This window comes from Streptomyces eurythermus (assembly GCF_014649115.1).
Lineage (GTDB): Bacteria > Actinomycetota > Actinomycetes > Streptomycetales > Streptomycetaceae > Streptomyces > Streptomyces eurythermus.
The window spans coordinates 280,578-326,478 of the sequence record NZ_BMSK01000012.1; the positions used below are offsets into that span (position 1 = coordinate 280,578).

39 protein-coding genes and 1 pseudogene (1 of these 40 running past the window's edge) are annotated in these 45,901 nt (G+C 72.9%); 12 read left to right on the forward strand and 28 right to left on the reverse strand.

The genetic code is table 11. The features are described 5' to 3' along the window. The 5 genes in view from IE251_RS24010 to IE251_RS24030 are tightly spaced (at most 34 nt apart) and all read right to left on the reverse strand, a layout consistent with a single transcriptional unit that may run on beyond the window. Positions 1-507 carry the 5' end (the start) of an NtaA/DmoA family FMN-dependent monooxygenase gene (locus IE251_RS24010; RefSeq protein ID WP_189755064.1) on the reverse strand. 795 nt of this gene lie to the left of the window's left edge, so 507 of the gene's 1,302 nt are visible here — the first part of the coding sequence; the start codon lies at positions 505-507; the stop codon falls past the left edge of the window. After that, positions 504-1,586: an LLM class flavin-dependent oxidoreductase gene (locus IE251_RS24015; RefSeq protein ID WP_189755065.1), complete on the reverse strand. Its 1,083-nt coding sequence runs from the start codon at positions 1,584-1,586 to the stop codon at positions 504-506. The genes IE251_RS24010 and IE251_RS24015 overlap by 4 nt, the downstream gene beginning before the upstream one ends. 34 nt (positions 1,587-1,620) lie before the next feature. Next, on the reverse strand, positions 1,621-2,382 hold the full coding sequence (locus IE251_RS24020) for an amino acid ABC transporter ATP-binding protein (RefSeq protein WP_307784876.1): 762 nt from the start codon (positions 2,380-2,382) through the stop codon (positions 1,621-1,623). Then, on the reverse strand, positions 2,379-4,160 hold the full coding sequence (locus IE251_RS24025) for an FAD/NAD(P)-binding protein (protein ID WP_189755066.1): 1,782 nt from the start codon (positions 4,158-4,160) through the stop codon (positions 2,379-2,381). Before IE251_RS24025 ends, IE251_RS24020 begins: the two co-directional genes overlap by 4 nt. Then, positions 4,157-5,014: an amino acid ABC transporter permease gene (locus tag IE251_RS24030; RefSeq protein WP_189755067.1), complete on the reverse strand. Its 858-nt coding sequence runs from the start codon at positions 5,012-5,014 to the stop codon at positions 4,157-4,159. The genes IE251_RS24025 and IE251_RS24030 overlap by 4 nt, the downstream gene beginning before the upstream one ends. Before the next feature lie 437 nt (positions 5,015-5,451). On the opposite strand from IE251_RS24030, the gene IE251_RS24035 reads away from it, so the two are divergent. Together IE251_RS24035 and IE251_RS24040 are read left to right on the forward strand one after the other, a co-directional pair. Then, positions 5,452-6,372 (forward strand): ABC transporter substrate-binding protein, encoded by a 921-nt coding sequence (locus IE251_RS24035; RefSeq protein WP_189755068.1) that lies wholly within the window; start codon positions 5,452-5,454, stop codon positions 6,370-6,372. A gap of 311 nt (positions 6,373-6,683) precedes the next feature. Continuing rightward, entirely contained in the window at positions 6,684-7,121 is a 438-nt protein-coding gene (locus IE251_RS24040; protein WP_030790534.1) for a cell division protein SepF, read from the forward strand. 37 nt (positions 7,122-7,158) lie between these two features. On the opposite strand, the gene IE251_RS24045 is transcribed toward IE251_RS24040, so the two are convergent. Both IE251_RS24045 and IE251_RS24050 read right to left on the reverse strand, forming a co-directional pair. Further along, positions 7,159-8,349 (reverse strand): acyl-CoA dehydrogenase family protein, encoded by a 1,191-nt coding sequence (locus tag IE251_RS24045; protein WP_189755069.1) that lies wholly within the window; start codon positions 8,347-8,349, stop codon positions 7,159-7,161. A 765-nt stretch (positions 8,350-9,114) separates the two neighbouring features. Further along, positions 9,115-10,740: an MFS transporter gene (locus IE251_RS24050; protein WP_189755070.1), complete on the reverse strand. Its 1,626-nt coding sequence runs from the start codon at positions 10,738-10,740 to the stop codon at positions 9,115-9,117. 259 nt (positions 10,741-10,999) lie between these two features. Between IE251_RS24050 and IE251_RS24055 the strand changes: the two genes are divergently transcribed. Further along, a complete protein-coding gene (locus IE251_RS24055) occupies positions 11,000-12,262 on the forward strand; it encodes a glycosyltransferase family 39 protein (RefSeq protein ID WP_189755071.1) in 1,263 nt (420 codons plus the stop codon). Between the two features lie 238 nt (positions 12,263-12,500). After that, positions 12,501-13,520, forward strand: coding sequence for a phosphatase PAP2 family protein (locus IE251_RS24060; RefSeq protein WP_189755072.1), 1,020 nt, complete (start codon positions 12,501-12,503; stop codon positions 13,518-13,520). 105 nt (positions 13,521-13,625) lie between these two features. Here IE251_RS24060 and IE251_RS24065 read toward each other — a convergent pair whose 3' ends face one another. Then, positions 13,626-13,841 carry an I78 family peptidase inhibitor gene (locus tag IE251_RS24065; protein WP_189755073.1) on the reverse strand — a complete coding sequence of 72 codons (216 nt, stop codon included), beginning with the start codon at positions 13,839-13,841 and terminating at the stop codon, positions 13,626-13,628. Between the two features lie 419 nt (positions 13,842-14,260). Between IE251_RS24065 and ctaD the strand changes: the two genes are divergently transcribed. Beyond that, complete coding sequence (gene ctaD / locus IE251_RS24070; RefSeq protein ID WP_189755074.1) at positions 14,261-15,946, forward strand: aa3-type cytochrome oxidase subunit I; 1,686 nt, start codon at positions 14,261-14,263, stop codon at positions 15,944-15,946. A 73-nt stretch (positions 15,947-16,019) separates the two neighbouring features. On the opposite strand, the gene IE251_RS24075 is transcribed toward ctaD, so the two are convergent. Continuing rightward, the gene (locus IE251_RS24075) at positions 16,020-16,715 is read right to left on the reverse strand and encodes a transglycosylase family protein (protein WP_189755075.1); all 696 of its coding nucleotides are present in this window, start codon (positions 16,713-16,715) and stop codon (positions 16,020-16,022) included. A gap of 545 nt (positions 16,716-17,260) precedes the next feature. Here IE251_RS24075 and IE251_RS24080 point away from each other — a divergent pair. Continuing rightward, positions 17,261-18,052 carry a DUF8842 C-terminal domain-containing protein gene (locus IE251_RS24080; protein WP_189755076.1) on the forward strand — a complete coding sequence of 264 codons (792 nt, stop codon included), beginning with the start codon at positions 17,261-17,263 and terminating at the stop codon, positions 18,050-18,052. Between the two features lie 80 nt (positions 18,053-18,132). Further along, a complete protein-coding gene (locus IE251_RS24085) occupies positions 18,133-18,528 on the forward strand; it encodes a hypothetical protein (protein ID WP_189755077.1) in 396 nt (131 codons plus the stop codon). A gap of 64 nt (positions 18,529-18,592) precedes the next feature. Here IE251_RS24085 and der read toward each other — a convergent pair whose 3' ends face one another. From der to aroH, 5 genes are all read right to left on the reverse strand, one after another. Continuing rightward, entirely contained in the window at positions 18,593-20,074 is a 1,482-nt protein-coding gene (gene der, locus IE251_RS24090) for a ribosome biogenesis GTPase Der (RefSeq protein ID WP_030790563.1), read from the reverse strand. Positions 20,075-20,151: 77 nt separating this feature from the next. Next, the gene (locus IE251_RS24095; protein ID WP_234471144.1) at positions 20,152-20,739 is read right to left on the reverse strand and encodes a lysophospholipid acyltransferase family protein; all 588 of its coding nucleotides are present in this window, start codon (positions 20,737-20,739) and stop codon (positions 20,152-20,154) included. A 62-nt stretch (positions 20,740-20,801) separates the two neighbouring features. Further along, positions 20,802-21,497 (reverse strand): (d)CMP kinase, encoded by a 696-nt coding sequence (cmk, locus tag IE251_RS24100; protein ID WP_189755079.1) that lies wholly within the window; start codon positions 21,495-21,497, stop codon positions 20,802-20,804. A gap of 175 nt (positions 21,498-21,672) precedes the next feature. Continuing rightward, complete coding sequence (locus tag IE251_RS24105) at positions 21,673-22,758, reverse strand: prephenate dehydrogenase (protein WP_189755080.1); 1,086 nt, start codon at positions 22,756-22,758, stop codon at positions 21,673-21,675. Further along, positions 22,755-23,117: a chorismate mutase gene (aroH, locus tag IE251_RS24110; protein WP_189755081.1), complete on the reverse strand. Its 363-nt coding sequence runs from the start codon at positions 23,115-23,117 to the stop codon at positions 22,755-22,757. The genes IE251_RS24105 and aroH overlap by 4 nt, the downstream gene beginning before the upstream one ends. 146 nt (positions 23,118-23,263) lie before the next feature. On the opposite strand from aroH, the gene IE251_RS24115 reads away from it, so the two are divergent. Both IE251_RS24115 and IE251_RS24120 read left to right on the forward strand, forming a co-directional pair. Beyond that, positions 23,264-23,749, forward strand: a complete 486-nt coding sequence (locus tag IE251_RS24115; RefSeq protein WP_189755082.1) for a Rieske (2Fe-2S) protein — start codon at positions 23,264-23,266, stop codon at positions 23,747-23,749. Between the two features lie 22 nt (positions 23,750-23,771). Continuing rightward, positions 23,772-24,515, forward strand: a complete 744-nt coding sequence (locus IE251_RS24120) for a nucleotidyltransferase domain-containing protein (protein ID WP_189755083.1) — start codon at positions 23,772-23,774, stop codon at positions 24,513-24,515. Here the strand turns inward: IE251_RS24120 and IE251_RS24125 are convergent. The 11 genes from IE251_RS24125 to pyrG form a co-directional block, all read right to left on the reverse strand. Next, positions 24,441-25,190, reverse strand: coding sequence for a nucleotidyltransferase domain-containing protein (locus IE251_RS24125; RefSeq protein ID WP_189755084.1), 750 nt, complete (start codon positions 25,188-25,190; stop codon positions 24,441-24,443). The two genes, IE251_RS24120 and IE251_RS24125, sit on opposite strands and share 75 nt — an antisense overlap. A gap of 4 nt (positions 25,191-25,194) precedes the next feature. Then, positions 25,195-26,202, reverse strand: a complete 1,008-nt coding sequence (locus IE251_RS24130) for an ADP-ribosylglycohydrolase family protein (protein ID WP_189755085.1) — start codon at positions 26,200-26,202, stop codon at positions 25,195-25,197. A gap of 65 nt (positions 26,203-26,267) precedes the next feature. Continuing rightward, the gene (locus IE251_RS24135) at positions 26,268-27,329 is read right to left on the reverse strand and encodes a pseudouridine synthase (protein WP_189755086.1); all 1,062 of its coding nucleotides are present in this window, start codon (positions 27,327-27,329) and stop codon (positions 26,268-26,270) included. A gap of 13 nt (positions 27,330-27,342) precedes the next feature. Continuing rightward, entirely contained in the window at positions 27,343-27,960 is a 618-nt protein-coding gene (gene scpB, locus IE251_RS24140; protein ID WP_030790591.1) for an SMC-Scp complex subunit ScpB, read from the reverse strand. Continuing rightward, positions 27,957-29,006, reverse strand: a complete 1,050-nt coding sequence (locus IE251_RS24145) for a segregation and condensation protein A (RefSeq protein WP_189755087.1) — start codon at positions 29,004-29,006, stop codon at positions 27,957-27,959. Before IE251_RS24145 ends, scpB begins: the two co-directional genes overlap by 4 nt. Positions 29,007-29,024: 18 nt before the next feature. After that, positions 29,025-29,573 carry a hypothetical protein gene (locus IE251_RS24150; RefSeq protein ID WP_189755088.1) on the reverse strand — a complete coding sequence of 183 codons (549 nt, stop codon included), beginning with the start codon at positions 29,571-29,573 and terminating at the stop codon, positions 29,025-29,027. Continuing rightward, complete coding sequence (locus IE251_RS24155) at positions 29,558-30,691, reverse strand: ParA family protein (RefSeq protein ID WP_078637734.1); 1,134 nt, start codon at positions 30,689-30,691, stop codon at positions 29,558-29,560. Before IE251_RS24155 ends, IE251_RS24150 begins: the two co-directional genes overlap by 16 nt. Positions 30,692-31,116: 425 nt before the next feature. Further along, a complete protein-coding gene (gene ald / locus IE251_RS24160; RefSeq protein ID WP_189755089.1) occupies positions 31,117-32,241 on the reverse strand; it encodes an alanine dehydrogenase in 1,125 nt (374 codons plus the stop codon). A gap of 137 nt (positions 32,242-32,378) precedes the next feature. After that, a complete protein-coding gene (locus IE251_RS24165) occupies positions 32,379-34,454 on the reverse strand; it encodes a tetratricopeptide repeat protein (protein WP_189755090.1) in 2,076 nt (691 codons plus the stop codon). 164 nt (positions 34,455-34,618) lie between these two features. Beyond that, a complete protein-coding gene (locus tag IE251_RS24170) occupies positions 34,619-35,245 on the reverse strand; it encodes an NUDIX domain-containing protein (RefSeq protein WP_189755091.1) in 627 nt (208 codons plus the stop codon). Between the two features lie 86 nt (positions 35,246-35,331). Then, positions 35,332-36,981: a CTP synthase gene (pyrG, locus tag IE251_RS24175; RefSeq protein ID WP_189755092.1), complete on the reverse strand. Its 1,650-nt coding sequence runs from the start codon at positions 36,979-36,981 to the stop codon at positions 35,332-35,334. A 542-nt stretch (positions 36,982-37,523) separates the two neighbouring features. Here pyrG and IE251_RS24180 point away from each other — a divergent pair. Together IE251_RS24180 and IE251_RS24185 are read left to right on the forward strand one after the other, a co-directional pair. Then, positions 37,524-39,326, forward strand: a complete 1,803-nt coding sequence (locus tag IE251_RS24180) for a glycoside hydrolase family 15 protein (protein ID WP_189755105.1) — start codon at positions 37,524-37,526, stop codon at positions 39,324-39,326. 86 nt (positions 39,327-39,412) lie between these two features. Then, positions 39,413-40,765 (forward strand): FAD-binding oxidoreductase, encoded by a 1,353-nt coding sequence (locus IE251_RS24185; protein WP_189755093.1) that lies wholly within the window; start codon positions 39,413-39,415, stop codon positions 40,763-40,765. A 9-nt stretch (positions 40,766-40,774) separates the two neighbouring features. Here the strand turns inward: IE251_RS24185 and IE251_RS24190 are convergent, their stop codons facing one another. Together IE251_RS24190 and IE251_RS24195 are read right to left on the reverse strand one after the other, a co-directional pair. Continuing rightward, positions 40,775-42,388, reverse strand: coding sequence for a flavin monoamine oxidase family protein (locus IE251_RS24190; protein ID WP_229896905.1), 1,614 nt, complete (start codon positions 42,386-42,388; stop codon positions 40,775-40,777). 9 nt (positions 42,389-42,397) lie between these two features. Then, the gene (locus tag IE251_RS24195) at positions 42,398-43,906 is read right to left on the reverse strand and encodes an APC family permease (RefSeq protein ID WP_189755094.1); all 1,509 of its coding nucleotides are present in this window, start codon (positions 43,904-43,906) and stop codon (positions 42,398-42,400) included. Between the two features lie 223 nt (positions 43,907-44,129). On the opposite strand from IE251_RS24195, the gene IE251_RS24200 reads away from it, so the two are divergent. Further along, positions 44,130-45,776, forward strand: a complete 1,647-nt coding sequence (locus tag IE251_RS24200) for a PucR family transcriptional regulator (RefSeq protein ID WP_189755095.1) — start codon at positions 44,130-44,132, stop codon at positions 45,774-45,776. 21 nt (positions 45,777-45,797) lie between these two features. Here IE251_RS24200 and IE251_RS24205 read toward each other — a convergent pair. Further along, positions 45,798-45,901: pseudogene (locus IE251_RS24205) on the reverse strand (IS481 family transposase); the annotation flags it as partial.

Here is a 45,901-nt window from a genome sequence, read left to right on the forward strand (position 1 = left end):
TGCGGCCAGGACGAGTTCGGCGGCCCGGCCGTACGGGTCCGGGTGGCCGGCGAAGCGGTGGTCGGCGCCGGTGCGGGGATCCGCCGAGGCCGCCACCCGCCAGCCCGCCCGGCCCGCGCTCAAGTGGTCCAGGGTGGCCAGCCCGCGGGCGAGTTCGTAGGGCTGGGCGCAGGCGGCGTTCACGGTGGCGGCGAGGCCGAGCCGGGTGGTGACCCCGGCGAGCGCGTTCAGTACGGCGACCGGCTCCGGTCCGCCGGCCGGGGCCGGCTCGTGCGGCCGCCCCCGGTGCTCGGGCAGCGGCGGCTCCTCGTCCAGCAGCAGGAAGTCGAACAGGCCGCGCTCGGCGGTGCCGGCGAGCCGTTCGTAGGCGGCGAACGCGATCCGGGATCCGGCGCGCGTACCGGCCCACACCGCGTCGGGCCCCAGGCCGGCCGGGTCGTCGGCGCCCGCGTCGGGCCGGCCCGCGCCCGGCGGCGTGGCCGCCAGGTGCAGCTGCCGTACGGTCATGACGCTCTCCGGGACACCGCCGGCGCCCCGGACACGGCGTACCGGTTGGCGGGCCGTGCCAGGCCCAGGTGCTCGCGCAGGGTGCTGCCCGGGTAGAAGGTGCGGAACAGGCCGCGGTGCTGGAGCAGCGCCACCGTGCCGTTGACCAGCCGCTCCAGATCCCGGCGCGGTTCGACGGGGACGAAGTGGAAGCCGTCGGTGACGCCCTCGGCGTGCCAGGAGGCCACCAGCTCCGCGAGGTCGACGGGGCCGCCCCGGTACAGCGGCCCGTGCACGGTGGGGCGCGGCCCGCCACCCCCATGACCCGGTTCGGCGGCATGCTCGCCGTCGCCGAGGTCCACCAGCAGGCTCACCAGCACCCGCAGTGTGTCCGGGTTCCGTCCGAAGGCCCGCGCCTGCTCCCGCAGCCGGTCCCGTACGCCCGCGGCCTGGGCGGGTGAGGCCGCCCGGACCAAGGCGACGTCGGCGTGGCGGGCGGCGACCGCGCAGGCGTGGGCGTCGGTGGCGTCGACCACGCGGACCGGGTGGCCCTGCGGCGGCCGGGGCACGGTCGAGGGCCCCCGGACCGAGAAGCCGGTGCCGGTGAAGTCGACGCGGTGCACCCGGTCCCCGTCGAGGAAGCGGCCGTCGGCCACGTCCCGGATCTCGGCGCCGTCCTCCCAGCTGTCCCACAGCCGCGCGGCCACGTCGGCGACCTCGTCCGCCTCCCGCCACAGGGCGTCGGCGGGTGCCGTGGGCCGGCGGCCGAACAGCCGGGCCTCGTCCTCGGTGACGGACACGTCGATCCGCCAGCCGGCCCGGCCCCGGCCGACCCAGTCCAGGGTGGCCACGGCGGCCTGCACCCGGAAGGGCTCGGTGTGGGTGGTGGTGACCGTCGGCACCAGTCCGATCCGCCGGGTCGCGGGCGCCACCCGGCACAGCACACCGAGCGCGTCGGGGCCGGGCCGGGCGAAGGAGTCGTCCAGCGTCACGAAGTCCAGCCCGCCGCGCTCGGCGAGCCGCGCCAGAGCGGTGAACGCCCCGGCGTCGAACACCCCCGGCAGGTCGAGCGCGGCCGCGAGATGCACCAGCCCCCTCATGCCGGCCCCCTCCCCGTCACGTGCCGTTCCACCCTCACAGCACCTTCGCCAGGAACGTCCGGGTCCGCTCCTCGCGCGGCGCGCCCAGCACCTGCTCCGGGGTTCCCTGTTCCACGATCCGGCCGTCGGCCATGAACACCACCGTGTCGGCGACCTCGCGGGCGAAGGCGATCTCGTGGGTGACGACGATCATCGTGGTGCCCTGTGCCGCCAGGTCCCGGATGACGTCCAGCACCTCCCCCACCAGCTCGGGGTCGAGCGCGGACGTCGGCTCGTCGAACAGCAGCAGTCTCGGCTCCAGCGCGAGCGCCCGCGCGATGGCCACCCGCTGCTGCTGCCCGCCGGACAGCTGGCGTGGATAGGCGCCGGCCTTGTCCGCGAGCCCGACCCGCTCCAGCAGCCGGTGCGCGGTCTCCTCCGCCGCCTTCCGGGGCCGCTTCAGCGCGGACACCGGCGCCTCGGTGACGTTCTCCAGGACGGTGAGGTGGGGGAAGAGGTTGAAGTTCTGGAAGACGAACCCGATCCGGGTGCGCTGCCGCAGCACCTCGCGCTCGGGCAGTTCGTGCAGCTTGTTCCCGGAGCGCCGGTAGCCCATCAGCGCGCCGTCCACGCTGATCTCACCCCGGTCCACCTTCTCCAGGTGGTTGATGGTGCGCAGCAGGGTGGACTTGCCCGAGCCGGAGGGGCCGAGCACGACGGTGACCTCACCGGTGCGCACCTTCAGGTCGATGCCCTTGAGCACGTCGAGCGAGCCGAAGCTCTTGTACACCGACCGGATGTCGACCATGACGCTCATCGCGCGAGTTCCTTTGCTTGTGGGGCCGCTTCGGGGGCCGCCGGTGAATTGAGGAAGAACAGCACCGCCCGGGCGGTCGCGTCGTTCTGCCGGAACGCGGGGCCGCCGGTGCGCGGCCGGGTGAACGCGCCGGGGGCGCGGACGTCGGTGTACGGGCCGAGCGCGAACCGCCGGGGGTGCGGGCGCCCGGCGGTGTCCAGGATCCGGCCGTCGCCGGGGTCGACCCGGAGCAGTCCTTCGGGGGTCTCGGCGGCGCCGTCGGCGCGCAGCGCGCGCAGCAGGCCGTCACGGGTCCGGCCGACGGCGGGCTCGGGCAGCCGGGCCTCCACCAGGGCCCGGGCGGTGACGGCGAAGCCCGGCACGGTGGGGCTGGCGGCCCGGAACACCCCGTCCTCGGCGGTGACGGTCATGCCGGCCCCGACGAACCGGAGCAGCCCGGCCCGGGACAGCGCGAGCATCTGCCGCAGCCGGGGTCCGGGCGGCCCGGACGCCAGGTAGCTGAAGAACCCGTGCCACCAGGGCCCGATGTCGCCGAGCCGCACCAGTTGCCCGTAGACGGAGAGCAGCCCGAGGAAGACGGCCAGGTCGGGGCTGTGGGCGGGGTCGTGACGGCGGCGCAGGTCCGCCTCGATGTAGTCCCGCAGCCCGTTCTGGAAGGCGTCGTGCGAGGCGTACCGCACGCCGTCCAACGGGTGGTCGAGCGCGGCCAGGTCGAGCCGATCGGCGGGGTCGGGCACGGCGGCGGCGACCAGTGCCCGCAGCCCGTCGGGGCCGTCGGCCGCCGCGTACTTCTCCTCGAAGTCCCGCCAGGCCATGGCCGTACGCCCGGGGTGGGCGGTGAACAGCCGGTGGTAGTGGGCGAAGCCCAGCTCCTTCTCGACCAGCGGCCACACATCGCGCCGGAAGTCCGGGCCGCCGGGGCGGGCCAGCAGGGCGTCCACCTCGGCGGGGCCGAGGAAGCGGGGCAGCGGCGGCCGGTCGCCGGCGAGGTCGTAGCCGATCTTGGAGTGGTACGGCACTCCGCGCCGGGAGCCGACGTAGAGCACCGGCTCCCGCCCCGAGGGCAGATACGTCTCCCCCTCGTACCGTCCGCCGCGGCCCTCGGTGAGCAGCACCATCAGGTCGACGAAGGCCAGTCCGAAGCCGCGGACGAGGACGGGTTCGCCGGGCCGCAGCGCGGACAGGTCGCTGTCGGCGGTGAAGTCGGGCGGCAGGTGCACCAGGCCGTGCTCGCGGGCGTAGGCGGCCAGCGCGGCCTGCTCGTCGTCGAGTTCGGCGTCCAGGTGGCCGAGGGCGAGGATCACCAGGTCGGCCGGGAGCGGTTCCGGGCGGCCGTCGAGCCACACCTGCTGGCGGCCGTCGCGGGGCCCGCTGATCCTGAGGGCGCGCCGGGGGTGGTGGTGGACGGTGACGTTCGGCGGCAGGGCGGCCCTGGCCCGGTCGTAGACCCAGCGCAGATAGCGGCCCTGGACCCGCCGGTCGGGGAAGACGCGGCCGTCGAGCCCGGCCCACTCGTGCAGGGTGGGGCCGGGGCGTACCGGGCCGTCCATGGCCACCGTGTCGTCGGTGAACATGGTGACGTCCTCGGCGTGCGAGTTCATCCACAGCAGCGGGGACTGTTCCTGGCGCCATATGCGTCCGCCGCCCGGCGGGTGGGGGTCGACCAGGTGGATGTCCAGGCCCTCGCCCGCGTACAGGGCGGGCGCGTTGGCGGCGAGGCGTTCGAGGACGCCGGTCCCCCGCGGCCCGGCCCCGACGATCACCAGCTGCTGCCTCATCGGGTCCGCTCCGTGCCGCGCGCGTAGCGTTTCTCGACGTAGTACTGGCCGATGCCGAGCAGCGAGGTGACCACGGCGTACCAGAGGGTGGCGACCATCAGCAGCGGGATCACCTGGTAGGTGCGGTGGTAGACCAACTGGGCGGAGAACAGCAGGTCGTTGACGGCGATGATGCTGACGATCGAGGTGCCCTTGAGGGTGCCGATCAGCATGTTGGCGGCGGGCGGCACGATGGAGCGCATCGCCTGCGGCAGCACGATCCGCCACCAGCGCCGGCCGGGGCTCAGGCCGAGCGCCTGGGCGGCCTCGATCTGTCCGCGGTCGACGGAGAGGATGCCGCCGCGCACGACCTCGGCGGCGTAGGCGGCCTCGTGCAGGGTGAGGCCGACGATCGCGACGGCGACCGGGCTGAGCAGGTTGACGGTCTTCACGCCGAAGACCTGCGGGTACAGCGCCCCGATGTTGAACCACAGCAGCAGCTGCACCAGGATCGGGATGGACCGGAACAGCCATACGTAGCCCCAGGCGACCGCCCGCAGCACGGGGTTGGCGGACAGCCGGAACGCGGCGAGCAGGGTGCCGAGGGCGAAGCCGAGGGTCATCACCACGGCGGTCAGCCACAGGGTGAGCCACAGTCCGCGCAGGATGGCGTCGGAGGTGAAGTACTCGGCGACGACGTCCCATTGGAACGCCTTGTTGCTCAGGACGGAGTTGACGGCGAACCCGAGCAGCACGAGGACGGCGACGGCCGCCGCCCACTGGCCGAAGCGGCGGCGCGGGACGATCCGCGGGGCGTCGGCGGGTTCGGGTGTCTTGGCCGTGGCGGGGGTCTGGGCGAGGGTGTCGGATGACATGCGAAGGCTCCGTGACGCGTGAATCGTCGGAACGAAGGTGATGCCTTCACACGGGCGCGCCGCGCGGCGCGATCACGGCCGAGCCCCTCAGCAGGGCCGTATGCCGAGAGTACGGGGCCGTTTCGGTCCGCTGTCAAGGTTGTCCATACTGTGAGCCGTACATCTCAAGTCAGTTGACGCGGAACCGGATGCCTGTTCCACTTGGCCCATGCATCCACAGCAGTGGCTGGTCACCCGCTCCCACATCGACTTCGGTCGCGTGTGGTCCTGTTCCTGTTGAGCTGACCCCCTGCGCGCGCCCGCCGGTCCGGCGGGCCTCCTCGCGTTCTCTTGCTTCCCCCGCCTTCACACGCGCCCCCCTCCCCTCGCGTTTTTCGCATACCCGTCTGCTCCCAGGAGACCGCTGACCGATGCGTACGCCCATTTTTCGGTATGTCATGCCCTTTACCGCCATCACATCGGCCGCCCTGCTGCTCACCGCCTGCGGTTCGGGCTCCGGCGGCGCGGACGGCACGGACGCCTCGGGAGTGGCGGCCAAGAACGCCGGGATACCCACCACCGACGTCGTCTCCGCCATCCGGAAGGACCCGGCCGCGGCGAGGCTGCTGCCCGCCGGCACCACGAACCTGACCGTCGCGGTCAGCGTCGGCGGCACCCCGCCCGGCACCGCCTACCTGGGCGACGGAAAGACCCTGACCGGCCAGGACGTCGACTTCACCCAGGCGGTGGCCCGGGTGCTCGGCATCAAGCTGAAGGTGGAGCAGGCGAGCTTCGACGCGATCCTGCCCGCCCTGGACAGCGGCAAGTACGACTTCGGCGCCAGCAACTTCGGCGTCACCGACGAGCGCCGCAAGAGCGTGGACTTCGTCACCTACGTCAACGACGGGCAGGGCTTCGCCGCCCGCAAGGACAGCGAGCTGACGAAGATCACCGACCTGAAGCAGCTGTGCGGCCTGAACGTGGCGACGGGCGCCGGCACCACCTTCGAGGCCACGCTGGAGCGGAGCAAGCACGTGTGCTCCGACGCGGGCAAGAAGGAGTACCGGGTGCAGACGTACGGCGAGCCGAGCGCGGTGTGGTCCTCGCTCCAGCAGGGCCGCAGCGATGTGGTGATGTCCACGATCAACGGCCTGCGCTACGCCGTCGCCCATCAGGGGGGCCTGAAGTTCCTCAACGAGTACCACCGCCTGGACGTCGGCTTCGCCTTCAAGAAGGGCTCGAAGCTGGCGCCGGCCTTCCAGGCGGCCGTCAACAAGCTGCTCTCCGACGGCTCCTACGAGCGGATTCTCAAGAAGTGGGGGACGACCGGCTCGGCGATCAAGGAGTCCCGTATCAGCCCGCCGGAACAGAGCAACTGAACAGCGCGATCCCACAGAGGAACTGACGGCCAGACGGGCCCCGGCGACCGCCGGGGCCCGTCTGAGCGCCTGTCAGGATCACCCGGACGCACCTCTTCTCACCCGTCCGCCGAGAACAATCATATTTCACTCTCAGTCAGCAGCGGTATGACTCAGGACCCTTGGGGCACAAGGACTCTCGACGGATCGGCTGTGCACCAGTACCGTCACAAACCCCCCGCGCGGCGTCTATCCACTTGGCGCGCCGTCCGCATCATGGATGACCATAGGGATGCGGAAAGCAAGAAAGACCGCTGTGAGAGGAGGCGTCCATGGGATCGGTACGCAAGGCGAGTGCATGGCTCGGCCTCGTCGACGACAACGATGACGAGCGCTACTACGACGACGACTACTCCGAGGGCACCGAGTCCGGGGACGCCTGGGTCACCGACCCGCGCGTGCGGGTGGCCACGGACACCGCCGAGGAGAAGGGCCGCCGGATCGGCACGGTGACCCCGGACAGCTTCCGGGACGCCCGCGCCATCGGCGAGCTGTTCCGGGACGGAGTCCCGGTCATCATGAACCTCACCAACATGGAGCCCGGCGACGCCAAGCGGGTCGTGGACTTCGCGGCCGGGCTCATCTTCGGGCTGCGGGGCTCGATCGACCGCGTGTCCAACCGCGTGTTCCTGCTCACCCCGGCCGACACGGAGATCATCAGCGGCGAGGCGTCCGCGCACCGCTCCGACGGCTTCTTCAACCAGAGCTGAGGCAGGGCCGCTCACCGGCCCCGCCCTGCCAGGGGGCTCACCGGAAGGCGTCCAGCCCGGTGAGCGCCTTGCCCAGCACCAGCTGGTGCATCTCGACGGTGCCCTCGTAGGTGAGCACCGACTCCAGATTGGTCGCGTGCCGCATCACCGGGTACTCCAGGGAGATCCCGTTGGCACCGAGGATCGTCCGCGCCGTACGGCAGATCTCGATGGCCTCGCGGACGTTGTTGAGTTTCCCGAAGCTGACCTGTTCCGGACGCAGCCGCCCGGCGTCCATCCGCCGCCCCAGATGGTGGGCGAGCAGAATCCCCTTGTGCAGCTCCACGGCCATGTCGGCGAGCTTGGCCTGGGTGAGCTGGAAGCCGCCGATGGGCCGCCCGAACTGCTCCCGTGACCTCGCGTAGTCCAGGGCCGCCTCGAAACTGCTGCGCGCGGCGCCCATCGCGCCCCACACGATGCCGTAGCGGGCGTGCGAGAGACAGCTGAGCGGTCCGCGCAGCCCGGTCACCTCCGGCAGCACGGCGCTGCCGGGCAGCCGTACGCCGTCCAGGACCAGTTCGCTGGTGACGGAGGCGCGCAGGGACCACTTGTGCTTGATCTCCGGCGCCGAGAAGCCGGGGCTGTCGGTGGGCACGACGAAGCCGCGGATGCCCTCCTCGGTCTGCGCCCAGACCACGGCCACCCCGGCGACCGAGCCGTTGGTGATCCACATCTTGCGGCCGCTGAGGACCCAGTCGTCGCCGTCGCGCTTGGCGTGGGTGCGCATCGAGGCGGGGTCGGAGCCGTGGTCGGGCTCGGTCAGCCCGAAGCAGCCGATCACCTCGCCGGCCGCCATGCGCGGCAGCCACTGCCGCTTCTGCTCCTCGCTGCCGAACCGGTGGATGGCGTACATCGCCAGGGAGCCCTGCACGGAGACCAGCGACCGGATGCCCGAGTCGGCCGCCTCCAGCTCCAGGCAGGCCAGGCCGTACTGCACGGCGCTGGCCCCCGCGCAGCCGTACCCGGTGAGCGACATGCCGAGGGCGCCGAGCGCGCCCAGTTCGCGGGCGAGGTCCCGGATGCCGGGCAGCTCGCCCTTCTCGTACCAGTCGGCGACGTACGGCAGGACGCGGTCGGCCGCCCAGTCGCGGACCGTGTCCCGGATCGCCAGGTCCTCCGGTTCCAGCAGATCGTCGATGCCGAGCGGGTCGGCGGCATCGAACGGGGGCAGCTTCGCGGACGCGGACATGGGGCACCCTCCGGGACGGAAACGCGACAAAACTAGCAGCGCTAGTTACAGCTCTCCGGCCGACGTTACGGCGGAGCGTCCCCTACGTCCAGAGCGGACCGGCACGGTGTCGCGCGCGCTTGCCGAGCGGACCGGCACGGTGTCGCGCGCGCTTGCCGAGCGGGCCGGCACGGTGGCCCGTGCCTCAGCCGGATCGGTGCGGTTTCCGGTGCGCCCGCGCCCCAGGCGGATCGGCGCGGTGGCCGCGCGTCCGAACGGATCGGTACGGTCTCCCGCGCGGACGGGCGGACGGGCGGGCGGAGGGGCGGACGGACGGGCACAGGCTCCCGCACGTCCAGGCGGATCGACGCGATCTCCCCACGCGCCCGAGAGGATCAGTGCGGTTTCCGGCGCCTCCGGGCGGATCGGCGCGAGTCCGGCGCGCCCGGGGGGCGGCACCGTCTCCCGCATGACCGAGCGCACCGCCACCATCGCCCACCCCTCCAGGCGGATCCGCGCGAGTCCGGCGCGCCCGAGAGGATCGGCACCATCCCCCGCATGACCGAGCGGACCGGCACCGTCTCCCACCCCTCCAGGCGGATCCGCACGAGTCCGGCGCCCCCGAGAGGATCGGCACCATCCCCCGCATGACCGAGCGGACCGGCACCGTCTCCCACCCCTCCAGGCGGATCCGCACGAGTCCGGCGCCCCCCGGGGAGGCGACACCGTCTCCCGCATGACCGAGCGGACCGGCACCGTCTCCCGCGTCTCCCCGCGGAGCCGGGGTCAGGCGGTGACGCGGGGTTTGCCGGGGGTCGGTTCCGCCTCCCGGGGTGCCGGGAGGTCCACCTCCGCGCCGTCCGGTTCCTCGCCGCACTGCATGACCCACGGCAGCCGCAGCGCCAGCACCGCGCCCAGCAGCAACAGCCCCGCGCTCACCAGCAGCGTCACATGCAGCCCGTGCACGAAGGAGTCGCGCGCCGCCCGGCGCAGCGCCGCCCCGGTGCCCCCGCCGAGCCGCCCGGCCACCTCGTAGGCCTCGCCGAGCGAGTGGCCCGCCGCGTCCGCCGCGGGCCGGGGCACGCCGGGCACCGAGCGGAGCCCCGGGGCGTAGGCCGCGTTCATGACGCTGCCCAGCAGCGCGATGCCGATCCCCGCGCCGAGCTGGTACGAGGTCTCGCCGATCGCCGCCGCGCCGCCGGCCTGGCCGGCCGGGGCCTCGCTGAGCATCGACTCGTAGGCGCCGAAGAGGGTGGTCTCCAGGCCGAAGCCCAGCAGCACGAACCCGGCCAGCAGCAGCGGCGGGTCGTCGGCGCCGCCCATCGCGGTCAGGGTCAGCACCGCGGCGGCCGTCAGGCAGAACCCGGCGCACACCATCCGGCGCGGCCCGAAGCGGCGCAGCACGCGGGCGCCCGCCAGGCCCGCCGCCATCGCCGCGACGGTCAGCGGCAGCAGCCGCAGGCCGGTCTGCAGCGGGGACAGTCCGAGCACCAGTTGCAGGTACTGCGCGGCGACCAGCTCCAGGCCGACCAGCGCGAGCATGGCCAGCACGATGCAGCCCACCGAGGTGCCGAACGCGGGCCTGGCGAACATCCGCAGCTCGACCAGCGGATGCGGGTGCCGCCGCTGGCGCCGTACGAAGAGGAAGAGGAGGGCCGCGCCGGCCAGCAGGGGCAGCACGGTGACCGGGCTCGCCACCGCCTCCCCGCCGCCGAGCCGCTTCACCCCGAGGACGGCGCCGAAGAGCCCGCCCGCCGCGAGCAGCGCGCCGGTCACGTCCCAGGGGCCGCCGTCCGTGCCCCGCGACTCCGGCAGCAGCATCCGGCCCACCGGAAGACTGACCAGCATCAACGGGATGTTGACGAGGAAGACCGAACCCCACCAGAAGTGCTCCAGCAGGAACCCGCCGAGCAGCGGTCCGACCGCCGCGCCGACCGCCGCCACCGCGCTCCAGACGCCGATGGCGAGGGCCCGCTCGCGCCGGTCGGGGAAGACCTGCCGGAGGATCGACAGGGTCGCCGGCATGATCATCGCGCCGCCGGCGCCGAGCAGCGCACGGGCGAGGACGAGCATCGGCGCGCTCCAGGCGAACGCGGCCAGAGCGGAGGCGACGCCGAAGAGGCCGTAGCCGAGCAGCAGCACCCGTCTGCGGCCGACCCGGTCCCCCAGAGTGCCGAAGAGGATCAGCAGCGAGGCGCAGACCAGCGGATAGACGTCGACGATCCACAGCAGTTCCACGGCGCCGGGCCGGAGGTCCTCGGTGACGGCGGGGACCGCGACGTGCAGCACGGTGGCGTCGAGGGCGACGAGCAGCAGGCTCACGCACAGGACGACGAGGACGACCCACCGGTCGGCACCGGCCCCGGCCGCCCGACGATGCCGCCCTACGGCAGCCGTGGTCGTCCCGGACATGTACGTACCTCCCAGATGATCCCTCGCGCGGGGCGGACCGACGGGGTGGGGACTGACCGTCGTACGGCCGGAGCGAGCGGTTTCTCCGGCCCGCGCGAACCCACGCGAGTGACTCGTCAGCGTACGCGAGCCGGCCCCGCCGTCACGTGGCGGACCTCTCACACGCGTGAGGCAACCCGTGTGGCGTACCGCACGTCACCGCCCCTTGACCGTGACCCGGCGACCGGTCCGGTGCGCGGCGCGGTCGATAATCGAGCCCGTGAGCGATCTTGAAACGCGCGTGGTCCCGGCCCGCGCCCCTCTCCTGCGCCGGGCGGTCCCGGCCCTGCTGGGCTACGCGGCGGTCCGCGCCCTGGGGCTGGCGGTGCTGGCGGCGTGGAGCGCGGCGCGCGGCAAGAGCGCCTACACGCTGCTGACCGCGCGCTGGGACTCGCTGTGGTACACGCGGGTCGCCGACCTGGGCTACGGCTACGAGGTGCGGCTGCCGAACGGGGACGTCCACTCCAACCTGGCGTTCTTCCCGCTGCTGCCCTGGCTGGAGCGGCTGCTGCACGCCGTCGCCCCGCTGTCGTACGCGGACGCCGGGTTCGTGGTGAGCCTGCTGGCCTCGCTCGTCGCCGCGGCCGGGATCTTCGCCGTGGCGGACCGGCTGTACGGCCCCCGGACCGGCTTGTGCGCGGTGCTGCTGTGGGCGGTGCTGCCGGTCGGGATCGTGCAGTCGATGGCGTACAGCGAGTCGCTGTTCACGGCGCTGGCGGCCTGGTCCCTCTACGCGGTGCTGACCGGGCGGTGGGTGGGCGCGGGTGTGCTCGCGGCCCTGGCGGGGCTGACCCGGCCGGTGGGGATGGCGGTGGTCGCCGCGGTGTGGACGGCGGGCGTGATCTCGTTCGTGCGAGAGCGCGGCACGCGGCACGCGCCGGGCGCGCACCCCCGCACACGCGCCCCCGGCGCACACGGCCCCGACGGCCACCACCCCGACGCGCCGGCCGACACGCAGGTCGGCTCGTCCGCGCCCGGCGCCCCCGCCCGGCGTCGCGCGCTCGGCATGCTGCTCGCCCCGCTCGGGGCCGCCGGGTACGTCCTGTGGGTCGGCCGGCGCACCGGCGCGGGCCCGCTCGGCTATCTGGACGTCCAGGCCGGATGGCGCAACGGCTTCGACGGCGGCTACGCCTTCGCCCGCTTCGTGGCCGCCCGGTTCACGTCCTTTCCGTCCGCCCTCGCCGGCCTCGGCCTGATCGCCGGCGTGGCCCTGCTGATCTGGCTGTACGTCACCTGTGTGCGCCGGCGCCAGCCGGCCGCGCTGCTGGTCTACACGGGCGTCGTCCTCGCCCTCGCCCTGTGCGCGTCGAGCTACTTCGGTTCCAAGCCACGGCTGCTGATGCCCGCCTTCCCCCTGCTGCTGCCGCTCGCCCGCGCCCTGGCCCGGCGGCGCACCCCGGTCGCGGCCCTGGTCACGGCCGGTCTGGCGGGCGTCGCGGCGGTCTACGGGGCGTTCTGGCTGAACGGCTCCGGGCCGCCGTGATCCACTCCGACGGCCCGATGACGTCCGGGAGAATTCCACACCAGGACCGGGTTAACGCATTCATAAGCGCCATATAAACAACACCCGGCGTGATCAAAGGAATTGGCCCGATCGGACTCCCCGGATTGCGGAATCGCGGGAATTCTGGCCGCCCTTGAGAGGTTTCCCACATCACATCGTCATCACAAAGCCGCAGTTTCGACCGGGAACACCGCTCACTCGCTGTAACGTCGATTGGGTGCGTACCGAACGAAACCTCACCCGGCGTCTGGACCGGGTGTTCGCCAGACTGGACCGGGAGCCGGAACGACCGGCCCACATCGATATGCCGCGGATGAGCCGGCACCGGGTCGTGCTGTTCTCCGCGACCCTGGCCTTCTACCTGGCGATCGTGTGGGCCGTCGTGACCACCTCCTGGCTCGTCCGGCTGGACTGGCAGGTCATGTTCTTCCGGCCGTACCAGCAGTGGCCGGAGATCCACGCGTTCCTCGACTACTACGTGGTGCTGGGCCAGCGCGGCCCCACCGCCGTGATGGTCGCGGCCTGGCTCGGCTGGCGCTCCTGGCGGCAGCACACCCTGCGCCCGCTGCTCACCCTCGCCACCTCGCTGCTGCTGCTGAACGCCACCGTCGGCGCCGCCAAGATCGGCATGGGACGGCTCGGCCCGCACTACGCCACCACGATCGGCTCGAACGAGATGGGCCTGGGCGGCGATATATTTCCCAGCGGCCACACCGCCAACGCGGTCGTCACCTGGGGCATCCTGGCCTATCTGGCCTCCACCCCGAGAGCGCGCCGCTGGCTGTCGGCCCTCTCCGCGGTCACCTCGCTCGGCGTCGGCCTCACCACCGTCTACCTCGGTACGCACTGGCTGAGCGACGTGCTGCTGGGCTGGGCCGCCGGCCTGCTGATCCTGCTCGCCCTGCCCTGGTTCGAGCCGCTGATCGCCAGGGCCGAACTGTGGCTGTTCGACCTGCGCGACCGCTGGCGCGCCCGCCGCGGCCGGCCCGAGCCGGCCGTCCCGGTCACGCCGCTCGCGCTCCGGCCGCTCGGCACCCCGGCGGAGCAGCCGGCCCCGGCCCGCGAACCGGTCTCCCCGACCCGCGCCTCCCGGGGCCTCGCGCACCTGGCACCGGGGCCGCACACCACCCGGTCGGAGCGTACCCCGGTCACCCCGGCGGGCAGCCGGCGCCCGCCGGGCGCCGACCGCCTGCCGCGCGGCGCGAGCCAGCCTGCCCGCCCCCTGACGGGCGGCTGACGGAGAGTCGGGCGACGGGGTCCGGTACGCACCACCTCCCCCGCGCCCACGGCGAAGGCCCCGCTCCCGCGACGGGAGCGGGGCCTTCGCCGTACCGGCGCCGGGTCACCCCCTCCAGGCCCGGCTCACCCGGCCGTCCCGTACCTCGAAATTCAGCCGTCCGGTCCGGTACTCCATGGTGATGATCGCACCCGGCGGCAGCGACCGTACCGTGGTCCAGCCGCGCCGCCGGGCGAGCCGTTCGGCGTGGGCGGCGTCCAGGCCGACGTACCCGTCCGGATTGTCCTGGGGCTCCGCTGGCGGAGTGGGAATCGGTGCCATACGGCCACGCTAGCCGGGTCCGGCCGGGCAGGAGAAGCGGCCGCCCCCGGTCACATCTCCGTCACGGCTTCCGGGCCCGGGTTTTGTCCGAAGTCCGTCACACGTGTGGGGGGTTTCCGTTCGGCTTACCGGGGTAATCGAACAGAATTCACGCGTGTCGGACGGTGCCTTCGAATTCCCCGGCGGAAAGTGCCGCAGTGGGGATCGGGGCGGACCCGGGCGCGATTCCCCGCGCAATCCGGTGCGGTACCACGGCATCTGACGCCATATGGGAAATTCACGGATCCGGCGCGACCGCCGGCCGCGCCCCGCCCCGGCGCACGGCCCGGCGGGCCTCGGCGTCCGCTCGCGGGTACCCGCCCGTGGGCCGGGGACGACCGGCGGGCGGGCCGGGGCGCGACGATGCGAAGGGGCGAGCGATGGGGACCGAGACCGCAGGGGTGACGGCACGTGCGGCGGGACGCCACCGGGCCGGCCGGGTGGTGGTGGACTGGCTCTCCACCACCGACCACAAGAAGATCGGTCATCTGTATCTGATCACGGCGTTCGGCTTCTTCCTGGCCGGCGGGGTGATGGCCCTGCTGATGCGCGCCGAACTCGCCCGGCCGGGGCTTCAGCTGATGGACAACAACCAGTTCAACCAGCTGTTCACGCTGCACGGCACGATCATGCTGCTGCTGTTCGCCACCCCGAGCTTCGCGGGCTTCGCCAACGAGCTGATGCCGTTGCAGATCGGCGCCCCGGACGTGGCCTTCCCCCGGCTGAACATGCTGTCGTACTGGCTGTTCGCGTTCGGCGGGCTGATCGTGCTGGGCTCGCTGGTGGTGCCGGACGGGCCGGCCGCCTTCGGCTGGTTCGCCTACGCCCCGCTCAACGACGCCCACCACTCCCCCGGCGTCGGCCCGGACCTGTGGATCATGGGCCTGGCGCTGTCCGGTTTCGGGACGATCCTGGGCGCGGTCAACTTCACCGCCACGATCATCGGGATGCGGGCGCCGGGCATGACGATGTTCCGGATGCCGATCTTCACGTGGAACACGCTGTTCACGTCGATCCTGATCCTGATGGCGTTCCCGGTGCTGGCGGCGGCGCTGCTGGTGCTGGAGTCGGACCGGCGGTTCGGCTCGCAGGTGTTCCAGGCGGCGAACGGCGGGGCGCTGCTGTGGCAGCACCTGTTCTGGTTCTTCGGGCACCCCGAGGTCTACATCATCGCGCTGCCGTTCTTCGGGATCATCACGGAGATCATCCCGGTGTTCAGCCGCAAGCCGGTCTTCGGCTATCTGACGCTGGTCGGCGCCACGATGGCGATCACCGGGCTGTCGATGGTGGTGTGGGCGCACCACATGTTCGCCACCGGCGCGGTGCTGCTGCCGTACTTCTCGCTGATGTCGTTCCTGATCGCGGTGCCGACGGGCGTGAAGTTCTTCAACTGGACCGGCACGATGATCAAGGGCTCGCTGTCCTTCGAGACGCCGATGCTGTGGGCGACGGGCTTTCTGGTGACGTTCCTGCTCGGCGGTCTGACGGGGGTGATCCTGGCCTCGCCGCCGCTGGACTTCCACGTCACGGACTCGTACTTCGTCGTCGCCCACTTCCACTACGTCGTCTTCGGCACGGTCGTCTTCGCGGTCTTCGGCGGCTTCTTCTTCTGGTGGCCGAAGTTCACCGGCAGGATGCTGGACGAGCGGCTCGGGAAGATCCAGTTCTGGACGCTCTTCACCGGCTTCCACACCACCTTCCTGGTGCAGCACTGGCTGGGCGCCGAGGGCATGCCCCGCCGGTACGCCGACTATCTGGCGTCCGACGGCTTCACCGCGCTGAACACGGTCTCATCGATCGGCTCCTTCCTGCTCGGCCTGTCCACGCTGCCGTTCCTGTACAACGTCTGGAAGACCGCCACGCGCGGCGAGAAGGTCGACACCGACGACCCCTGGGGCTACGGCCGCTCGCTGGAGTGGGCGACCTCCTGCCCGCCGCCCCGGCACAACTTCGTCACCCTGCCCCGCGTCCGCAGCGAGTCCCCCGCCTTCGACCTGCACCACCCGGAGTACGCGGGCCAGGCCCCGCAGCCGGAGCCGAAGGGGCATCAGGCACGGTCCTCGTGAGGCCGGGCGCCGGACGCGGACGGCCGCCTGCCCCGGCTGGGGCGGCGGCCGTACGTCTCACCGTGTCCGGCGCTCAGAGCGAGAGGCGCTGACCGGGCACGATCACGTCGGGGTCGTCGCCGATGACGGCCCGGTTGGCGGCGTAGACCCGCTGCCAGGTGGTTCCGTGCCGGGCGGCGATGGTGCTCAGGGTGTCGCCCTCGCGGACCGTGTAGTCACCGCGGGAGGCGCTGCGGCCGGTGCCGGCCGCCGGGCGCTCCGGCGCCTTCGCCGGGGCGGACCGGGTGGGGGCGGGCCTGGCGGGGGCGGACTTCGTCGTCGCGCCGCCGCTGTGCGCCGCCGTGCCCGCGGAGCCGGTGCGGGCGGTGGCGGGGGCCGTGCCGGAGGCTCCGGCCCGGGCGGAGCAGACCGGCCAGGCGCCCCAGCCCTGGGCCTGCTGGACCCGGGTGGCGACGGCGATCTGCGCGCTTCTGGAGGCCTGGTCGGCCGTCGGGGCGTAGGCGGTGCCGCCGTACGCGCGCCAGGTGCCGGCGGAGAACTGGAGCCCGCCGTAGTAGCCGTTGCCGGTGTTGATGTGCCAGTTGCCGCCGCTCTCGCACCGGGCGATGCGGTCCCACACACCGTTGTCCGCCGCGTCGGCGTTGCCGGTCGCGGCCAGCAGGCCCAGGGGGGCCAGCAGGGCGGCTCCCGCGAGAGTGGCCGCGGTGCGGCCCTTGCGGGTGCCCTCGGAACGGGCGGGGTGGCGGGTGGTATCGGCACACTCGGACATATGGTTCCCTCTCCACGGACCCGGGCTCCCCCGGGCGGAACGCGCCGGCACCCCGCACGACCGGGGTCCCTCGCGCCCGCCCCGTCCGCCGTGGCCGGTGTCGGCGATCGTGCTCTGCCTGACGCCGGCCGGCGGACGTACCCGAGCGGTGCTCGTTGCACACGGCGGAGGAATCTAGGGAGGACCGGCGGCCGGAATCAACCAACTCACCGTCGTGCCAGGCCAGTTGCCGGTTACCGGAGGTAGCGGCGATTTCCGGCCACCCACTACATGCGGCGATTTGCCGATATTCCCACCACCCTCCCCCGGCGGCCTGTGAGCCACCTCACCTCTTCAAGTGCCTTCGTCATACATGAACTTGACGGAGTGTGTCGCCTTCCGCACCCAAGGTGACCCCGTGCGGGGCAAGGCGCGAACCAGTCCTCCCCGGGGCGTGACTCCCACCACAGGACGCCCGTTGTCTTCTTCATGAGCCCGCAACCCCGGGGCTCATCGGCCGGGAGCCAACCGGCCGACACCAGCACCGCATCCCGAGGGAGCCACCCGTGCCGCGCATGCTCGACGTCAGTGACGCCGTACGCGCCGAGATCGGCGACGAAGAAGCCGAACGGCTGCTCGCCGGAGAGAACGCCCCGGGCAGTTACGACTGCACGTCCTGTCGCACCCCGGGCGACTCCGAGCAGGAGCGCACCAGCACCGTACTGTTCGTCGGCGACGAGACCGCCGTCCTCGCCTTCGCCCACGCCGGCTGCCTGCCCTCGCAGGTCGTACAGGTCACGGAGGAGCAGTTGCGGGGCGCCGTCCGGTCCATCGGCGTCGTCGACGACGCGCCGGCCGACGGCGAGCCGCAGCGGTCCGTGCCCGAGCAGGCGGTGCTCGGCGTGACCAGCGGACTGATCCTGGTCGACGGCGAGTTGCACCCCGCGCTCGTGGTCGAGCCCACCTCCGCGATCGTCCGGCCGGGCACGGACGGGCCCGACGACGAATTCCTCCAGCTGCTCGTCGAGCAGGGCTTCGCGCCGGTGCCCGAGCTGACCGCCGTCCCCGAGGTGCTGCACGGCTGGTCCGTGCTGCTGGCCGTGGGCCGGCTGCACGCGGTGCTCCAGCCGGGCGGCGACGGCGGCCGGCCGGTGGCCTGGTGGCAGGCGCACCAGCCGCTCCAGGTGACCGACGGCTGGCGGGCCGCCGCCAACAAGCACCAGCAGGTGCTGATGTTCGCGGCTCCGGTGGGGTCCATCGGCCGGCAGCCGCGGGAGGACCTGCTGCGGGAGGCCCTCGACAGGGCCGCCGCGCAGGGGAAGCTGGTCGCCGCGGCACTGCCTCTCGCCGGTACCTGAGGTCCGCCCGCCGGACGGGCCCCGCTCCCTGGGGAGTTGTACGACCGCATCCCTTCGGGGCTCCGGTCGTTTGGACATACGTGCACGCATACGACACACCGCCCCGTCGGTCCTTCTCCTCCGTGCCGCCCGCCCGGGCGGCGCAGGAGCCTTCCGGTGGACCGTCGGCCACGCCGATCTACGACACGCTCTACGCGGAGTGGGTCAAGACCTTCCGCACGCTGCCCGGGGACCGCAGCGGTGAGGAGGAGCTGAGGTTCAGCGCCTTCGGGGACTTCCCGGACGGCAGCAGCAGATACGGCGGCCACCGGGCGGGGACGTTCAGCAGCTCCTACAGCGCCTACAGCGCGGGGGCCTACAGCGCCCGGCAGCAGTCGCAGTGGCAGCGGGTCGGCACGCTCGGCCGGCAGCAGGACTCCGGGGCGCCGTACGTCCCGGCCGCCGCCCTGCCACCGGGGCAGCGCCGCGGCGCGTGACCTCCCCCGCACACGACGGGCGGCCCCTGGAGAACCAGGGGCCGCCCGTCGTGTCGTACCGCTGTTACTTCTTCTTCGCGCCGCGCTTCTCGCGCACCCGCACCGAGATGTGGATCGGGGTGCCCTCGAAGCCGAACTCCTCGCGCAGCCGGCGCTCGATGAAGCGCCGGTAGCCCGCCTCGATGAAGCCGGAGGCGAACAGCACGAACCGCGGCGGCTTGGTGCCGGCCTGGGTGCCGAACAGGATGCGCGGCTGCTTGCCGCCCCGGATCGGGTGCGGGTGGGCCGAGACCAGCTCGCCGAGGAAGGCGTTCAGACGGCCGGTGGGAACCCGGGTCTCCCAGCCCGCGAGGGCGGTCTCGATCGCCGGGACCAGCTTCTCCATGTGCCGGCCGGTGCGCGCCGAGACGTTCACCCGGGGCGCCCAGGCGACCTGGCCCAGCTCGGTCTCGATCTCCCGCTCCAGGTAGTAGCGGCGCTCCTCGTCGAGGGTGTCCCACTTGTTGAAGGCCAGGACGATCGCGCGGCCCGCCTCGACGGCCATGGTGACGATCCGCTGGTCCTGGACGGAGATGTTCTCGGAGGCGTCGAGCAGGATGACCGCGACCTCCGCCTTCTCCACCGCGGCCGCCGTGCGCAGGGAGGCGTAGTAGTCGGCGCCCTGCTGGAGGTGGACCCGCTTGCGGATACCGGCGGTGTCCACGAACTTCCAGGTCTTGCCGCCGAGTTCGATGATCTCGTCCACCGGGTCGCGGGTGGTGCCCGCCAGCTCGTTGACGACGACGCGCTCCTCGCCGGCGACCTTGTTCAGCAGCGAGGACTTGCCGACGTTCGGGCGGCCGATCAGGGCGATCCGGCGGGGGCCGCCGATCGCGGTGCCGAAGGACTGCTCGGGCGCGTCCGGCAGCACCTCCAGGACGGCGTCGAGCATGTCGCCGGTGCCGCGGCCGTGCAGCGCCGAGACCGGGTGCGGCTCGCCGAGGCCGAGGTTCCACAGATAGGCGGCGTCGGCCTCGCCGCTCGGGCCGTCGACCTTGTTGGCGCACAGCACGACCGGCTTGCCGGCCTTGCGCAGCAGCCGGACGACCGCCTCGTCGGTGTCGGTCGCGCCGACCTTGGCGTCCACGACGAAGACGACCGCGTCGGCCGCCTCGATCGCGTACTCGGCCTGGGCCGCCACGGAGGCGTCGATGCCGAGGACGTCCTGCTCCCAGCCGCCGGTGTCGACGACCTTGAAGCGGCGCCCGGCCCACTCGGCCTCGTAGGTGACGCGGTCGCGGGTGACGCCCGGCCGGTCCTCCACGACCGCCTCGCGGCGGCCGATCATCCGGTTCACCAGAGTCGACTTGCCGACATTGGGGCGGCCGACGACGGCGAGCACGGGCAGCGGACCGTGGCCCGCCGCCTCGATGGCGCCCTCGACGTCCTCGATGTCGAAGCCCTCTTCCGCGGCGAGCTCCATGAACTCCGCGTACTCGGCGTCGCCGAGAGCCCCGTGCTCGTACTCGTGCTCGGCCGAGCCGTCGGGCTGGATGTCGTCGTTCATGAAGTCCGTACCTCGTCGTTCATTGGTGGTGATCGGTGGACCGGCCCTCGGGGGCTGATCCACTACTCAAGTGTCGCCTAGCGCCCGGTCAGGCGCCTGGCGTTTTCCAGGTGGCTGGTGAGCTGTTTCCGGATCCGCTCGGTCGCCGCGTCCAGCGCCGCGCGCGTCCGCCGGCCGCTGCCGTCACCCGCGTCGAAGGGGTCTCCGAAGACCACGTCGACGCGGGAGCGCAGCGGGGGCAGTGCCTTTATCAACCGGCCGGGACGCTCGGCGCTTCCCAGGACGGCCACGGGGACGATCGGCGCCCCGCTGCGGACCGCGAAGTAGGCGAGCCCGGCGCGCAGCGCGGCGAAGTCGCCCTCGCCCCGGGTGCCCTCCGGGAAGATGCCCAGCACTCCCCCGTCCGCCAGCACGCCGAGGGCCTGGGAGATCGCGCCCCGGTCGGCCGTGGCGCGGTCCACCTTCAGCTGGCCGATGCCGGTCAGGAAGGGGTCCAGCGGGCCGACGAAGGCCTCCTTCTTGATCAGGAAGTGCGTGGGGCGGGGTGCCACGCCCATCACCATCGGTCCGTCGATGTTGTGGGAGTGGTTCACGGCGAAAATGACCGGGCCGCCGGCCGGCACCTTCCAGGCGCCGAGCACCCGCGGCCGCCACAGGCCGTACATCAGCCCGACGCCGATGCGGCGGCCGACCTCCGCGCCCCGCTCCGAGGGCACCGGCGCGAGCGTCACTTCCCGGCCCGCTTCTCCTCGACCAGGGTGACGACGCACTCGATGACCTGGGCGAGGGACAGCTCGGTGGTGTCCACCTCGACGGCGTCGTCGGCCTTGGCGAGCGGCGAGGTCTTGCGGCTGGAGTCGGCCGCGTCCCGCTTGATCAGGGCCTCGCGGGTGGCGTGGACGTCGGCGCCCTTCAGCTCGCCGCTGCGGCGCGCCGCGCGGGCCTCCGGGGAGGCGGTGAGGAAGATCTTGAGGTCGGCGTCCGGCAGGACGGTCGTCCCGATGTCCCGGCCCTCCACGACGATGCCGTGCTCCGCGGCGGCGGCCAGCGAGCGCTGGAGCTCGGTGATCCGGGTGCGCACCTCGGGCACCGCGCTGACCGCGCTGACCTTGGAGGTGACCTCCTGGGTGCGGATCGGGCCGGACACGTCGACGCCGTCGACCGTGATGGTCGGGGCGGCCGGGTCGGTGCCGGAGACGATCTCCGGCTTGCCGGCGACGGCGGCGATGGCGGTCGGGTCCTCCAGGTCGATGCCGTTGGTCACCATCCACCAGGTGATCGCCCGGTACTGGGCGCCGGTGTCCAGGTAGCTGAGACCGAGCTGCGCGGCGACGGCCTTCGACGTGCTCGACTTGCCCGTGCCGGAGGGACCGTCGATCGCGACGATCACGGGCCTGGCGGTCGGGGCGGCGCCGTTTTCCACGGGGGGACACCTTCCTGGTGCGGTGCGGGCGGGGTGCGGGGAGCGAGAGCGCCCCGCACAAGGTTACTGGGTGCGGGTCACTCGTCCGGACGTACGCGGGCGGCGGGGCCCGGCGGCGCACGGACGTCCGGACCGCGCGACCCCCGTGCGGCGGGCGGGCCGCGCCGCGCGGGCGCTACTGGCGCAGCGCCCAGCCCCGCTCCCGCAGTGCCTCCCTCAGCGCCGCCTGGGCCTGCGGCTCGACCATGAGCTGTACCAGACCGGCCTGCTGTCCGGTGGCGTGCTCGATGCGCACGTCCTCGATGTTGACCCCGGCCCGGCCGGCGTCCGCGAAGATCCGGGCGAGCTGGCCGGGCTGGTCGTCGATGAGGACGACCACGGTCTCGTAGGCCCGCGGCGCGGACCCGTGCTTGCCGGGTACCCGCACCTGGCCGGCGTTCCCGCGGCGCAGCAGCTTCTCGATGCCCGCGCTGCCCTCGCCGCGCCGGGTCTCGTCGGCGGACTCCAGATCGCGCAGCGCCCGGACCGTCTCCGTCAGGTCGGCGGCGACCTCGGAGAGCAGGTCGGCGACCGGGCCCGGGTTGGCGGACAGGATGTCGATCCACATGCGCGGGTCGGAGGCGGCGATCCGGGTCACGTCCCGGATGCCCTGCCCGCACAGCCGTACGGCGGACTCCTCGGCGTGCTCCAGGCGCGCGGCGACCATGCTGGAGACCAGGTGGGGCATGTGGGAGACGAGGGCCACGGCGCGGTCGTGGGCGTCGGCGTCCATGACGACCGGGACGGCCCGGCAGTGCGAGACCAGTTCCAGGGCGAGGTTCAGCACCTCGGTGTCGGTGTCCCGGGTGGGGGTGAGCACCCAGGGGCGGCCCTCGAAGAGGTCGGCGGTGGCGGCCAGCGGGCCGGACTTCTCCCGGCCGGACATCGGGTGGGTGCCGAGGTAGGAGGTGAGGTCCAGGCCGAGCGCCTCGAGTTCGCGGCGCGGTCCGCCCTTGACGCTGGCGACGTCCAGGTAGCCGCGGGCCAGGCCGCGGCGCATGGCGTCGGCGAGCACCTTGGCGACATGGGCGGGCGGGGCGGCGACGATCGCCAGGTCGACCGGGCCGTCGGGCGCCTCGTCGGTGCCGGCGCCGAGCGCGGCGGCCGTGCGGGCCTGTCCGGGGTCGTGGTCGGCGAGGTGGACGGCGACGCCGCGCCGGGCCAGGGCCAGGGCGGCGGAGGTGCCGATCAGGCCGGTTCCGATGACGAGAGCGGTTCTCACTGGGCGATGTCCTTGCGCAGGGCCGCGGCGGCGCCGAGGTAGACGTGGGTGATGTCGGCGCGGGGCCGGTCCGACTCGATGTGCGCGAGGATCCGTACGACCCGGGGCATGGCGCCCTCGATGTCGAGTTCCTGGGCGCAGATCAGGGGGACGTCGACGAGGCCGAGCCGGCGGGCGGCGACGGCGGGGAAGTCGCTGTGCAGGTCGGGGGTGGCCGTGAACCAGATGCTGATCAGGTCGTCGGCGGTCAGCCCGTTGCGTTCGAGGACGGCGGTGAGCAGCGCGCCGACCTGCTCCGCCATGTGACCGGCGTCGTCCCGTTCCAGTTGGACGGCTCCCCGGACCGCTCGTACCGCCACGGCGCTGCTCCTCGCTGACGTGCGTGTTTCGTTCTTGGTCCGTCCAGCGTAGTCAGCCGCGCGGTACGGGCGTGCGCCGACCGCGCACTGAGACGATGCGGAACGTCCGTTATCCATGGATTTGCACGTCTGTACGGAGGTCTGACATGCCCCAGCCAGCGACACGGCGCACGGTTCTCGCCACGGGCGCCGGCGCGCTCGCCCTGGGCTGCGTGGGGTGCGGCGCGGACAGCGGCGCCGCCACGGCACCGCAACCGCCCACGGCTCCGGCGTCCCCGCCCTCCCCCGCCGCCGAGGGCGGCGCCGGGGAGACGTCCCCCGCCGCGCGCGAGGCCTCCCCGGCCGGGCGTCCGCTGGCCCGCACCGAGGACATCCCCGAGGGCGGCGGCAAGGTCTTCGAGGACCGGAAGATCGTGGTCACCCAGCCGGAGAAGGGCCGCTTCAAGGCGTTCTCGGCGGTCTGCACCCACCAGGGCTGCACGGTGAGCCAGGTCACGGACGGCACCATCGTGTGCCCGTGTCACAGCAGCCGGTTCCGCATCACCGACGGCTCGGTGGCGGCCGGCCCGGCGAGCAGGCCGCTGGCCGAGGAGCCGGTGACGGTGCGCGGAAATTCGGTCTACCTGACCTGAGCCGCCCGCGTACGCTCCGGGCATGCAGCCGCAGGACCTGGTACGCGACCACACCGTCTACGCCTGTGTCATGGGCTCCCGCGCCTTCGGCCTGGCGACGGACGCCAGCGACACCGACCGGCGCGGGGTGTTCCTCGCCCCGACCCCGCTGTTCTGGCGGTTCGACAAGCCGCCGACGCATGTGGAGGGGCCGGGCGAGGAGCGCTTCTCCTGGGAGCTGGAGCGGTTCTGCGAGCTGGCACTGCGCGGCAACCCGAACATCCTGGAGTGCCTGCACTCCCCGCTGGTGGAGCACGTGGACGACACCGGCCGCGAGCTGCTGTCCCTGCGCGGCGCCTTCCTGTCCCGGCAGGTCCACGACACCTTCACCCGGTACGCCCTCGGCCAGCGCAAGCGGCTGGACGCCGACGTGCGCGCCACGGGCGCCCCGCGCTGGAAGCACGCGATGCACCTGCTGCGCCTGCTGACGGCCGCCCGGGACCTGCTGCGCACCGGCGAGCTGCGGATCGACGTGGGCGAGCTGCGCGAGCCCCTGCTGGCGGTCAGGCGCGGGGAGGTGCCGTGGGCGCGGGCGGAGGCGTGGCTGGCCCGGCTGGCGGGCGAGGCGGAGGAGGCCCTGCGGGGCAGTCCGCTGCCGGCCGAGCCGGACCGGGCGAGCGTGGCCGCCTTCCTGTACCGGGTGCGCCGGGCCTCAGCCCTCCAGGCGGAGCCGGACCACGAGGTCGTGCAGGGCGTCGTGGGCGGTGGCGGTGTCGGGCAGCGCTGAGCCGGCCTGCGCCTCGTCCAGCGCGGTGTGCAGCCGTTCGACGTCCGTCGCCACGCGGTCCCGGTCGACGTCGGCGCGGGCGTTCTCCCGCTCCCGCTTGGCGGCGATCAGCTCGGGGAGATAGCCGGGCCCGCCCGCCAGTTCCAGGAGCGTGGGCAGGTGTGCCTGGACCTCGCCGCTGCGCATGAGGTGGATGCCGGTGAGCAGCACCCGGAAGGTGTAGAGCAGCGGCTTGAGTTCGCCGGTCTTCTCGAACAGCCGCCACTGGGTCGCGGCGAACCCGCGGTAGTGGTGGGCGTGGTGGCTGGTGAGGACGCCGGGGACGAGCGCGGTCAGCTCCCGGTGGGCCTCGCCGGTGTGCGCGACCAGCGGGGAGAGCAGCTGCTCCAGCACATAGCCGTTGCGGCGGAGCATCAGGCGGGCGAACTTGCGCAGGTCGTGGGTGACGAGGTCCAGCTCGACGCCGTAGCGGACCCAGGTGCGCGAGCGGGTCTCCTCCGGTTCGCCGAGGCCGACGAGGTCGGCGGCGGGGAGCAGGTGGACGCCTCTGAGGTCCACGTCGGAGTCCTGCGAGGGGAAGCCGTACAGGTGGGCTCCGGAGACGGTGGCGAACAGCAGGGGGTCGGGCTGTTCCGCGATCACCGGAGCCAGGTCCATGTCGAGATCGTCGAGCATGGGCCTAAGCGTCCCAGAGCGTGCCCAGGGCCGACAGGTCGCCTCGGTACTCGATCCGTTCCGTCCAGTCGGCGGGCCAGGCTCCGACGCCCAGCCAGGCGCCCGCGAAGGCGCCGGTGAGGCAGGCGACGGAGTCGGAGTCGCCGGCGGTGCAGGCGGCCCGGCGCAGGGCGGTGACGGGCTCGTCGGGGAAGAGCAGGAAGCACAGCAGCCCGGTGGCGAGGGCCTCCTCGGCGATCCAGCCCTCGCCGGTGGCCAGGCAGGGGTCGGTCTCCGGGGAGACGGTCCGCACGGCCCGCTGGAGCCGGTCGAGGACGTCCAGGCACTCGTCCCAGCCGCGCGCGATGAAGTGCTCGGGGCCGGGGTCCTGGGCGCGGGTCCACAGGTCGCCGAGCCAGATGTGGTCGTAGAACGTGCGGCGTTCCAGGGCGTACGAGCGCAGTCGCCCGACGAGTCCGGCGGGGTCGGTGCCCTCGGCGAGCAGGTGGACGGCGTGGGCGGTGAGGTCGGAGGCGGCCAGCGCGGTGGGGTGGCCGTGGGTGAGCGCGGCCTGCAACTGGGCGGCGCCGGCGCGCTGTTCACCGCTCAGGGCGGGGGCGAGGCCGATCGGGGCGACCCGCATGTTGGCGCCGCAGCCCTTGGAGCCGGTCTGACTGGCGTCCTGCCAGGCCCGCTCCCGGCCGGTGAGCAGTTCGCAGGCCCGCAGGCAGGTGGCGCCGGGGGCGCGGTTGTTCTCCGGCGACCGGTACCAGTCGACGAACTCCTCGCGCAGGGGCTCCTCGAGCCCCTTCGGCGTCAGGTCGCCGACATCCAGGGCGGTCCGCAGGGCGCGGCCGACGGCGAGGGTCATCTGCGTGTCGTCGGAGACGAGCGCGCGCCGCGGCAGCTCCAGCCCGCGCCAGGGCCCGAAGGCCGACTCGATCATCGGCACGGTCTTGAACTCGGTCGGGTAGCCGAGGGCGTCCCCGAGGGCGAGTCCGAGCAGTGCTCCGGTCGCCGGCTGCTTCGGCATGCGATCATCCCCCTTTATCGTCACCGTGACAATAAAGGGGGATGGTGATCAAGCGCAAGGCGCCTCTAGAGATCGACTTCCTTCATCAGCATGCCGACCTCGGTGTTCGACAGGCGGCGCAGCCAGCCCGACTTCTGGTCGCCGAGGGTGATCGGGCCGAAGGCGGTGCGCACCAGCCGCTCCACCGGGAAGCCGGCCTCCGCCAGCATGCGGCGCACGATGTGCTTGCGGCCCTCGTGCAGGGTGACCTCGACCAGGTAGTTCTTGCCGGTCTGCTCGACCACGCGGAAGTGGTCGGCGCGGGCGTAGCCGTCCTCCAGCTGGATGCCGTCCTTCAGCCGCTTGCCCAGGTCGCGCGGGATCGGGCCGACGATGGCCGCGAGGTAGGTCTTCTTCACGCCGTACCGCGGGTGGGTGAGGCGGTGCGCCAGCTCGCCGTGGTTGGTGAGCAGGATGACGCCCTCGGTCTCGGTGTCCAGCCGGCCGACGTGGAAGAGCCGGGTCTCGCGGTTGGTGACGTAGTCACCGAGGCACTGCCGGCCCTCGGGGTCCTCCATGGTGGAGACCACGCCCGCGGGCTTGTTCAGCGAGAAGAACTGGTACGACTGGGTCGCCACGGTCAGGCCGTCGACCTTGACCTCGTCCTTCTCCGGGTCGACCCGCTTGCCCTGCTCGGTGACGATCTCGCCGTTCACCTCGACCCTGGCCTGGTCGATCAGCTCCTCGCAGGCCCGCCGGGAGCCGTAGCCGGCGCGCGCGAGGACCTTCTGCAGCCGCTCGCCCTCCTGCTCGGCGCCCGGGAAGGTCTTGGGCAGCTTGATGTCCTTCTTGCCCGCGTACCGCTCCCGGTTGCGCTCCTCCACCCGCGTCTCGTACTCGCGCGAGCGTGCCGGGGCCGTACGGCCGCCCGGCTGGGGCCGCTTCGGGCCGCCCTTGGCGCCGCCGCGCGCGGCACCGCCACGACCCGCCTTGGGGCCGTCCTTGGTGGCCCCGGGGCCCACGTCGTAGCGGCGCTCCTCGGGGCGGGGCTTGCGGGGCCGGCCCTGCCCCTGCTTCTGGTCCCTGTCGTTGCCGGCACCGCGGTAGTTACCGCGCCCGCCGCTCTTGCCGCTGCCGCTGCTTCGCATCAAGGTTTCCGTCTTAGTCGTCTGCGTCCTGACCGCCGGGCGCGTCGGGCGCGTCCGGGTCGAACGACGGGACCCCCTCCTGGGTCTCGGCCTCGATCGCCTCCGCCTCGGGGAGGAAGGGCGCGAGCTCCGGAAGCTCGTCCAGGCCGCGCAGGCCCATCCGCTCCAGGAAGTAGTTCGTCGTCCTGTACAGGATCGCACCTGTTTCGGGTTCCGTGCCCGCCTCCTCGACCAGACCGCGCTGGAGCAGGGTGCGCATCACGCCGTCGCAGTTCACCCCGCGCACGGCGGAGACCCGGCTGCGGCTGACCGGCTGGCGGTAGGCGACCACCGCCAGGGTCTCCAGCGCCGCCTGGGTGAGGCGGGCGGTCTGGCCGTCCAGGACCAGCCGCTCGACGGCGGGCGCGTAGGCGGCGCGGGTGTAGAAGCGCCAGCCGCCCGCGACGAACCGCAGCTCGAAGCCGCGGCCCTGCGCGGTGTACTCGTCGGCCAGCTCGCGCAGGGCGTCCGCGACCTGCCGCCGGGGCCGCTCCAGCAGCCGCGCCAGGTGCTCCTCGGTCGCGGGCTCGTCCACGACCATCAGCATCGCCTCCAGGGCGGGCTTCAGATCGAGACCGGCGGGCTCGCTCATGCCTTCCTCTCCTCCTCGGGCCGCTTCGGCGGGCGGTCGAACTCGTCGGTGACCAGCGGCGCCGGATCCGTCTCCCCGCCGGTCCAGCGCACGGTCAGCTCCCCCAGCGCGGTCTCCTGCTCCAGCGCGACGGCCTTCTCCCGGTACAGCTCCAGCAGCGCCAGGAACCGGGCCACGACGGTGAGGGTGTCCCCGGCGTCCTCGGTGAGCTCCCGGAAGCCGACCTCGCCCAGCTCGCGCAGCCGCGCCACCACGATCCGGGCCTGCTCCCGCACGCTGACCAGCGGGGCGTGGATGTGGTCGACGTAGACCCGCGGCCTGGGCCGGGGCTGCATGGCCTTGACGGCGAGCTTCGCGAAGCCCTCCGGGCCGATGCTGATGACGACCTCGGGCAGCAGTTCGGCGTGCCCGGGCTCCAGGCCGACGGTACGGGGGTACCGCCGGGCCTCCTCGTCGAGCCGCTCGTTGAAGATGTCGGCGATCCGCTTGTAGGCGCGGTACTGCAGCAGCCGCGCGAACAGCAGGTCCCGGGCCTCCAGCAGCGCCAGGTCGGCCTCGTCCTCCACCTCGGCGGCGGGCAGCAGCCGGGCGGCCTTGAGGTCGAGCAGGGTGGCCGCGACGACGAGGAACTCCGTGGTCTGGTCCAGGTCCCAGTCCGGTCCCATGGCCCGGATGTGCGCCATGAACTCGTCGGTGACCTTGGACAGGGCGACCTCGGTGACGTCCAGCTTGTGCCGGGAGATCAGCTGGAGCAGCAGGTCGAAGGGGCCCTCGAAGTTGGCGAGGCGGACCTTGAAGACACCGTCGGAAGCGGACTCGGGCACAGCCGCCCCGGACTCCGGCTCGGTCTGCCCGGGTTCCGGCGAGGCGGGCTCGGGCTCGGCATGCCCGTGCTCCGGCGGCTCCCCTTCGACGGGCGGCTCGACGGGCTCGGCGGGCTCGGCGGGTACGGCGACCGGCTCGGCCGGCCCGGCGCCCGGTCCCCGCCCCAGCGCGCGCCGACGGCCGGCCGGTGCGCCGGGGGCAGGGGCTTCGTTCCAGGTCATAGCCCCCGCAGGCTATCGTTACCGCCCGCGCAGCCGGCGTACGAGGATGCTCGCGTCCCCGCGGGACTCCAGGTCGGCCAGGACCACGGCCACCGCCTCGCGGACGATCCGCCCGCGGTCCACCGCGAGCCCGTGTTCGCCGCGGAGCACCAGACGGGCGTGCTCCAGGTCCATCAGTTCCTCGGCCGAGACGTAGACGGTGATCTTCTCGTCGTGCCGCTCGCGCCCGCTGGGCCGCCGGGTCGCCGAGCGGCCGCGCTTGCGGGGCTGTGCGGCGGCCGGACCCTCCTGCGCCGCCTGGCGGCGCACCGGGCGGCTGCGGGACTCGCCGGTCCCGGCGGGCTCGGCGTCCGCCGCCATGTGCTCCGCGCCCTCTCCGTCGCCGCCCCGGACGGGTACCGACGGCGGTACGTCCTCCCCGGCGGCCGTCTCGTCGCTCTCCCCGGCGGGAGCCGGCACCCGGGCCTCACCGCCCGCCGCGCGCCGGGGAGTGGACGGCTGGAGCGCCATCCCTCCTGTCGTACGGAAGAGTTCGTCGGCCCCGGGCAGACTCACTCGGCGTGACACCGGGCGAGCACCTCCCTGGCGAGCTGGCGGTAGGCGGCGGCACCGACGGAGTTGGAGGCGTACGTGGTGATCGGCTCACCGGCGACCGTGGTCTCCGGGAAGCGGACCGTGCGGCCGATGACCGTGTGGTACACGTGGTCGTCGAAGGCCTCGACCACGCGGGCCAGCACCTCGCGGCTGTGGACGGTGCGCGAGTCGTACATCGTGGCGAGGATGCCGTCGAGCTCCAGCTCGGGGTTGAGCCGCTCCTGGACCTTCTCGATGGTCTCGGTCAGCAGGGCCACACCGCGCAGCGCGAAGAACTCGCACTCCAGCGGCACGATCACCTTGTGCGCGGCCGTCAGGGCGTTGACGGTGAGCAGGCCGAGCGAGGGCTGGCAGTCGATCACGATGTAGTCGTAGTCGGGCAGCAGCGGCTTCAGGGCCCGCTGGAGCGTGGACTCGCGCGCGACCTCGGAGACCAGCTGGACCTCGGCGGCCGACAGGTCGATGTTGGAGGGCAGCAGGTCCATGTTGGGGACCGCGGTCTTCAGCAGGACCTCGTCCGCGGACATGCCCCGCTCCATGAGCAGGTTGTAGACGGTGAGGTCGAGCTCCATCGGGTTCACCCCGAGACCCACCGACAGCGCGCCCTGCGGGTCGAAGTCCACGAGCAGCACGCGCCGGCCGTACTCCGCGAGCGCGGCGCCCAGGTTGATGGTCGACGTCGTCTTGCCGACGCCGCCCTTCTGGTTGCACATCGCGATGATCTTCGCGGGGCCGTGGTCGGTCAGCGGGCCCGGGATCGGGAAGTAGGGCAGCGGGCGTCCGGTCGGGCCGATGCGCTCACGGCGCTGACGGGCCGCGTCGGGCGCGAGCGTGGCCGCGTACTCCGGATCGGGCTCGTACTCGGCGTCGGGGTCGTAGAAGTGCCCCTCGGGCAGTTCGTCGTAGTCGGCGAAGTGGTTGTGGGGCGCGCCACTTCCGTCGCCGGCCATGGCGTTCACGTGATGGCCATCCATGCTCTGGTGTGCTGTCCCGGCCGTCCGAGGACCGGAACTCTGGTGGGCTGCGAAGGTGCGCACAGCTACGGAGCCGACAGCCTCGAATCCCGCGGGGCCCTGGCCCCGGACCGGCATTCCTGGTTGACCACCCCCGGGAGAAAATGTCGACTCATTCACAAGTCGTCTTACCTCCTTGGTGACCAGGAAACTTCTAGACAAGGTCAGCGTGGCACCATGCCGACGGTTGGCGACTCTATGGCGTGTCGGCGGTCCGCAGCAACACAATCCGCCGGACCCGGCAGGATGTGTCGGCAATGAAACATGTCGCTGTCAAGGGCGTACGGCCGTCGCACAGCAGGTTTCCCGGGTGTACGAATCGGTCGAAGCGTTACGTTCGAGGCGAGTTGACCGAGAGCCGCAAAGTGACCATACACACATCCGGCCGGACCTTGTCGGGCAAGGTCCGGCCGGGCGTGTGTGATTGACGAGTCGTGTTGACGAATCGCCTTTTGGCGGGTGGTGACTTGACGACTCACCCGGTCGCGACCTGCTGAGGCAGGTCAGCCGAGCAGCGACTCCAGCTCGACGTGGGGCAGGCCGTGGGCCTCCGCGACCTCCTTGTAAACCACCTTGCCGTCATGGGTGTTGAGGCCCTTGGCGAGCGCGGCGTCGCGGCGCAGCGCCTCCACCCAGCCGTTGTTGGCCAGCGAGACGATGTACGGCAGCGTCGCGTTGGTGAGCGCGTTGGTGGAGGTGTTGGGCACACCGCCCGGCATGTTGGCGACGCAGTAGAAGACCGAGTTGTGCACCTTGAAGGTGGGCTCGGCGTGCGTGGTGGGGCGGGAGTCCTCGAAGCAGCCGCCCTGGTCGATCGCGATGTCGACAAGGACACTTCCGGGCTTCATCCGGGACACCATCTCGTTGGTGACCAGCTTCGGGGCCTTGGCGCCCGGGATGAGGACCGCGCCGATGACGAGGTCGGCGTCGAGGACGGCCTTCTCCAGCTCGAAGGAGTTGGACATGACGGCCTTGACCTTCGTGCCGAAGATCTTGTCGGCCTCGCGCAGCTTGTTGATGTCGCGGTCGAGCAGGGTCACGTCGAAGCCCATGCCGATGGCGATCTGGGCGGCGTTCCAGCCGGAGACACCGCCGCCGATGACGACGGCCTTGGCCGGGGTCACGCCCGGGACGCCGCCCGGCAGCACGCCGCGGCCGCCGGCCGCGCGCATCAGGTGGTAGGCGCCGACCTGCGGGGCCAGCCGGCCCGCGACCTCGGACATCGGGGCGAGCAGCGGCAGCGCGCGGTTCGGCAGCTCGACGGTCTCGTAGGCGATGGCCGTGGTGCCGGAGGCCAGCAGCGCGTCGGTGCACTCCTTGGACGCGGCCAGGTGCAGGTAGGTGAAGAGGGTCTGGTCCTTGCGGAGGCGGTGGTACTCCTCCGCGATCGGCTCCTTGACCTTCAGCAGCAGGTCGGCGCTCGCCCAGACCTCGTCCGCGGTGTCCAGGATGGCGGCACCGGCGGAGACGTACTCCTCGTCCGTGATCGAGGAGCCGAGGCCGGCGCCCCGCTCGACGACGACCTGGTGGCCGTTGCGCACCAGCTCGTGCACACCGGCGGGGGTGATGGCCACCCGGAACTCGTTGTTCTTGACCTCGCGGGGGATGCCGACCTTCACGTCGATCACGGTCCTTGGCTCAGAGGGTATGGGGGTGCAATAAAGACGTACCCAGACATGCGGGGGCATACCGGGAGACACCGCAGGAGAGTGTGCGGCAGAGCCAGTCTAATGAAGGTGTTCCGGCTGTCTAGCCTTTCATTGCATCAATCTTCGCTGGATGCGGTGCGGATTTCGCAGGCGTTAGCGTCTTGTTCCGGCCTTGCATCGTCCTCCGGCCGCTCCTCGGCCAGCATGCGCTCCGCGGCCGCCCGGTGCAGCCGGGCCGCCGCCGGGTCGCCGAGGCGGTCCAGGGTGTCGGCCAGCCGCAGCTGCACCGCGGCCTGGAGCCGGGTGTCCTCGGCCCGCCGGGCCCACTCGACGGCCTCCTGGCAGGTGCGCAGCGACTCCTCGGGCCGTCCCGCGTACTCCTGCACCCGGGCGATCTCGCTCAACGCCCGTGCGCTGGCGGCGATGTCGCCGCTCCTGCGGTAGCCGGCCAGGGCGGCCCGCCAGTTGCGCAGCGCCTCGCCGTAGCGGCCGGCGTAGGTGTGGGCGGTGGCGATCCTGCCGTACAGCCGGGCGGCCTCCGGAACCTCGCCGCGGGCCAGCCGCTCGGCCAGCGCCCGGCCGAACCAGTCGGCGGCCCGGTCGTGATCGCCCAGCTCCTGGTGGGCGCCGCCTACGGATTCCATCGCGCGGCCGGTGGCGTACGGGTCGTTCGCCTCCCGTCCGGCGTCCAGCGCGGCCCGGTAGCGGGCCAGCGCCTCCCGGGTGCGGCCGGTCTGCGCGTCCAGGTCGCCCAGGTTCAGCAGGGCCGCCGCCTTCTCGCGGGGCAGCCCGCGCCGCTCGGCGACGTCCAGCACCAGGCTGTGCACCCCGTACAGGTCCGCGGCGGCGGCCTGGGTGCCGACATGGGCCGCCATGGCCCGCACCAGCTGGGACATCAGCCGGCGGGCGAGGGTGTCCAGCTCGCCGTCGGCCACCGCCAGGCGCACCGACGCCAGCAGCGCGGGCCGCCGGATGCGCAGCCATTCGGCGGCGGCCCGCGGGTTCGGGAAGCGCAGCGCGGGCGGCATGCCGTTCAGCTTCTCCCGGGCCTGCGGGCTGTCCGTCTCGGTGATCGCCCGGCAGGACTGGAGCAGCCGTACGGTCCGCTCCAGCATCCGGGCCCGGGCCAGCTGGAGCTCGGCGGGCCGCTCCTGGGCCTCGGCCAGGGCGCGCAGCAGCGGGTGCAGCCGGCCGGGGACCTCGTACTGGGGCAGCGGGGAGTCCACCGCGCGCAGCAGGCCGAGGGCGGTGAGGTCGTCCAGGGTGGCACGGGCGGCGTCGACCGAGCAGCCGGCCAGGGCCGAGGCGGTGTGCGGGTCGGCGAGGCCGGCCGGGGCGAGGCAGAGCAGCCGCAGCAGCCGGGCGGCCGGCCCGGGCAGCTGGTCGTGGACGAGCCGGAAGACGCGGGACAGCGGGGTCGCCTCGGCACCGTCCGGGCCCTCCTCGGTGGCCGCGTGCAGCCGCTTGGCCAGGTCGGAGACGGTGGCCATGGGGCGCGCCGCGAGCCAGCCGCCGGCCAGCACCAGGGCGGCCGGGTGGCCCTGGCAGGCCTCCACCAGGCTCTCCGCGGCGCGCGGGTCGACGGTGACGCGGACGGCGCCCGCGTAGCCGGTGAGCAGGTCCACCGCGGACTTGGTGTCGAGGCCGCCCAGCGTGCAGGGGCGGACGTCGGCGATGCCGGTGAGCGGGCCCCGGGAGACGGCGACCACCAGGCAGTCCGGGGCCTCGGGCAGGAGGGCGTCGACCTGGTCGGCGCCGGCCGCGTCGTCCAGCAGCAGCACCGCCCTGCGGCCGGCCAGGGCTCCCCGCAGGGCCGCGGCGAGGTCGTCCTCGGCGGCTCCGGCGGGGGCGGGCAGCTCCAGCGCCTCCAGCAGGGCTCGGGCCGCCCGCTCGACGGGCACCGGGGTGCCGTCGGGCTCGCTGAGCCGGGCCCGCAGCACCCCGCCCGGGTAACGGCCGGCGACCCGGCGGACGAGTTCCTCGGCGAGGCTGGTGCGGCCGGAACCGGGCCGGCCGGCGATGAGCAGGACGCGCGCGCGGGGCGCCTTGCGCCCGGAGAGGGTGTCCAGGCCGGCCCGCTCGATGTCGGCGCGCAGTTCCTTCAGCTCGCGGACCCGGCCCAGGAAACGGTCCTTCGGGGCCGGGTGCGCGGACAGCTCCGCACCGTCTGGGTCCACCGCCTGTTCCGTCACGGGCCACACTCCCGTCCCACCGCACGCGCAAGCCCGCCGGTGTCTTCCGGTCCGGGCGTTTGCAGAGCCTAGTTCACGCTCTGCGACGTACCCGGAGGAGCGCGGCGAACGCATCGCCCGATCGGATCAGGCGATGGTCACACCAGTGGTCCGGACGGGTCCGGTCAGCTCTCGAAGGGGCGCGCGGGCCAGGGCGCGTCGGCCGGACGCAGGGCGTCCAGCCCGTCCCCGCCGCGGGCGGCGACCAGGGCGAGCACACCGACCACGAGGCAGTTGTTGTGGACGTCACCGGCCAGGATCCGGCGCACGAGTTCATCGACCGGCACGCGCGCGTGCTCCATGTCGGTCTCCTCGTGCTCCGCCGCGAAGCGCTCCCCGTCGGCCTCGGACAGCTCGCGGGCGAGGAAGATCCGCACGGCCTCGTCGCAGCCGCCGGGGGTGGTGTACACGTCGGTCAGCACCCGCCAGTCCTCGGCCTTGACGTGCGCCTCCTCGTACAGCTCCCGCTGGGCGGCGTGCAGCGGGTTCTCGCCGGGCACGTCCAGCAGGCCGGCCGGGATCTCCCACAGCTTGTGCCGCACGGGGTGGCGGTACTGGTTGATCAGCAGGACCCGGTCCTCCTCGTCCAGGGCGAGGACGGCGACCGAGCCGGGGTGGACCTGGTAGTCCCGGCGGACCACCGAGCCGTCGGGCATGACCACCTCGTCGGTGCGCACGGAGGTCTTGTTGCCCGTGAAGGGGGTCTCCGTGCCCCGGATCTCCCACTCCTCGCGGGTGTCCTTGATCGTCATGCCCTGTCCTTCCGCGTACACACAGTGAAACCGGGGTGCCCACCTCCTGTGAAGGTACGCACCCCGGCCACCGTACAACCGGCGTGTTACTTGGAGTTCTTCCGCTCGACGGCCGCCTTCACCAGACCGGCGAACAGCGGGTGCGGACGGGTCGGCCGGGAGCGCAGCTCCGGGTGGGCCTGGGTGGCGACCAGGTACGGGTGGACGTCCCGCGGGTACTCCACGTACTCCACGAGCTTGCCGTCGGGGGAGGTGCCGGAGAAGACGATGCCGGCCTTCTTCTCCAGTTCCGCGCGGTAGGCGTTGTTGACCTCGTAGCGGTGGCGGTGGCGCTCCTCGACGTACTCCTTGCCGTCGTAGACCTCGCGGACGATGGAGCCCTCGGCGAGCTTGGCCGGGTACATGCCGAGCCGCATCGTGCCGCCCATGTCGCCCTCGCCGGCGACGATGTCCATCTGCTCGGCCATGGTGGAGATCACCGGGTGGGCGGTGGCCGGGTCGAACTCGGTGGAGTTGGCGTCGGGGATGTCGGCCAGGTTGCGGGCGGCCTCGATCACGATGCACTGCAGGCCGAGGCACAGGCCGAGCAGCGGGATCTTGTTCTCCCGGGCGTAGCGGATCGCGCCGACCTTGCCCAGCACACCGCGGTCGCCGAAGCCGCCGGGGATGCAGATGCCGTCCACGCCCGCCAGCTGGGCCTTGGCCCCGGCCGGGGTCTTGCAGTCGTCGGAGGTGACCCACTTGATCTTCACCCGGGCGCGGTTGGCGAAGCCGCCCGCGCGCAGCGCCTCGGTGACCGACAGATAGGCGTCGGGCAGGTCGATGTACTTGCCGACCAGGGCGAGGGTGACCTCGTGCTCGGGGTTGTGGACGCGGTCGAGCAGGTCGTCCCAGGTCGTCCAGTCCACGTCGCGGAACGGCAGGTCGAGCTTGCGCACCACGTAGGCGTCGAGGCCCTCGGTGTGCACGACCTTGGGGATGTCGTAGATCGAGCGGGCGTCGGGGCAGGCGACCACGGCGGCCTCGTCCACGTCGCACATCAGGGAGATCTTCCGCTTGATCGCGGTGGGGACCTCCCGGTCGCAGCGCAGCACGATCGCGTCGGGCTGGATGCCGATGTTGCGCAGCGCGGCCACCGAGTGCTGGGTGGGCTTGGTCTTCAGCTCGCCGGAGGGGCCGATGTAGGGCAGCAGCGAGATGTGCACCACGAAGACGTTGTCCCGGCCGACCTCGTGGCGGACCTGGCGGACGGTCTCCAGGAACGGCAGCGACTCGATGTCGCCGACCGTGCCGCCGACCTCGGTGATGACCACGTCGACCTCGTCGGTGGCCATGCGCCGGATGCGGTGCTTGATCTCGTTGGTGATGTGCGGGATGACCTGCACGGTGTCGCCCAGGTACTCGCCGCGCCGCTCCTTGGCGATCACCGTGGAGTACACCTGGCCGGTGGTGACGTTGGCGGTGCCGTCCAGGTCGCGGTCGAGGAAGCGCTCGTAGTGGCCGATGTCCAGGTCGGTCTCGGCGCCGTCGTTGGTGACGAACACCTCACCGTGCTGGAAGGGGTTCATCGTGCCCGGGTCGACGTTCAGGTACGGGTCGAGCTTCTGCATCACGACACGCAGGCCGCGGGCCTTGAGCAGCATGCCCAGGCTGGAGGCGGTCAGACCCTTGCCGAGCGAGGAGGCGACACCCCCGGTGACGAAGATGTGCTTGGTCGTCGTGGATTTGGGCGGCATGGCCAAGAGGGGACTCCCGTGGTCGCTGGCGGTGATGCGGTGCGGCTTCCGTCCCGGAGAGTTCCGGGGGTGCCGTCGCTGCGGTTCGGGGGGTTTTCTCCCACCGGTCCACGGGCTACCAGCGTATCAGCGCCTGAGCGAGATGGCTTCCGGCCACGCTCCGCGCCCGCCCGGGCACAGCAGGAGACCACCGGTGTCACTCGCGCAACTTTCGCACCGGCCCGGGCACACGGCTCTCACCCGGCGCTCACTCGTTCGGCCCATACGGGTTGCCCGGAGCGGCCCCCGGATCACCTGCATGCGTCGTATCCTGCTCGGACACTCACTGCCGAGCCCGCCCGGTAACGACGGCACACCCCCGCCTGCACCAACCCGGAACAACGAGAGCGCGGCAGTTCGTTGAGCAAGGACTGTCGTGTTGCCTCAGGGCTCGGCGGGCTGCTTTGCTTCACCGCTCAACGACACACAACAACGACCCTTGACCGCACTAGCGACAGCCCCCTGCGCGGGGGTGTGACGTGGCCGTTCGACTGGAGTTGCACGTGGCCGGGCGCATCGAAGACTACGCACTCATCGGAGACATGCAGACCGCCGCACTGGTCTGCCGGGACGGCACGGTGGACTGGCTGTGCCTGCCCCGCTTCGACTCACATGCCGTCTTCGCCGGCCTGCTGGGCACCGAGGAGCACGGCTTCTGGCGGCTCGGCCCGGCGCACGCGGCCGACGCCAAGCCGCCCACGGCCGCCCGGCGCGGCTACCGCGGCGACTCGCTGATCCTGGAATCCGAGTGGGACACCCCGCGCGGCACCGTACGCGTGACCGATTTCATGCCCCCGCGTGACGGCGCCCCCCAGCTGATCCGGATCGTGGAGGGCGTCACCGGCCGGGTGCCGATGCGCTCCGCGCTGCGGATGCGGTTCTCCTACGGCCGGGTGGTGCCGTGGGTGCACAAGCAGGAGGGCCGCACGGTGGCCGTCGCCGGACCCGACTCGGTGTGGTTCGACACGGAGACCGAGACCTACGGCAAGGCGCTGACGACCTACGCCGACTTCACCGTGGCCCCGGGCGACCGCATCGCCTTCACCATCTCCTGGCAGCCCTCGCACAAGGAGCCGCCGCCGCTGCCGGAGCCGGAGGCCTCGCTGGAGGCCACGGAGGACTTCTGGCGCGAGTGGGTCGAGCACTGTACGTACCACGGGCCCTACCGCGAGGCGGTGATCCGTTCGCTGATCACCCTGAAGGCGCTGACGTACGCGCCCACCGGCGGCATCGTCGCCGCCCCGACGACCTCCCTGCCCGAGGACATCGGGGGCGTGCGCAACTGGGACTACCGCTACACCTGGCTGCGGGACGCGGCGATCACCCTGTCCTCGCTGCTGCGCACCGGCTACCGCGAGGAGGCCCGCGCCTGGCGCGAGTGGCTGCTGCGGGCGGTCGCCGGCGACCCGGAGAACCTCCAGATCATGTACGGCATCGCCGGCGAGCGGGAGCTGGGCGAGGCCGAGCTGGACTGGCTGCCGGGCTATGAGAAGTCCGCCCCGGTCCGGGTCGGCAACGGCGCCGCGCACCAGCTCCAGCTGGACGTGTACGGCGAGGTCACCGAGGCCCTGCACCTGGGCCACATGACCGGTCTGGCCCGCAACGACTACGCCTCCCTGCTCCAGCTGAAGCTGATCCGCTACCTGGAGGACCACTGGCAGGAGCCGGACGAGGGCATCTGGGAGGTGCGCGGCCCGCGCCGGCACTTCGTGCACTCCAAGGTGATGGCCTGGGTCGCGGTGGACCGCACCATCAAGCTGATCGAGTCCGGGGACGCGGACGGCCCGCTGGAGCGCTGGCGCGAGCTGCGCGACGACATCCACCGGGACGTGTGCGAGAAGGGCTACGACAAGGAGCGCAACACCTTCACCCAGTCCTACGGCTCCAAGGAGCTGGACGCCTCGCTGCTGCTGATCCCGCAGATGGGCTTCCTGCCGCCGGACGACAAGCGGGTGATCGGCACCATCGAGGCGATCCAGCGCGAGCTGTCCACCCCGGACGGGTTCATCCTGCGCTACCCCACCGAGGGCGATGACGCGGGCGTCGACGGCCTGCCCGGCGACGAGGGCGCCTTCCTGGCCTGCTCGTTCTGGATGGCGGACGACCTGGCGATGATCGGCCGGGTGGACGAGGCCCGCAAGCTGTTCGAGAAGCTCCTCGCGCTGCGCAACGACCTCGGCCTGCTCGCCGAGGAATGGGACCCGCGGCTGAAGCGGCAGGTGGGGAACTTCCCGCAGGCGTTCAGCCACGTGCCGCTGATCGACACGGCGCTGCGGCTGACCGCGTCCGGCGCATACGGAGGGTAAGGGCCGTAGGCCCGCTGCGGGTCCGTCGTGGCTGGTCGCGCGGTTCCCCGCGCCCCTTCGGGGGCGCGCGGGTCTAGGCTGACAGCGTGGCTTTCTCCACGGCGCACTCGGCGCTCGCCGCCCTCCGTGAGGATCTGGCCGGCGAGGTGTTCGCCCCCTGGGACCCCGGCTACGACGCGGCCCGCGCCGTCTTCGACGCGCGGGCCGACCTGCGGCCCGCGGTGATCGCCCGGTGCGCGGACGCGGCCGACGTGGTGCGGGCCGTCCGCTTCGGCCGGGAGCTGGACCTGCGCGTCGCGGTGCGCGGCGGCGGCCACGGCGCGGCCGGTACCGCGGCGACCGATGGCGCGCTGCTGGTGGACCTGAGCCGGATGCGCCGGGTGACCGTCGACCCGGTGGCCGGGGCGGCCCGGGTCGAGGGCGGTGCCACCACGGGCGACCTGGACCGGGCGGCCCTGCCGTACGGGCTGGCGACCACCGGCGCGCGGGCCCGCACCACCGGTGTGGCCGGCCACGTCCTCGGCGGCGGCACCGGCTGGCTGGACCGCCTCTTCGGGCCGGCCGTCGACAGCCTCCTCGGCGTGGAGCTGGTGACCGCCGGCGCCGAGCGGGTGCGCGCGAGCGCCGACGAGCACCCCGAGCTGTTCTGGGCGCTGCACGGCGGGGGCGGCAACTTCGGAGTCGCCACCGCGCTCACCCTGCGGCTGCACGAGCTGCCGCGTTTCTCCCTCGCCCTGCTCAGGTATCCGCCCGGGTACGGGGCGGAGGTGGTCCGCGCCTTCCGGGAGGTCTTCCGGACCGCGCCGGACGAGCTGGGCGGCGCGGTGCTGTACCTGGCCGGGCCGGCGGGCGGGCCGCGGTGCGCGGCCGTGCTGACCTACGCCGGCGGCGCGGACGGGCTGCGCGACCTCGCCGGGCCGCTGCGCGCGCTGCCGCACGAGGCGGGGCCGGCCGGCGACCTGCCGTACACGGCGGCACAGCGTCTGCTCGACACCCCGCCCGGGCTGCGCCACCACCGGTCGGCCCGGTGTCTGGCCGGGCTGCCCCCACAGACGGTGGACGCCTTCTGCGCGGGCGGGGAGGGCATGCCGGCGGCGACCGGCTCCCGGTATCTGCTGTTCCCTCAGGGCGGGGCGGTCGCCGCCGGGCCGCGCGGCCACCCGGTGGCCTGGCGGGACGCCCCGTGGACCGCGCACCCGTGCGCCCTCTGGGCGGACCCGGCGGACGACGGGCGGGCGCCGCGCTGGGTCCGTCAGGCATGCGCCGCCCTGGCCCCGTGGAGCACCGGGGCCGTGTGCCTGAACCTGATCGGCGACGAGGGCCCGCAGTGGGTCCGGGCGGGGCTGGGCGCCGGGAACGTCCTGCGGCTGGAGAAGGTGAAGCGGCGCTACGACCCCGACAACGTCTTCCGCTGCAACCACAACATCCGGCCCGTGTGAGGCCCCCGGTCAGCCCAGGGCGGCGAGCACCTCCCGCGCCGCCCGCTCGCCCTCCCGCGCGCCGCCCTCCATGAAGCCCTGGAAGTCGTAGGAGCAGTGCTCGCCGGCGAGGTGGATGCGGCCCTGGGCCGTGCCCTCGTAGCCCGCGTACCGGTGGAGGTATCCCACCGGCCAGTACGAATAGGCGCCCAGCGCATAGGGGTTGAGGTGCCAGGCCGACAGCTGGGCGCGCCCGGTCCAGGCGGCCGGCGTGCCGGGGAAGAAGGCGTCGATGTCCTTCAGACAGCGGGTGGCGAGGTCCTTGACGTAGGGGTCGCTCTCGTACGAGAAGGGTCCCGCCGGGGTCAGGGACCCGGCGCGGCTGCCGCCGCCGTACTGGATGAGGATGCCGCCGGTGCCGGGCTGGACCTTGGTGGTGTCCCAGGTCTGCTGCACGGCGAGGTCGGTGAAGCAGTCGCCCGCGGACACCCCGGGCCAGGGGCCGGTGCCGCGCCAGGGGCGGCTGGTGAACTGCATGTTGAGCTTGGTGCACCAGCCCATGCGGGCATCGCGCAGCAGGCTGGTCATGCGCGGGTCGAAGCCGGCTCCGCTGAGGTCCAGCCGCTTCAGGACCGGCAGGGGTACGCACAGGATGGTGTGGTCGGCGGTGACCGTCCGGGTGCTGCCCGCCTCGGCGAAGGTGAGGGTCTGGGTGCCGTCGGCGCCGGCCCGCACCGCCTGGAGGGACCAGCCGTGGCGGATGGTTCCGTCCGGCAGGGAGCCGGCGATGGCGTGCGGGAGGCGGTCGTTGCCGCCGACGATGTGGTACCGCTCGTCCGACAGGCCCCAGATGTTGAAGTGGCCCGGGTTGGGCTGGTAGCCCATGAGCAGGACGAGGGCGAGCGAGGACTGATCGGCGGTGTCGGCGCCGTACTCGACGGCATAGGCGACGTCGAGGAAGCGGCCGAGCGGGGAGGCGTGGCCGCCCGGCACCCGTGTCTCGATCCACTCGTACAGGGACAGGTTGTCCAGGGCGGTGCCGGCCGGGGTGGTCCGGTCCCAGGTGACCTCGCCGGCGGCCTGGAGATCCGCGCGCAGGGCCTGGTAGACGGCCTTGAAGTCCTCGTCGGCCCGGTCGCGCGGGTAGTACGCGCCGTCGAACCAGAGGACCTCCTCGGCGCCCCGGGGACCGCCTCCGGCGAAGTCCTCGACCGGCAGGGAGAAGCGGCGGCACAGCTCCAGCATCTTCTTGTGGCCGGTGTCGATCAGCTCGCCGCCGATCTCCGAGGTCTGCCCCCAGGCCCAGTGGTCGCGCTGGGTGTACATCCTCCCGCCGACGCGGGAGGGGTGGGCCTCGTAGAGGGTGCAGGCGTATCCCGCGTCGCGCAGGGTGAGGGCCGCGGTCAGCCCGGCGATCCCCGCGCCGACGACGGCGACGCGGGGCGCGGACGCGGCGGCGGCCGGTACCGGGACGGTCGCGGCGGCCGTCGCGGCAGCCGCCACCGCGGCCGTGCCGGCGGCGCCCTTGAGGACGGAGCGCCGGCGCACGGCCCGTGCCTCGGCGACGGGCAGACCGAGCCGCTCGGCGGCGGCGTGGTCGGCGGTGAGGGAGCGAAGGACGTGCATGAGCCGTGTTCGGGACACGGTGCCTCCTCAGGCGTTGGCGGGGGCTTGCTCGACGTCGTCGTCCGTGCGCTCGGCCGCGTCCTCCAGGACGATCCGGCCGATGACCTCGTACCGTTCCGGCCGGCGGGCCCGCAGATACAGGCCGAGCCCGAGGCCGCCGAAGAAGACCAGCCCGACGATCCACGGGATGGCCTCGAAGAAGAGCGAGCCGGCCGCCGTACCGGCCGCGGTGTCCATGTTGACCACCAGCAGCACCACGACGGCGGTCATGCCGAGGCCGCCGAGCAGCGGCGCGGTCAGGGTGCGGAACCAGTGCCGGTCCTCGGGGTGGTTGCGGCGGAAGTAGCCGATGACGGCGAAGGAGCACAGCGTCTGCACGATGAGGATCGCCATCGTGCCGAGGATCGCCAGCAGCGTGTACAGGTGGATGTACGGGTCCTGCCCGGTCGCCCAGAACGCGCCGACGATGACGACGGCGATGACGGACTGGGTGAAGGAGGCGAGGTACGGCGACCCGTGACGCGGGTGGGTGCGGCCCAGCGCGGGGTGCAGGAAGCCCTCGCGGCCGATGGCGTACAGATAGCGGGCCGCGCACTGGTGGAAGGCCATGCCGCAGGCGAAGGAGCCGGTGATCAGCAGCCACTGGAAGGCGTCCACCGCCCAGGCCCCGATGAAGCCGCGCGCCGGGTCGAAGAACAGGTCGAGGGGGGACGCGCCGGCCGAGACCCGTACCGCGCCGTCGAGGCCGTTGCCGGCGATGGTCATCCAGGAGACGTAGATGTAGAACAGGCCGACGCCGATGACCGAGATCAGTGTCGCGCGCGGGATGACGCGCTTGGGGTCGCGGGACTCCTCTCCGTACATCGCCGTCGACTCGAAGCCGACCCAGGACCAGAACGCGAAGAACAGGCCGAGGCCCGCGGAGGCGCCGGTGAAGGCGTTCTTGGGGTTGACCGGCGCGACGGGGATGCCGTCCGGGCCGCCGCCGCGCAGCAGTACGGCGGTGGCGACCGCGAAGAGCACCGCGATCTCGGCGACGAGCAGCACGCCGAGCGCCTTGGCGGTCAGATTGATGTCGAAGTACGACAGCACGGCCGTCACCAGCAGCATCGCGGCCGCGTAGCCGGCCCACGGCAGGTCGGCGCCGAGCTGGTCGCGGACGGTGGTCCGGGCGAAGTAGGAGAAGACGCCGACGATGGACGCCTCGAAGACCACGTAGGCGAGCACGGCGAGCATGCCGGAGGCCATGCCCGCGATGCGCCCGAGGCCGTGCGAGATGTAGCCGTAGAACGCGCCGGCCGCGGTGATGCGGCGGGCCATGGCGACATAGCCGACGGAGAAGACCGCCAGCACCAGCGTCGCGAAGAGATAGCCGGCCGGCGCCCCGGTGCCGTTGCCGAAGCCGACGGCGATCGGCAGGTTGCCGGTCATCGCGGTGATCGGTGCGGCGGTGGCCACCGCCATGAACACCACGCCCACCAGCCCTACGGAATCCGCCTTGAGGCGCTGTACCTCTCGCGTGGGTTTCTCTGTCATTCCCGCCCCTCATGTGGTGCTCGCGCAACGAAATCCGAAGGTCAAACGGCGGTTCTTGTACGGTTGCGACAGTGTGCCGGGGTAGTGACGCACACCACAACAGACAGGCGGTCGGGTAATCGCGGGCCCGGGGCGACGCAGTGTCGCTCGCGCGGGCCCGGTGACCGCCGCCGTGATCCCGCGGAGATGTCACCGAAACGCGCGCGCGGGTAGCGTCCGCTGCATGGACAGCCGTACGGACCACCGACTCGACACCCAGGGCGCCGGCATCACCGTGCAGCGGGCGCTGGAGCTGCCCGGACTGCGCAGCGGACTGCCGGAGATCCTGGCGGGCGCCGACCGGCTCGGTCGCACCGTGCGCTGGGTGCACGCGGGCGAGGTCCCGAACATCGCCTCGCTGCTCAAGGGCGGCGAGCTGCTGCTCACCACGGGCTACGGCCTGGGCACCCGGCCCGCCGAGCAGCGGGCGTTCGTACGGACCCTGGCCGAGCGGGGCATCGCCGCCCTGGTGGTGGAGCTGGGCCCGCGCTTCGGCCGGCTGCCGGCGGCGCTGGTGGACACGGCCCGGGCGGCCGGTCTGCCGCTGGTCCAGCTGCACCGCGAGGTGCCGTTCGTGACGGTGACCGAGGAGATCCACACCGAGATCGTCAACGGCCACTACGCGCTGCTCCAGCGCGCCGAGGAGGTGCACCGGCGCTGCACCGAGGCGCTGCTGGGCGGCGGCGGGATACCGCAGGTGCTGTGCATCCTGGCCGACTTCAGCGGCAACCCGGTGTTCCTGGAGACGGCGGACGGCCGGCTGCTGTACGCCGCCGGGGCCGGGCCGGAGGGCGCCGACCCGCTCCAGGTGTGGGAGGGGCTGCGCGGCCCGCACAAGGAGGTCCCGCCGCCGGCCGGCACGGTGCTGGTGGACGTGCCCGGCGGCGGCCCCGGCACGGCGGGCTCGGTGCGCGCCCGGCTGGTCCTGCTGCCGGTCCGCGCGACGCCGGCCCCGGTGCACCGGATCGCCGCCGAGCGGGCCGCGGGCATCCTGGCCGTGGTGCTGATGCAGGCCCGGCAGGAGGAGGAGCTGGCGGCGCGCGGGCGCGGGGACTTCCTCACCGATCTCGCCGAGGGCCGGATCGCGGCGGAGGACGCCCCGGCGCAGGCCCGGGTGCTCGGCTTCAAGCCGGGCGACAGCCCGCTGCTGCCGGTGGTGATGCGGATCGGGGACACCCTCTCGCCCGGCGGCGGCTGGGCGGTGCTGGCCCGGGCGGTCTCCGAGGAACTGGCCGCGGTGGGGGTGCCGGTGCTGCTGGGCGTGCGGCCGGTGGAGGGCCGGGTCCTGGTGCTGCTGGGGCTGCGCGCGGAGGCGGAGCGGACGGCGGTCGCGGACCGGGTCGCGGCGGCGCTGCGGGCCGGGGTGGAGCGGGCCGGGATGCGGCGGCCGGGCTCGCCGCCGCCGGTGGTGGTGGTCGGGGTGGCCGGCGGCTGGGCGGCGGCCTCGGCGGGGCTGCGGCACGCGGCGGAGACGGCGACGGCGGCCCAGGGCCTGTCCGACCAGCCGTGGTACGACGCCCGGCGCCTGGACATCGACCTGCTGCTGTGGCGGCTGCGCGACCACCCGGATCTCGCGGCCTTCGTGGACCGGGCGATCGGCCCGCTGCGCGAGCACGACCGGCGCTCCCGGCCGCCGCTGCTGCCGACGCTGGAGACGTATCTCGCGCACGCGGGCCGCAAGGCGGAGACGGCCCGCGAGCTGCACCTCAACCGTCAGACGCTGTACAACCGCCTGGCCCGCATCGGCGAGTTGCTGGGCACCGACCTGGACGACCCGCAGACGGTACTGGCGTTGAGCCTGGCCCTGCGGGCCCGCCGGCACGTGCCGTAGGCGGCCGCGGCAGCCGGCGGGCTAGGTGTACTGACCCGTGAGGTTGGGGACGCGGCTGGCGGGTGGTTGCCCTTTCAGCGCGGTGTGTCCGCGGTGGTGATTGTAGGTGTGCAGCCACTGCGGGA

What these genes read in the sequence shown, in the direction of transcription:
- IE251_RS24015 (WP_189755065.1), bottom strand. Translation starts at nt 1,586, where the DNA reads ATGAGGGGGCTGGTGCATCTCGCGGCCGCGCTCGACCTGCCGGGGGTG.
- IE251_RS24020 (WP_307784876.1), bottom strand. Translation starts at nt 2,382, where the DNA reads ATGAGCGTCATGGTCGACATCCGGTCGGTGTACAAGAGCTTCGGCTCG.
- IE251_RS24025 (WP_189755066.1), bottom strand. Translation starts at nt 4,160, where the DNA reads ATGAGGCAGCAGCTGGTGATCGTCGGGGCCGGGCCGCGGGGGACCGGC.
- IE251_RS24030 (WP_189755067.1), bottom strand. Translation starts at nt 5,014, where the DNA reads ATGTCATCCGACACCCTCGCCCAGACCCCCGCCACGGCCAAGACACCC.
- IE251_RS24035 (WP_189755068.1), top strand. Translation starts at nt 5,452, where the DNA reads ATGCCCTTTACCGCCATCACATCGGCCGCCCTGCTGCTCACCGCCTGC.
- IE251_RS24040 (WP_030790534.1), top strand. Translation starts at nt 6,684, where the DNA reads ATGGGATCGGTACGCAAGGCGAGTGCATGGCTCGGCCTCGTCGACGAC.
- IE251_RS24045 (WP_189755069.1), bottom strand. Translation starts at nt 8,349, where the DNA reads ATGTCCGCGTCCGCGAAGCTGCCCCCGTTCGATGCCGCCGACCCGCTC.
- IE251_RS24050 (WP_189755070.1), bottom strand. Translation starts at nt 10,740, where the DNA reads ATGTCCGGGACGACCACGGCTGCCGTAGGGCGGCATCGTCGGGCGGCC.
- IE251_RS24065 (WP_189755073.1), bottom strand. Translation starts at nt 13,841, where the DNA reads ATGGCACCGATTCCCACTCCGCCAGCGGAGCCCCAGGACAATCCGGAC.
- ctaD (WP_189755074.1), top strand. Translation starts at nt 14,261, where the DNA reads ATGGGGACCGAGACCGCAGGGGTGACGGCACGTGCGGCGGGACGCCAC.
- IE251_RS24075 (WP_189755075.1), bottom strand. Translation starts at nt 16,715, where the DNA reads ATGTCCGAGTGTGCCGATACCACCCGCCACCCCGCCCGTTCCGAGGGC.
- der (WP_030790563.1), bottom strand. Translation starts at nt 20,074, where the DNA reads ATGAACGACGACATCCAGCCCGACGGCTCGGCCGAGCACGAGTACGAG.
- IE251_RS24095 (WP_234471144.1), bottom strand. Translation starts at nt 20,739, where the DNA reads ATGTACGGCCTGTGGCGGCCGCGGGTGCTCGGCGCCTGGAAGGTGCCG.
- IE251_RS24115 (WP_189755082.1), top strand. Translation starts at nt 23,264, where the DNA reads ATGCCCCAGCCAGCGACACGGCGCACGGTTCTCGCCACGGGCGCCGGC.
- IE251_RS24120 (WP_189755083.1), top strand. Translation starts at nt 23,772, where the DNA reads ATGCAGCCGCAGGACCTGGTACGCGACCACACCGTCTACGCCTGTGTC.
- IE251_RS24125 (WP_189755084.1), bottom strand. Translation starts at nt 25,190, where the DNA reads ATGCTCGACGATCTCGACATGGACCTGGCTCCGGTGATCGCGGAACAG.
- IE251_RS24130 (WP_189755085.1), bottom strand. Translation starts at nt 26,202, where the DNA reads ATGCCGAAGCAGCCGGCGACCGGAGCACTGCTCGGACTCGCCCTCGGG.
- IE251_RS24135 (WP_189755086.1), bottom strand. Translation starts at nt 27,329, where the DNA reads ATGCGAAGCAGCGGCAGCGGCAAGAGCGGCGGGCGCGGTAACTACCGC.
- scpB (WP_030790591.1), bottom strand. Translation starts at nt 27,960, where the DNA reads ATGAGCGAGCCCGCCGGTCTCGATCTGAAGCCCGCCCTGGAGGCGATG.
- IE251_RS24145 (WP_189755087.1), bottom strand. Translation starts at nt 29,006, where the DNA reads ATGACCTGGAACGAAGCCCCTGCCCCCGGCGCACCGGCCGGCCGTCGG.
- IE251_RS24155 (WP_078637734.1), bottom strand. Translation starts at nt 30,691, where the DNA reads ATGCCGGTCCGGGGCCAGGGCCCCGCGGGATTCGAGGCTGTCGGCTCC.
- IE251_RS24170 (WP_189755091.1), bottom strand. Translation starts at nt 35,245, where the DNA reads ATGACGATCAAGGACACCCGCGAGGAGTGGGAGATCCGGGGCACGGAG.
- pyrG (WP_189755092.1), bottom strand. Translation starts at nt 36,981, where the DNA reads ATGCCGCCCAAATCCACGACGACCAAGCACATCTTCGTCACCGGGGGT.
- IE251_RS24195 (WP_189755094.1), bottom strand. Translation starts at nt 43,906, where the DNA reads ATGACAGAGAAACCCACGCGAGAGGTACAGCGCCTCAAGGCGGATTCC.
- IE251_RS24200 (WP_189755095.1), top strand. Translation starts at nt 44,130, where the DNA reads ATGGACAGCCGTACGGACCACCGACTCGACACCCAGGGCGCCGGCATC.